Genomic DNA, 56,578 nt, shown 5'->3' on the forward strand with positions numbered 1-56,578 from the left:
GCCGGCCTCCCCCCTCCATCCAGAGGTGCGACAAGAATTCCTCGGTGGCGCGGTTTCCTGGGTCCACAGAGCGGACTACGGTCGAGGCATCATGGTCGAGGGCCGCACGGAAGAGCTGGAGCGGCCGCAACGGGGAGGCAGCGGGTGAGCGACGGACGGACGCGGGCGGAGGGCGAACCGGACCAGCAGTCCGGCGGGGTGCGCAGTGTGCGGCGGGCCTTCGACATCCTCACCCTGCTCACCGAGGACCGGCCCGTGGTCACCCTGCGGGAGATCACCGAGGCGACCGGGCTCGCCAAGACGACCGCGCTGCGCCTAGTGCAGACCCTGGAGGAGTCCGGGCTGCTCGGCGCGCACCCCTCCGGTTACACCGCGGGGCCGGCGCTGTGGCGCTGGGCCTATCTGGCGCGTGGCCAGTGGGAGGTGCCGCAGGAGACCCGCAAGGTCATGCGGGACCTCGCGGACCGGCTCGGCGAGACCGTCAACCTGTTCGTGGCCCGGGGCGTGCACCGGATCTGCGTGGCCCACGAGGAGAGCCCGCACCCGCTGCGCCATGTCGTCGACGTGGGTGACGAGCAGCCCCTGTGGGCCGGAGCCTCCTCGAAGATCCTGCTGCGGGACGCCTCGGAGGCGTTCCTGCGCCGGGTCGCGGCCGCCTCGCCGCAGGGCGAGGAGCAGGCCGCGCGCCTGAGGACCTGGGCCGCGGAGGCCGCCGAGCGCGGGTACGCCGTCAGCAGCAGCGAGTTCGACGAGGGGCTCACGGCCGTGGCGGTCCCGGTGACCGGCCGTACCGGCAAGGTCGTCGCCTCGCTCTCCCTGAGCGGGCCCACCCACCGCTTCCCGTACGAGGCCGTGGAGCGCTTCGCCACCGAGCTCGCCGAGGGGGCCCGCCTCATCTCCGACCAGGGCTTCAGCCATCCCCTGAGCAGCGAGGTCTGACACGCGGGGGCCGCTCCGCCATGGTCGCCGAGGGGCCCTCTCCACCACGGCCAACCCGGCGTCCCTCCGCCATGGTCAACGCGGGGCCCGCTCCGCCACGGCCAACCCGGCGCCTCTCCGCCATGGTCAACGCAGGGCCCTCTCCACCACGGCCAACCCGGCGTACCTCCGCCATGGTCAACGCAGGGCCCCCTCCCCCGCCGTCAGGCCTTCTCGTCGAAGCTTGCGAAGTACGCGGCGGCCATGTCCTCGTCGGCGTGCCCCTGGGCGGCGGCGCGCTCGAAGCGTTCGGCGCTCGCGGCGGCCACGTCCAGGCGCACCCCGCCGCGCTCACCGGCCTCGACGATCAGTCGGGCGTCCTTGGCCGCGGTGGAGACCGCGAACTGGGCCGGTGACAGCCGGCCGTCGAGGATCAGCGCCGACTTCGCGCGCAGGTAGCCCATGTCGAGCGGTCCGCCGTCGATGGCGTCGAAGAAGTCCTGCGGGTCGACGCCGAGGGCCTTCGCCAGGGCGAGCACCTCCCCCGCCGCGTTGGTCACCGAGAGCACCCAGCTGTTGGCGACCAGCTTGAGCCGGGTCGCGCTGCCCTCGGCGCCGTCCTCGCCGGTCCACACCGTGCGCGCGCCGACCGCGTCGAACACCGGCGTCACCGTGTCCCGGCCGTCGACCGGTCCGGCCGCGAGGACCAGCAGCTGACCGGCCTCGGCGGGCTGGCGGGTGCCCAGCACGGGGGCGTCGAAGAAGACCAGTTCCCGCTCGCGGGCGAAGGCGGCGAGATCGGAGATCGCCTCGACGCCGGCGGTGGTGGACTGCACCCACGCGGTGCCCGGGCGCAGGCCCTCGGCGGCCTGGCGCATCACGTCCAGGGCCGCGGGGCCGTCGTACAGGATGGTCAGGACGACATCGGCGCCCCGGACCGCCTCGGCGGGGCTGTCGGCGATCCCGATGCCGTCCTCGGCCAGCGGCCGCGCCTTGTCGGGGCTGCGGTTCCAGGCGCGGACGGTGTGTCCGGCGCGGGCGAGGTTGCGGGCCATGGCGGCGCCCATGATGCCGGTGCCCAGGACGCTCACGGTGAGTGTGTCGGTCATGACGTCAACTCTCTGCGGGGAGACGGTGGTGCTGTCCGGTGTCGAGCTTGCCGGAAGCGGCGCGGGACGGCACAACGCGGGGGCGGACCGGTGCGGCGTCACTGCGCCGGAGGGAGGGGCTCGACCGTGACGAATCCCTGGGTGTCCGCGGCCGGGAGCGGCGCGTCCGGGCCGTAGAGGAAGCCCGAGAGGGCCGGGGTGGCGCGGTAGGCGAAGACGGATCCCGGGACGCCGAGGATGGCCGGGGTGTCGAGGAGGAAGGGGAGTTCGCTGTCCAAGTACTCGGCGCCGGCGGTCAGTTGGTCCGAGGTCGGCGACCAGTCGGCCGGCATCGTGGTGCGCAGGATGCCGGTGACCATGCGGGTGCAGGTGGCGTGGAAGGCGGGCTGTTCCCGGTGGGCGCGGGCGATGCGCGCGCGGGCGGCGCGGTACGCGGGGGTGTCGTGGAAGTCGCTGAACTGCGCGACACGGAGGCGGTCCGGGTCGAGCCGTGCGGTGGCCACGGCTCGGGAGACGCGGTTGGCCGTCTGGCGTACGTCGCGGTGGGCGCGGGCCCGGGCGTGCCGGGAGTCGTAGCCGCGGCCGAGGTAGGTGCAGGCCACCGTGTCGGTGTCGGGGTGGGCGAGCTCGATCCGGGTGAAGCGGGCGGCGGCCCAGCGCAGCAGCGCGACGAGCCGGTCCTCGGAGAACCAGCCGTTGCCGGGGCTGATCCCGAGGAAGACGTGGTGGCCGGCCTCGACGAGGCCCGCGCAGCGCTCGGAGAACGGGGTGGCCACGAAGCCGTCCCCCGTACGGGGCACGACCGCGGGCGTCCGCGACGTCGGCATGGCCCAGTCGTACATCGTCACGTCCCCCGTGCTCGGTGCTGCCGTGCTGGTCGCCTTCGAGGGTAGGAGAGCCGGCGGACGCACCGGAGCGATCAGCGGGGGAACTCCCGCGGATGGGCGAACCGTGTGTGACGGACGCCTCACCGCCTCCCGGCCCCGCAGGCTCGCATCGCCCCTCCCCCCGGGCGGATCGTGGGCGGCATGAACGATCACCGCACGACATCCGTCCACGAGGAGGCCGGTGAGGTCCGGCGTTTCTGGGGGCGCCTCGGCCTTCCGGGGCTGATCGACGTCCACACCCACTTCATGCCCGAACGGGTCCTGCACAAGGTCTGGGACTACTTCGACTCGGTCGGGCCGCTGACCGGCGGGCTGGAGTGGCCGATCACCTACCGGAAGGAGGAGGCCGAACGGACGGCCGTCCTGCGGGAGTTCGGGGTGCGCGCCTTCACCGCGATGCTCTACCCCCACAAGCCCGGTATGGCCCGCTGGCTGAACGGCTGGGCGGCGGACTTCGCCCGTCGCACCCCCGACTGCCTGCACACCGCCACCCTGTTCCCCGACCCGGACGTCGAGGATTACGTCCGCGAGGCCGTCGAGGCGGGTGCGCGGGTCTTCAAGGCCCATGTCCAGGTGGGTGCCTACGACCCGGCCGACGAACGGCTCGACCGAGCGTGGGGGGTGCTGGCCGAGGCCGGGGTCCCGGTGGTGATCCACTGCGGTTCGGGGCCCGCGCCCGGCAAGCACACCGGGCCCGAGTCGATCGCGCGGGTCCTGGCCCGGCACCCGAGGCTGCGGCTGATCGTCGCGCACATGGGGATGCCGGAGTACGAGGAGTTCCTGGACCTCGCGGAGCGGTACGAGGAGGTGCGGCTGGACACGACGATGGCCTTCACCGACTTCACCGAGTCGTTCATGCCGTTCCCGCGCGAGGCGCTCCCCCGGCTGGCCGCGACCGGCGACCGCGTCCTGCTGGGCTCCGACTTCCCCAACATCCCCTACGCCTATCTGCACCAGCTCGAGGCCCTGGAGCGGCTGGGCCTCGGCGAGCAGTGGCTGCGCGCGGTCTGCCACGACAACGCGGCCGACCTGTTCGGGTTGTGACACCGCCCCTGGACGGCGGTCAGACGAGCGGCTTCTCCAGGACCGCCTTGCGGTGGCTGAAGGTCTCGATGGAGTACCGGCCGTGGTAGTTGCCCATGCCGCTCTCGCCGACCCCGCCGAACGGCAGGTCGGAGACGGTGAGATGGGCCAGCGGCAGACCGTACCCGAGGCCGCCGGAGGAGGTCTCGGCGGCGATGCGGCTGCGGGTGGTGTCGGAGTCGGTGAAGACGTACAGCGCGAGGGGCTTGTCCCGGTCGTTGATGAACTCGATCGCCGCGTCGAGGCCGGGCACGGTGACGATCGGCAGGATCGGGCCGAAGATCTCCTCCCGCATGACCGGCGCCGCGGGGTCGACGTCGGCGAGGACGGTGGGCGCGAGGTACTTGGTGGCCCGGTCGCTGTCGCCGCCCACGACCGTGCGGCCGGAGCCGAGCAGTCCGGTGAGCCGGTCGAAGTGCCGTTCGTTGATGATGCGGCCGTACTCGCCGGAGGCGGCCGGGTCGGCGCCGTAGAGCGTCTCGACGGCCTTGACGAGGAGCGGCTCCAGGGCGGCGGCGGTGTCCGGGTCGGTCAGGACGTAGTCGGGGGCGACGCAGGTCTGCCCGGCGTTGAGGAACTTGCCCCGGACCAGTCGGTCGGCGACCACGGCGAGGTCGGCGTCGCGGTCGACGAACGCCGGTGACTTGCCGCCCAGTTCGAGGGTGACCGGCGTGAGGTGCTCGGCGGCGGCGCGCAGCACGATCCGGCCGACCGTGCCGTTGCCGGTGTAGAAGATGTGGTCGAAGCGCTCGGCGAGCAGGGCCGTGGTCTCGGGGACGCCGCCCTCGACGACGGCCACCGCGTCGGTGTCCAGGTAGGCGGGCAGCAGCCGGGCGAGCGCCGCGGAGGTGGCCGGGGCCAGCTCGCTCGGCTTGGCGACCACCGCGTTGCCCGCGGCGAGGGCGCCGACCACCGGGGCGAGCAGCAGCTGGGCCGGGTAGTTCCAGGGGGCGATGACGAGGACGACGCCGAGCGGGTCGTACTGGGTCCACGCGGTGGCGTCGGCGCCCAGGTGTGCCGGGACCGGCGCGGACTCGGGGCGCAGCCAGTCGGTGAGGTGGTCCAGGGTGTGGTCGATCTCGCGGATCGTGAAGTCGATCTCGGTGCGGAAGGCCTCGGTGGAGCTCTTGCCCAGGTCGGCGTGGAGGGCGGCGGCCAGCTCCGTGCCCTGGTCCGTGAGCAGCTCGCGCAGGCGGCGCAGCTGGGTCGTGCGCCACTCGACGGGCTTGGTGCGGCCGCTGCGGAAGGTGGCGCGCAGTCGGGCGACGACGTCGGCGGGCTGCTCGGGGGCGGGGTGGTTCACGGATGCCTCGCTGGGGTTGCGCGGGCCTTGCGGCCGGGTCTCGACAGTCAGATGTATATTGCAACCTTTTCGCGGTCAGGGGAAATTCCGCGCCCTAGGCACTACTTTCCGTGACGGGGCGTGAGCGATCGACGCCGACCCTCCAGGTAGGCGCGTTCCGCGGGGTTCTCGGTGAGTTCGGCGGCCCGCGCGTAGGCGTCCGCGGCCTCCGCCTCGCGGCCCAGGCGGCGCAGCAGGTCGGCCCGGACGGCGTGCCAAACGTGGTAGCCGTCCAGGTCCAGCGCGTCCACCAGGGCGAGGGCGGGCGCCGGTCCGTCCGTCTCGGCCACGGCGACCGCGCGGTTCAGGGCCACGACCGGGCTGGGAGCCACCGTCATGAGCTGGTCGTACAGCCGGCGGACCTGGTCCCAGTCGGTGGGCGCGTCGCTGTGCACGGCCTGGACGGCGGCCTGGATCTGGTACGGCCCGGGCCGGTTCCGGCGCAGACATCGCCGTACGAGCGACTGACCCTCCGCGATGAGCTCCCGGTCCCAGCGCGCACGGTCCTGCTCGGACAGGGGGACGAGGGCGCCGGTGTCGTCGGTGCGGGCCGCTCGGCGGGACTCGATGAGCAGCATCAGCGCGAGCAGGCCGGTGGCCTCGGGTTCGTCCGGCATCAGCTCGGTCAGCAGCCGGCCCAGGCGTACGGCCTCGTCGCACAGCTCGGGGGTGCCGCCGTAGCCCTCGTTGAAGATCAGGTAGACGACGGCGAGGACTCCGTCCAGACGGTCCGGGAGGTCGGCGTCCCGGGGGACGCGGTAGGGGATGCGGGCGTCGCGGATCTTGGCCTTGGCGCGGACGAGGCGCTGGGCCATGGTCGGCTCGGGAACCAGGAAGGCGCGGGCGATCTGCGCGGTGGTGAGGCCGCCGAGCAGCCGGAGGGTGAGGGCGACCCGGGCCTGGGGGGCGAGCGCGGGGTGGCAGCAGGTGAAGAGGAGGCGGAGCCGTTCGTCGCGCACGGGGCCCTCCTCGGGCGGTGCCTCGGGGGCGTGCAGCAGGGCGGCCTCGGTGTGCCGGGCCTCGCGGGTGGACTCGCGGCGCAGCCGGTCGACGGCACGGTTGCGGGCGGTGGTGATGATCCAGCCGGCCGGGCTGGGCGGCACGCCCGTCTCCGGCCAGCGCCGGACGGCCGTGGTGAAGGCGTCCTGGACCGCTTCCTCGGCGAGGTCGATGTCGCCGAGGAAGCGGACGAGGACGGCTACCGCGCGGCCGTACTCCGCGCGGAAGACTCCCTCGATGTCGAGGGTCATCAGTCCTCGGACTCGTGCTGGAAGGGGCGTACCTCGATGGGCAGGGTGGTGGCCAGGGCCGCCTTGCGCCCCCACTCCAGGGCCGCGTCCAGCTCCGGCGCCTTCACGATGCACAGGCCGCCGAGCTGTTCCTTGCCCTCGGCGTACGGTCCGTCGGTGATCAGGACGTCGCCGTCGCGGGGGCGCACCACGGTCGAGGCGTCGGGGCCGTGCAGACCGCCGGCGAAGACCCAGGCCCCGGCCTCGCGCAGCTCCTGGTGGAAGACGTCGAGCCGTTTGCCGATCTCGGCCATCACCTCGGGCGGGGGCAGCTCGTCCCAGCCGGGCTGCATGACGTTGAGCAGGTAGTACCCCATGGCGTTCTCCTCCTGTGAGCTTGTCTCACCTCCTACACGAACGCCACACCCCTGGATCGACACCCCGCGCGACAGGATCGGGAGAATCTTCTCCATGACCTCCGCACCGCACCCGCTCCTGGCCACCGCCCGCGCCCTCGCCGACGACCTCCTCGCCCCGCGGGCGGCGCGGGTCGACCAGGAGGGTGTGCCCGTGAGCCACATCGAGGCGATCCGGCGGTCGGGGCTGCTCGGGGTGAGCGCGCCGGTCGAGTACGGCGGTGCCGGTGCCCCCGACGCGGTGGCGCGGGAGGTCCAGGAGATCCTCGCCGGGGCGTGCTGCTCGACCTGGTTCGTGCAGACCCAGCACCACACACCGGTGCGGATGCTCGCGAAGGCGGACCTGCCGGTGCGGGAGCGGCTGCTGCGCCCGCTGGCCACCGGCGAGCTGCTGGCCGGGATCGCCTTCGCGCACGTCCGTGCCTTTCCGCGGGTGCCGGTGCGGGCGACGGCCGAGCGGGACGGCTGGCGGTTCGACGGCACGGTGCCCTGGTACACCGGCTGGGGCCTGAACGACGTGATGCTGCTGGCCGGGGTGAGCGAGGCGGACGAGGTGGTGTTCGCGTTCACCGAGGCGCGCGAGCAGCCGGGGCTCAGGGCGTCGGAGCCGATGCGGCTGGCGGCGCTCGGCGCGTCCCGCACGGTGTCCCTGGCCCTTGACGGTCTGTGGCTGCCCGACGAGTCGGTGGTGCTGCGCACCCCGCAGGAGAAGTTCGCGCTGATCGACCTGCCCCGCAACACCAACGCCTCCCCCGCCGTCTTCGGGGTGGCGTACGCGGCGCTGGACGTACTGGAGGACGCGGGCGAGCCGGAGACCGCGGGTGCCCTGCGCGGGCGCCTCGCCGAGGTGCGCCGGCAGGTGTACGAGCTGGCCGGGCATCCCGTCCCGCACGAGCGCATCGCGGAACGGCTGGCGCTCAAGACGCGGTCGTACGACCTGATGCGCGCGGCCACGACCGCGGCGGTCGTGGCCGGGGGCGGCCGGGCCACGGCCCTCGACGGCACGGCCCAACGGCTGTTCCGCGAGGGGATGTTCCTGCTGGTGCAGGGGCAGACGGCCGAGGTGCGGCGAGCACATCTGGAGGCACTGGCGAGGAGTTAGTGCCAGTCCGGCGGCAGTGCGGTCGTCCGAGGCGCGGCGAGCGCATCTGGACGCCCTCGCGCGAAGAGCTAGTGCCTGTGCGGCCGGAGTGAGGGCGTCTCAGCTCGCGAACGGCACCTGTGCCGAGGGTGCCTCCTGCTTGCCGGACGGGTGGTGCCACAGCCCCTGCGCGGCCAGCCGCGGCAGGACTCCCTCGCCGAACCAGTACGCCTCCTCCAGATGCGGGTAGCCGGAGAGCACGAACTCGTCGATGCCGAGGGCGTGGTACTCCTTGATCCGCTCGGCGACCTCGTCGTGGCTGCCGACCAGCGCGGTGCCCGCGCCGCCGCGCACCAGGCCGATGCCGGCCCACAGGTTGGGGTGGATCTCCAGCCCGTTCCGGTCGCCGCCGCCGTGCAGGGCGAGCATCCGCTGCTGCCCCTCGGACTCACTGCGGGCGAGCCCGGCCTGCACCGACCTGACGGTCTCGGGGTCGAAGCCCGCGAGGAGCCGGTTCGCTTCCGCCCAGGCCTGCTCGGAGGTGTCGCGGGTGATGACGTGCAGCCGGATCCCGAAGCGCAGGGTGCGGCCCTCCTTCGCCGCGAGCCCCCGGATCCAGGCGATCTTCTCGGCGACCTGCGCGGGCGGCTCGCCCCAGGTGAGGTAGACGTCGACGTACTTCGCGGCGACCTCCCCCGCGATCGGCGAGGACCCGCCGAAGTACACCTCGGGCACCGGGTCGGGCACCCTGGCCAGCTTGGCGTCCTCGACCCGCAGGTGCTCGCCGTTCAGGTCGACGGTCTTGCCCTCCCACAACCCCCGTACCACTTCCAGGAATTCTCCGGTACGGCGATAGCGGGCGTCCTTGTCGAGGAAGTCCCCGTAGGCCCGCTGCTCGTGGCTCTCGCCGCCGGTGACCACGTTGAGCAGGAGCCGGCCGCCGGACTGGCGCTGGAAGGTGGACGCCATCTGGGCGGCGAGCGTCGGCGAGACGAAGCCGGGCCGGAAGGCGACCAGGAACTTCAGCCGTTCGGTGTTCTGGCTGACCATGGCGGTGGTCAGCCACGCGTCCTCGCACCAGGCGCCCGTGGGGGTGAGTGCGCCCACGAACCCCAGGTCCTCGGCCGCGCGGCCGATCTGGCTCAGGTAGGCGACCGTCGGCGGCCGGTCCCGTCCGGAGACGGTGGCGGGCGTGCCGTGTCCGCCGCCCACGACATGGCGGCTGTCGCCGTTGGTGGGCAGGAACCAGTGGAAGGTGAGGGACACGTGGGGGTCTCCGATCTGGAAGGTGCCGCTAGAGCAGCCCGTGGCGGGGCGGCCGGGTGCCGTTGAGCACGTGACGGCCGATGTGCTGGATCTTCCAGCGGGTCGGGTCGTGCAGGGTGTGGGTCCGGGCGTCACGCCAATGCCGGTCCAGGTTCAGGGACTTGAGGGCCGCGCGCGTGCCGGAGACCTCGAAGAGGGCGCTCGCCACCTCCACCGCCGCCCGGGCCGCCGACACCTTGGCCGCCGCGACCGCGAGGGACGCCTCCGCCGCCGAGTCGTCGGTCAGGTCGGCCTGCGCACGGTCGACCGCGCGGGCGGCCTCCCGCAGCAACGCCTCCGACGCCCTTACCTGGAGGGCCAGTTCACCGAAGCGCTGGATCAGCAGGGGATCCTCGGCGGCCGTCTCGACCCCGCTCTCGAACCACGGGCGGCTCTTCGTCCGGACGAACTCGGCGGCCTCCGTCAGCGCTGCCCCGGCGATCCCGGCGTCGATGGCGGCATGCAGCAACTGGGCCACCGCTCCATGGAGTTGGGGACCCTCGAAGGTGAGGTGGTGCGGCAGGACCCGGTCGGCCGGGACCTCGACGCCGTCGAGGCGGACGGTGCCGCTGGCCGTCGTACGCTGGCCGAGTCCGTCCCAGTCGTCGATCACCGTGAAGCCCTTGGCGTCTCTCGGCACGTAGGCGACATGGAGCTTGTCGTCCTCGGCTCGGGCCAGCACCGGGATCCAGTCGGCGAACAGGGCGCCGGTGGAGTACTGCTTGACGCCTTCGAGGCGGTAGGAGCCTTCGGGTCGGGGGTGCAGGCGGGTGCGGATGTCCTGGACGTGCCTGGTGCCCGCCTCGGACTGGGCGTTGCCGAAGCGGCGGCCGGCGAGCAGCTCGGCGAAGAAGAACTTCCGCTGCTCGTCGGTGCCCTGACGGCGGATCACATTGACGTAGGCGAAGTGGCTCTGCGGGATCTGCGCCAGGCTCGCGTCGGCGGCGGCGAGCAGGCGGATGATCTCGGCGAGGGTCAGCGCGCTCACGTCCGCTCCGCCGTGCTCGGCGGGGACGGTGACGGCGAGCAGCCCCGCGGCGGAGAGGCGGTCCAACTCCGCGCGCGGGAGCCTGCGTTCGGCGTCCCGGACGGAGGCGTCCGCGCGGAACCCGGCGGCGAGCGACGCGGCGACCGCGAGGGCCTCCGCGTCGTCCGCGATCACATGGGCGGACATGCCGTTCAGCTCGCCGCCGCCAGGACCGGCCGCCGGCCCAGCGCGGTCGAGAACTGGTCGACGACCTGGGTCAGGGCCTCGGTCGCCGGTGGCGCCACGCTGAGCGAACCGTCCTCGTGCACCGTGATGTCCTTGTCGAGAGTGAACCAGCCCTGCACGATGTGGGCCGCGCCCATGGAGCTGAGGACGGGCCGCAGGGCGTAGTCGATGGCGAGGACGTGGGCGGTGGAGCCGCCGGTGGCCAGGGGCAGCACGGTCTTGCCGGCGAGGGCGTACTGCGGGAGCAGGTCGAGCAGCGCCTTGAGGACTCCGGAGTACGACGCCTTGTAGACCGGGGTGCCGACCACGACCCCGTCGGCGCGCGCGAACAGCTCGGTCGCCTCGACGATCGCCGGGTGCGTGAAGTCGGCGCCGAGCAGGGCCTCGGCGGGAATGGTGCGGACGTCGAGCGGGATCACCTCGTGGCCCTGGGCGGCGAGGCGCCGGTCGAGGTGGCGCAGCAGCCGGTTGGTGCGGGAGGAGGCGGAGGGGCTGCCGGAGACGGACAGGACGGTGGCCATGCGGTCCTCTTTCGGGGAGGAGGGGCGGGGCGCCCCCGGTTCAGGAGGGGGGCGCCCCGGGAGAGCGGTCAGGAGTACCAGGTGGGTTCGGGCAGTTCGCCCTCCAGGACCCAGCGGCCGACCTCGCGCCGCTTGTAGGCGACCGGGTCGTGGAGGGTGTGGGTGCGGACGTTGCGCCAGAACCGGTCCAGGCCCTCCGCGGTGGCCGTGGAGCGGGCTCCCGTCACCTCGAAGATCCGGCCGGCGACCTCCAGGGCCACGTCGGTGGCGCGGGCCTTGACCGCGGCCACCCGGACCTCGAAGTCACCGCGCGCCTTCTCCGTGACCGCGTCGGGGTCGTCGTGCAGCTTCTGCCCCTCGGCGGCCACGGCGTCGGCGAGGGCCTCGGCCGCCCAGAGCTTGGCGGTGAGGTCGCCGTAGGTGTCGATGACGTACGGCTCGTCGACCGCGCGCTCGAAGCCGCCGTGCAGCCAGGAGCGGGACTTCTCGCGGGTGTAGGTGGCGGCCGTCTCCAGTGCGCCGCCCGCGATGCCCAGGTAGAAGTTGACGAAGACCAGCTGGATGGTGGGTACGTTGAGGGTGTTGTAGACGCGCGGCTGGAAGACCTTGTCGACGTATCCGGCCGCGGACGACCAGGGGGTGCGCACGCCGTCGAGGGAGACGCCGCCGCTCTCGGTGAGGCGCTGGCCGATGTTGTCCCAGTCGTCGTGGAAGGTCAGGCCCTCGGAGTCGGAGGGCACGATGGCGAAGACGTGCTGGTCGGTGCCTTCCAGGACGCCTTCGAGGACGGTGACGTCGGAGACCTTGCTGCCGGTGGAGAAGGACTTGCGGCCGGTGTAGACGAGGTCGTCGCCGTCCTCGGTCACGACGACGTCCTGGTCGCGCGGATTGACCGCCCCTCCGAAGAACCAGCGGTTCACGGTGGCCTCGGCCTCGACGTGCTCCCACTGCTCGCGGGTGCCGACCAGGCGGGCGGCCCAGAACCACAGGTAGTGGTAGCCGAGGAGCTGGCCGATGGAGCCGTCGGCCTTGGCGATCTCGCGGATCACCCGGTAGGCGGTGGGCCAGTCCTGGCCCGCGCCGCCGCGCTCGGTGGGGCCGAGGAGGGTGACCAGGCCGGAGTCCTTGAGGAGCTGGACCTCGGCGTAGGGGGTGGCGCCCGCGTGGTCGCGGGCCGCGGCGTCGGTGGCGAGGACGGCGGCCACCTCGGCGGCGCGGGCGATCCAGCCGGCCGCGGTCTGGGGGGCGGGGCGGGTCTGCCAGTCGGTGTGCGTGGCGGTGCTCATGTCGGTGACCTCCTCAGACCTGGGCGGGAGCGGACTCGGGCTGCTGGGCTTCCAGTTCACGCACGAGGGGCAGCACTCGCTTGCCGAAGTACGCGACCTCCTCGTGGTAGTGCAGGAAGCCGAGCAGGAGCAGGTCGACGCCGAGCTTCCTGTAGGCGACGATCCGCTCGGCGATCTGCTCCGGGGTGCCGATGAGGCCGGTGCGGAAGCCGTCGTTGTACTGGACCAGGTCCTCGAAGGTGGAGTCCTGCCACATGCCCTTCTTGTCGCCGGTGGACTGTCCGGCCTGCTTGACCGCGGCGCCGAATCCCTCGACGGCCTCGCTGTCGGCCTTGGCGACGATCTCCCGGAGCGTGTCGCGGGCCTCGGCCTCGGTGTCGCGGGCGATGAGGAAGCCGTTGAGGCCGAACTTCGGTGCGGTGCGGCCCACTTCGGCGGCGGCCTTGCGGACGTCGGTGATCTGCTCGGTGACCCCGTCGAAGTCCTTGCCGTTGGAGAAGTACCAGTCGGAGACCCGGCCGGCCATCTGCCGGGCGGCGGTGGAGTTGCCGCCCTGGAAGATCTCCGGGTGCGGGCGCTCGACGGTGTTGAGCGGCTTGGGCTTGAGGGAGAAGTCACGCAACCGGTAGAAGTCCCCGGCGAGTTCGGCGTGGTCCTCGGTCCAGATCCTGCGCAGTGCGGTGATGAACTCCTCGGAGCGGCGGTAGCGCTCGTCGTGCTCCAGCCAGGGCTCGCCGAGGGCGGTGAACTCGCCCTTGAACCAGCCCGAGACGACGTTGACGGCGAAGCGGCCCTTGGAGAGGTGGTCGGCGGTGGCGCCGAGCTTGGCGAGGACGCCGGGGTGCCACAGCCCGGGGTGGACGGCGGCGATGACCTTCAGCCGCTCGGTGGCGAGGAGCAGGGCGAGGCTGAAGCTGGTCGACTCGTGCTGGTACTCGGCGCCGTAGCTGGCCATGTAGCGGACCTGGCTGAGGGCGTAGTCGAAGCCGTTGTTCTCGGCGAGGACGGCGAGCTCGCGGTTGTAGTCGTAGCCCCAGTCGGTGCGCTGCTCGATCTTGCTGGTGACGAGTCCTCCGCTGACGTTGGGGACCCAGTAGGCGAATTTCACGGGCGCGGCAGGCATGCGTGACTCCTGTTGCGGAATGTTTTCGGGCACGCCGAATTCAGGGCCTGGCCATGGTTACGGGCACGGGTGAATTCGGGTGGGAAAAGCAGAAAGCGCGGCGGATCGAAGACGGTTGATCAGGCCGCGGCGCAACAGGAGGCGCTGGAGACGCGCGCGAGGTCGACATGGCGTCGCCGCGTGAGGTCCAGTCGCATCTTCATGTCACCGATCGTGACAGCCGCCCGGGAGAGGCGTCAAGGAAAACCCGACCGGTCTCGTATCGCGGACCATTGAATTTCACGAACGTGTGACAGGGAAACCCTTGAACCGGGCCGGAATTGCCGCGCATTCTGCGGGCATGCGGACGGAACAGCTGGAATACATCGCCGCGGTGACCCGGCTCGGCTCACTGCGCCGGGCGGCGGAGGAACTGCGCCTGTCGCAGCCCGCGCTGAGCGAGACCGTGCGGAACCTGGAGCGGGAGCTCGGGGTCGACCTGCTGGAGCGCAAGCGGTCCGGGGCGACGATGAGCGCGGAGGGCCGGGAGCTGCTGCCGCACATCGTGGGGGTGCTGGAGGCGGTGGACCGGCTGCGGGCGGCGGCGGGCGAGCAGCACCGCATCAGCCGTATGGTCCGGGTCGGCACGGTGAACGCGGCGACCGTGCCGCTGCTGATCCCGGCCGTCGAGGACTTCCGGGCCGCGCATCCGCTCACCCAGGTCGAGGTGGTCGGCGCGCAGCAGAGCGACATCCACCGGGCGCTGTCGGAGGGCGGGTTCGACCTGGGGCTGGTCAATCACCTCGACGGTGACGACACACCGGCCGGGTTCGAGTCGACGCAACTGCTGCGCGGGCGGCCGGTGGTGTGTCTGCGCCCCGACAGTCCCCTGGCCGCGCGCACCTGCGTGCCGGTGGACGACCTGCTGACCCAGCCGCTGATCGCCATGCGCACCGGCTATGTCATGCACCGCTTCGTCCACCGGCTGCTGGAGGGGCGTGGCTCGTCCTTCGCTTACTCCACCGACGGTGCCGAGATGGGCAAGCTGATGGTGGCGGAGGGGCTGGGGGTGACCGTGCTGCCGGACTTCAGCGTGGTCGGGGATCCTCTGGAGCGGCAGGGCACGATCACCCACCGGCCGATCGAGGGGGACTCCACCCGGGTGCTGCTGATGCTCCAGCGCCGCAGGGCCGAGTCGGTGCCGCAGGCGGCCCAGGATCTGCACGAAGTTTTCGTGCGCCGGGCCCGGCAGCTGGGCGGGACGCTCGCCCCGCCCGGCTGAGCCGTCAGTCCTCGTCCCGCGCCGGGACCACCACGAGGAACGCGTCGGATTGGATGTCCATCACCACGGTCGCGGGTTCGCCCTGCGCCCGCCTCTGCGCCGCGTACTCCTCTGCCGGCCACGATCCGCGCGGAGCTCCCGCAGGAAACCGCTCCAACACCTTCGCGCTCATAGCGGCAGACACCTCCCACATCGCTGACCAACCGTTTCGTACCAGTCCGGTTGCCCGGGATCGGGGCGTACATGTCACTCCTTCGGGTTTTCGCCGACGGGGGTCGGCCACCAGACGCGGGGCCCGATGTCGCGGACCAGCGCGGGCACGAGCAGGGACCGGACGACCAGCGTGTCGAGCAGGACACCGAAGGCGACGATGAAGGCGATCTGGGCGAGGAAGGCCAGCGGGATCACCCCGAGGGCGGCGAAGGTGGCGGCCAGCACCACGCCCGCGGAGGTGATGACCCCGCCGGTGGTGACCAGACCGCGCGTCATCCCCTGCCGCACGCCGTGGTCCAGCGTCTCCTCGCGGACCCGGGACATCAGGAAGATGTTGTAGTCGACGCCGAGGGCGACGAGGAACACGAACCCGTACAGGGGCACCGAGGGATCGGTGCCGGTGAAGCCGAGCAGATGGCGGAAGACCAGGGCCGAGACCCCCAGCGTGGTCAGGAAGTTGAGGGCCACGGTGGCCACCAGCAGCACGGGAAGCAGCAGCGAGCGCAGCAGCAGGACCAGGATGACCAGGATGATCGCGAGGACCACCGGGACGATGAGGGTGCGGTCGCGCTCCGCGGTGCGCAGGGTGTCGTACTGCTGGGCGGTGTAGCCGCCGACGAGGGCGCCCGCGTCCGGTACCTCGTGCAGGGCGGTGCGCAGCCGGGCGACGGTCTCCTTGGCGGTGTCGCTGTCGGGGGCGGCGGTGAGGGTGACGTCGACACGGACCCGTCCGTCGACGACGAGCGGGTCCGCGCCGGGGCGTCCGGAGGCGCTCACCGGCGCGGCCGAGGCGACGCCCTCGGTGTCCCGCGCCGCCCGGACGACCTCGGTGAGCCGGTCGGCGTCCGCGACGACCACGGCCGGGTTGCCCGAGCCTGCCGGGAAGTGCCGGCTCAGGGTCTGCTGGGCGGCGACGGAGGGGGCGTCGTCGACGAAGGTCTCGTCCAGGGGGACGCCCTTCGAGGTGAGGGCGAGCGCGAAGAGGGCGCCGGCCAGCAGGACGACGAGGGTGAGCGCCCAGACCTTGCGGGGCGAGCGGTCGACCAGGGCGGCGATCCGGTGCCAGACGCCTTCGCGCGTGCCCTCGGCCCGGTGGGGGCGGGCGGGCCAGTAGGCGGCGCGGCCGAGGAGGGCGAGGGCGGCGGGCAGGAAGGTCAGGGAGGTCAGGACGGCGCAGGCGATGCCGATGGCGCCGACCGGGCCGAGGGCGCGGTTGTTGGTGAGATCGCTCAGCAGCAGGGCGAGCAGTCCGAGCGCCACCGTGGCCGCGCTGGCGACGACCGCCGCCCAGGACCGGCGCAGCGCCGCCCTCGCGGCGGTGAACCGGTCGGCGCCGCGGGCGAGTTCCTCGCGAGCGCGGGCGGTGAGCAGCAGGGCGTAGTCGGTGGCCGCGCCGATCACGAGGATGGAGAGGATGCCCTGCACCTGTCCGTCGACGCGGACGACGTCGTGGTCGGCGAGGGCGTACACCACCGCGCAGGCCACGCCCAGGGCGAGGACCGAACCGAGGATGATCACCAGGGGCAGGAGGACACTGCGGTAGACGAGCAGCAGGATGACCAGGACGACCGCGAGCGCGACGGCGAGAAGCAGTCCGTCGATGCCGGCGAAGGCGTCGGACAGGTCGGCCTGGGTGGCGGCGGGTCCGGCGAGCTGGACGGTCGTGCCGGGGACGCGGTCGGCGGCGGACCGGATCCGGTCGAGGGTGCCGGGCAGGGCATCGCCGAGGTCGGGGCGCAGCGGGACCACGCCTTCGAGTGCCTGCCCGTCCTCGGAGGGGAGGGCGGGTGACACCTCGCCGGCGACGCCCGGGACGTCCTTGAGAGAGCCGAGCACCCGGTCGGCGTCCGCCGTCCGGCCGGCCACCGCCTCGCCGGTCCAGACGACGATCACGGGCAGGGTCTCCTGCTGCCGGAAGCCCTTCTGCTGCGCGATGACCGCGGTGGACTCGGCGCTGCGCGGCAGGAACGCCGCCTGGTCGTTGGTGGCGACCTCGCCGAGACGGCCCGCGTAGGGGCCGAGGACGCCTCCTGCCACGAGCCAGACAGCCAGCAGGAGAAGGGGGACGAGCACACGGGGCCGTCGGACGGCGGGGGACATGGGTCTCCAGGGTTCGATGACAGGTACCTCAACGACAAACAATCTCAATCATTGAGCATTCGATGTCGGTGACCGTCACCGGGTCCCCGTTCAGCCCCCGTGCGACCGCACCGCGGAGAGTTCCTCGTTCAGCGCCTCCAGGAAGCGCACCACCACGGACAGCTCCTGCTCGCCGAACCGGGAGCGCGCGGCCTCGGTCGCCTCGGCGAGCGGACGGAAGTACGACCGCGCGGCCGCCCGGGCGTCCTGTTCGTAGTGCAGATGGACGACCCTGCGGTCCGCGCTCTCCCGCACCCGCCGGATGTGCCCCGCCCGCTCCAGCCGGTCCACGCACGCGGTCACCGCGCCCGAGGTGAGCCCGAGGTGCCGCCGCAGGCCGCTGGGGGTCATCGGCTCGTCCGCGTCCAGGATCGCCGCGAGTGCCTGGATGTCCGTGGCGTGCAGACCGTGCTCGCCCGCGAAACCCTGGACGAGCCGGTTGATCTCACCGTTCATGCGGCGCAGTCGTACCGCGAAGGCGTACAGGTCGGTCGGCGCCCCGCCCGTGCCGGACCCGGGTCGCTCGTCCTGTCCCCGCTGATTCGCTGTCGCCACGTGATCAGCGTATAGAAGCGCCGCCTTCCCGCGGGACGGGGCCGCATCCGAACCGGCCCGCGCGGGGGAAGTGATCACGAGGGGGCGACAGGAAGGGCAGGGACGCGATGGATCACGACGGCACGCGCGCGGGGCCGCGCTGTCTGGTGACCGGTGCGACGGGATACATCGGGGGCCGCCTGGTTCCCGAACTGCTGGACGCGGGCTATCGCGTACGGTGTCTGGCCCGCTCCCCCGGCCGGCTGCGCGACCACCCCTGGGCCGACCGCGCCGAGGTGGTGGGCGGTGACGTGACCGACCCGGCGTCCGTCGCCCGCGCTCTGGCCGGCGTGGACGTGGCGTACTACCTGGTGCACGGCATGGGGTCCGGCAAGGACTTCGAGGAGACCGACCGCAGGGCCGCGCGGATCTTCGCCGAGCAGGCCCGGAGCGCCGGCGTACGGCGGATCGTGCACCTCAGCGGGCTCACCCCGGCCGGGGTGCCCGAGCGCGAGCTCTCCCCGCATCTGCGCTCCCGGGCCGAGGTGGCCCGCATCCTGCTCGACTCCGGCGTCCCGACCACAGTTCTGCGGGCGGCCGTCGTCATCGGCTCCGGCTCGGCCTCCTTCGAGATGCTGCGGTACCTGACCGAGCGCCTGCCCGTGATGATCACCCCGAGCTGGGTGCACACCCGCATCCAGCCGGTGGCGGTCCGCGATGTGCTCCGGGCCCTCGTCGGCAGCGCGAGCATGCCGTCCGACGTCAGCCGCGCCTTCGACCTCGGCGGACCGGACGTGCTGACGTACCGGCAGATGATGCTCCGGTACGCGGCGATCGCCGGTCTGCCCCGCCGGATCATCCTTCCGGTGCCGGTCCTCACCCCCGGGCTCTCCAGCCACTGGGTGGGCCTGGTCACGCCGGTGCCCGCCACCCTCGCCCGGCCGCTCACGGAGTCGCTGCGGCACGAGGTGGTCTGCCACGAGCACGACATCGCCCGCCATCTCGCCGGGCCGCCCGCCGATCCGATCGGCTTCGACGACGCCGTACGACTGGCTCTCCAGCGGGTGCGTCAGGCGCGGGTCACGACCCGGTGGTCGTCGGCGTCGGTGCCCGGGGCCCCGAGTGATCCGCTGCCCACCGACCCCGACTGGGCGGGCGGAAGCCTCTACAACGACCACCGCGAGATGGTGGTCGACGCCTCGCCGGAGGCGCTGTGGCGGGTGGTCGAGGGCATCGGCGGGGAGAACGGCTGGTACTCCTTCCCCCTCGCGTGGGCGGTACGGGGCTGGCTGGACCGGCTGGTGGGCGGGGTCGGGCTGCGCCGGGGGCGCCGGGACGCGGCCCGGCTGCGGGTCGGTGACTCGCTGGACTTCTGGCGGGTCGAGGAGATCGAGCCGGGCCGGCTGCTGCGGCTGCGCGCCGAGATGCGGCTGCCGGGGCTGGCCTGGCTGGAGATGGCGGTGGCCCGCGGCGAGGACGGCCGCACCCGGTACCGGCAGCGCGCCCTGTTCCATCCGCACGGACTGCTCGGCCAGGCCTACTGGTGGAGCATCTCCCCCTTCCACGCCGTCGTGTTCGGCGGCATGGCCCGCAACATCGCCCGGGCGGCGGCGAGTTCACCGACCCCGGCGCCCGAGCACGCCTCCGCCCCCTGACCGCCCGGCCCCCTCTTCTCTCTCTGCACCCGGAGCACGCACCATGAGCATCTCGGTCGTCCTGTTCACCTGTGACCTGCGGCTGCACGACCACCCGCCGCTCAGCGCGGCGCTCGACGGCACCGAGGAGGTCGTCCCGCTGTTCGTGCGGGACCGGACCGTGGACGCCGCCGGTTTCGCCGTACCGAACCGGCTGGCGTTCCTCGCCGACTGTCTGCGCGATCTGGACGCCGGGCTGCGCGAGCGGGGCGGGCGGCTGGTGGTGCGCTCCGGCGACCCGGTCGAGGAGGTGTGCAAGGTCGCCGCCGAGGCGGACGCCGACGAGGTGCACATGGCCGCCGACGCCAGCGCGCACGCCCACCGGCGGGAGCGGCGGCTGCGGCGGGCCCTGGAGGGCGAGGGCGTCCGGCTGCATGTGCACGAGACGGTGTCCACGGCCGTCGCGCCCGGCGCGGTGCTCCCGTCGGCCTCGGACCACTTCGCCGTGTTCACGCCCTACTTCCGGCGCTGGTCGCAGGAGCGGCTGCGGGAACCGCTCGCGGCGCCGCGGACCGTGCGGGTCCCGGACGGCGTCGGATCCGAGCCGCTGCCGTCCCGCGCCGACCTGTCCGGACTCTCGGAGGGGCTCGCGGCGGGCGGGGAGAGCGCGGGCCGCAAGAGCCTCACCGGCTGGCTGCGCTCCGGGGTGGCCGCGTACGAGGACCGGCACGACGACCTGGCCGGTGACGCGACCTCCCGGCTCTCCCCGCACCTGCACTTCGGCACGCTGTCCCCCCTCGAACTCGTGCACCGGGCGCGCCGGGCGGGCGGTCCGGGCGCCGAGGCCTTCGTACGGCAGCTCGCCTGGCGCGACTTCCACCGTCAGGTGCTCGCCGCGCGCCCCGCCGCGGCCGGCGCCGACTACCGCACCCAGCACGACCGTTGGCGCTCCGAGCGGGCGGCCAAGGAGGACGTCGAGGCGTGGAAGGAGGGCCGGACCGGCTACCCGGTCGTCGACGCGGCGATGCGCCAGCTGCGGCACGAGGGGTGGATGCACAACCGCGGCCGTCTCCTGACCGCGAGCTTCCTCGCCAAGACGCTCTACGTGGACTGGCGGGTCGGTGCCCGGCACTTCCTGGACCTGCTGGTGGACGGTGACGTGGCCAACAACCAGCTCAACTGGCAGTGGATGGCGGGCACCGGCACCGACACCCGGCCCAACCGGGTCCTCAACCCGGTCACCCAGGCCAAGCGGTACGACCCGGACGGCGCGTACGTGCGCCGCTGGGTGCCTGAACTGGCCTCGCTGGAGGGGTCCTTGGTGCACGAGCCGTGGAAGGTGCGGGGACTGGACCGGGCCGCGTTCGACTACCCGGACCCGATCGTGGAACTGTCCGAGGGGCTCGCCCGGTTCAAGCGGGCCCGGGGCCGCGACTGAGGCCGCGCTCCCTCCGAGGGGACCCCGAGAGCCCCGACGGCTCGGCGCCGTACAGACCGGCGAGCGTGTCCAGGGCGTCCTGGAAGGCCGTCGGCCGCAGCATGCCCTGACCGGGTCGGCCCTGCCAGCCGGGTCCGCCCAGCATCACCAGGGGCCTTCTGCGCGCGCCCTTCACGCCCCACTGGGTGGCCGCGAGGTGCCGGGCCAGCGGGAGGCTCGCCGTGGAGCGGGCCTGCGCCCACAGGACGACGGCCGCCGGGCCGAGCCGCTCCACGGCGGCGATCAGCGCCTCCGCGGGTACGGCGGACCCGAACATCCTGGTGGGCAGGCGCAGTTCGCTCAGGCCCGCGTTGAGGGCCTCCAGCGCGAGCGTGTGCTGCTCGCCGGGGACGCAGGCCAGCACCACCGGCCCGGGGCCGGGTGCGTCACTGTGCCGGGCCGGCGGAGCGGTGCAGCGGCGCAGCGCGGTGGACATGTGCCAGGACAGCAGGTGCTCGACCTCGACGTAACGGTCCCCGGACGAGGCCCACTTGCGGCCCACCGCGTGCAGCGTCGGCACCATCACCTCCTGCCAGGCGACGGCCAGGCCATGGGTCGCGACGGCCGTCGCCAGCTGCTCCTCCACGGCGGGCGCGTCCAGGCGTACGGCGGCCCGGGCCAGGCCCCGGCACTCCTGCCGCACCTCCCCCAGGGGGAGCGTGCCCGCCGCCCTGGACCGGGGCGCGGGTTCCGGTGCCTGTCCCTGTGCCGGGGCCGGTCCGGCCGCTGCTTCCGGAGTGCGCGGCGGGGTCGGGTCGCCCGCCGGTTCCGGGGAGGCCGCGGCCCTGGCCGCGCGCGCCGCCTCGGCGGGGGGTACGCCGGCGGAGGTGAGCCGGCACATCGTCTCCAGCACGGCGACGTCCGGCGCGGTCCACCGGCGGTGCCGGCCGTCGGTGCGGACGGCGGGGCCGATGCCGTAACGGCGGTCCCAGGAGCGCAGCGTGGTCGGGGAGACCCCCAGCCGACGGGCCAGGGCGCCGGTGCTGAGGCTCGCAGCGGTGTCGCGGGACGCCTGTTCCGGCCTGGTCCCCGGTTCCTCGCTCTCCGGAATGTCACCCATGGCCCGACTATACGACGCAGAACCGATGCAAGTTGATTCCCCTGCGTCGGAGCTCGGACGATGGCGGCGACGTCACACGGTCCGGCCGGGTGGGGACCGGGTGCGCCCGTACCTCGCGGACCGCCCGGCCGTCGGAGCCGTACACCATGAGGAGCCGCCGCCATGGACGCGCAGTCGAGCATTCTCCCGGTCGCGCCGCCCCGCCCGGCGGCCGGGTGGGCGATGCCGGGAGGCCGGCCCGTCATGGAGAGCGCACCCCTGCCCACCGAAGTTGCGCCCGGCGACGCGGAGTTGGCGCGGGGACTGGCGGCGGGCGACGAGGCGAGCCTGACGGCCGCGTACCACCGCTGGTCCCCGCTCGTGCACACGCTGGCCCGGCGCTCCCTGGGTGACACGAAGGAGGCCGAGGACGTCACCCAGCAGGTCTTCATCGGGGTGTGGCGCGGTGGGCGGGGCTACCGGCCCGAACGGGGGACGCTCGCCGGGTGGATCGTCGGCATCACCCGCCGCAAGATCGCCGACGCCCTCCAGGCACGGGGCCGCCGGTTCGAGCTGGCCGTCGCGGCGAGCTCCCGGGTCGTCCTCACCCAGCACAGCGGGGACCGGACGGAGGCGACCCTGGACGGCCTTGTCGTGCGCGCCGAGCTCGCCAAACTCCCCTCGGCCCAGCAGCGGGTGCTGCGGCTGACGTTCTACGAGGACCTGAGCCAGATCCAGATCGCCGAGCGCACGGGGTGGCCGCTGGGCACGGTGAAGAGCCACGCGCGGCGCGGCATGCACCGGCTCCGGCGCGGACTCGAATGCGCCTTCGATGCAGAAACGGTGCGTTGATCGCCGACGTCGACTCAGGCGCGTCCGGGGGCGGCCCCGGGAAGGCCCCACGACCTCTACACATAAAGGAAAAATAAGAGCAGAATGCACCCAGGCGGCGCTTACCGCACACCGCACCAGACGCGGTCAGGCCTGCAAGTCAAAGGAGACGAGTCATGGCCAACGTCTCGCACACCCGAGGTGACATCACCAGTCACCCCGATGCCTCAGAGATGCGGGAACGCTACGCCCGCATGCTCGGCGGTCGCGATGTGGCGCTCGTGGACGGACCGGTGTTCCTGCTCGGTCTGTACTGCGCCGTGTCCCCCTGGATACTCCACTACACGACGAGCCAGCCCGCTCTCGTGACCCACAACCTCATCGTGGGCATAGCGATCGGTCTGCTGGCCCTCGGATTCACCCAGACCCCCGAGCGCATGTACGGCCTCAGCTGGGCCTTCTGCGCGGTCGGCGTCTGGATGATCATCGCCCCCTGGGTCGTCGGCGACAGCCCCGACGCCGGTGTGGCGCTGAACAACATCATCATCGGCGCCCTCGCGGTGATCCTGGGGCTGATGTGCACCGCCACGGCGGCGAAGAGCGCCCCCCGGCCGTAGGAGGACCCGCGACACAGGAGACAGGAGGGCCGGTCCGCCTGACGTGGACCGGCCCTCGCCCGTGCGGGAAGCGACAGCAGGTCCAGCACCCGGCTCAGGTCGGAGTCAGTCCAGGAAGGCCTCCAGCTCGCGCCGGTTGACGGCCACCCACTCCCCCGCGGCCCGCACCTCGGCCACGGCCCCCCGCGCACACAGCCGGACCATGGCGGGCTCACCCCGCAGCGCTCCGGCCTCGATCCCTCTCAGGCACCGGTCCTGCCACCACAGCACGGTGTCCAGCAGCCCGTCCCGCCCGTCCAGACCGTAGGCGTCGCAGATCAGCCGGATCCGGCGGGCGGTGTCCCGTACGTCGGTGACGTCCGGCCCCAGGCCGAGGTAATGCCAGCACACATGGGCGACGTCGTGGATCCGCTCGCCCGGGGCGGCCAGGTCCCAGTCGATGAAGGCCGTGGGATGCCACGCGGTGTACACGGTGTTCTTCGGCGCGAGGTCGTTGTGGCAGACGACGTCCCGGTCGCCGGCGAGCGCCGTCCCGTGGGTCAGGTCGTGGAAGGCACGGACGAGTCGGGCGACCTCCGCCAGCGCCGCGTCCGTACGGGCGGCGGCGCGCTCGCGCGGGGTCACGGCGGCCCGGCCCGCCACGTAGCCGAACATCTCCCGGCCGTGCTCGTCGGTGCCGAGGAAGCGCGGTGCCCCCGGCCAGCCGGACCGCTCGAACAGTCCGAGCAACTGCCGTACGAAGTCGGACCGTTGGGACCGGGTGCGGCGCACGGTGTCGCCGATCCGGACGACCTCGTTGACCGCGCCACCGCCGAGCGCCGACTCCTCCACCCGGTCTCCTCCACCTGATCGCTTCCGCCGGGCAGGATCGCCCCATGGACACGAACCGACCCTTCGCCCTCGTCCCACCCGTACGCCTCGAAGGCTACGGCGTCCGGTTGCGCCCGTGGACGGACGGCGACCTCGTCGATCTGGTCGCGCTCTACGACGATCCCGAGATGGCGCGTTGGACCCCGGTGGCCTCGCCGTTCGACCTGGACGCGGCGCGCGCGTATCTCGCCGGGGCGCGGGAGGGACACGCGGAGGGACGGAAGGTCCAACTGGCCATCACCACGGACGGGATCCTCCCGCGCGGGGAGGTACTGCTGTTCCGCAGCGGCTCGGACGGTCGGGACCTGGAACTCGCCTACGGTGTCGGGCCGGACCACCGCGGCCAGGGCCTGGCCGGCCGCGCGGTGCGGCTGGCGGCCGAGCACGCCGTCCGGGAGATACGGCCCCGGCGGGTGCTGCTGTGCATCGACCCCGCCAACGCGGCCAGCGAGGCGGTCGCCCGCTCCTGCGGCTTCGAACTCACCGACGAGCCACCGGTCAGGAGGACCTCGCGAGGCCGGGAGGTAGTCCTGCGCACCTGGCGGCTGCGCGCCTGAAACCGCGTGGCCCGGCGGCGAGTCGGCGTGCCACGCTCGTCGCATGGATCATGCGGAGGCAGCTGCCATGAGGCCCTAGCTGCGGGCAGTCGTGCCGCTGGGGCGGCACGGGTGGGCGCAGCGGCACCCCGCCGGCGCGGGCGAGCGACAACCACCCCCGGCGGGCCCGTGCCCGTCGGTACCCCGCGGGTGGGTACCGACGGGCGCGCCGTGGCCGACATCGCGGCCGAGGTGACGGCCGCCACCGGGTGGGTCCCGGCGGTGGTCAGCTGACGTTCAGCGCGGTGTCGTCGAGGACGAACGACGTCTGGAGGGTGGAGCCCTCCGTGCCGGTGAACTTGAGGGTGACGGTCTGGCCGGCGTAGCTCGCCAGGCTGAAACTGCGCTGGGTGTAGCCGGAGGCGGCGTTGAGGTTGGAGTAGGTCGCCAGGGTGCCGAGGACGGTGCCGGAGCTGTTGAGGACCTGGACCTTCAGCGTGTCGTAGGCGGTGCTGGTGGTGGTCTCCGCCGTGTCGACGTGCAGGTAGAAGCTGAGCGCGGCGGTGGTGCACCCGGACGGGATGGTCACCGTCTGCGCGAGCGTGTCGGTGGTGGCGCTGCCGTAGCCGTCGAGCCAGGCGTAGTACGAGCCCGAACGGGGCGACTGGCTGCTGGAGTTGGTGATGACTGCGCTGCTGGCGCTCCAGGTGGTGCTGCCGGACTCGAAGCCGCTGTTGCCGAGCAGCTGGGCGGCGGTGCAGGTGCCGGAGCCGCCACCGGAGCCGCCGCCACTGCTGCTCGCGCCGGCCAGCCACTCCGTGGCGTTCAGGGCGAGGGCCGCGTTGGTGGCGCCGGAGTCGTTCCAGCCGTCGTAGAGCGTGTTGCCGGACTGGCCGGTGCCGTCGTCGATGGGTGAGCTGTCGCCCCAGAAGGCGACCCGGCCGCTGCCGAAGGTGCTGGTCGCGAAGAAGGCGCCGGTGTTGCCGGAGTAACCGGTGCGGTAGAGCAGGCCCTTGACGGCGGAGTTGTCGGCGGGCTTGAGGGTGGCCGTGGTGCCGCTGGCGATGAGGCTCTTGGTGACGGTGCCGAAGGAGCCGTGCAGCACCGGGTTGCTGCTGTCGCTGATGGCCGAGGGGTAGTCCGAGCTGATGCTGAGCGAGTCGATGGAGAAGCCGAACGGGTCGGTGGAGTCGACGCTGTTGTTGGTCATCAGGTCGTTGAGGATCTCGACCGCGTCCTCACCGTCGTTGTTGCGGTCGGCGCCGGTGTGGTCGGAGATCATGAAGAGGCCGCCGCCGTTCTTCACGAAGGTCATGATCGCCGTCTTCTCGGCGGTGGTGAAGAGCGTGTTGGGTTCGGGCAGCACCAGGGTGTCGAAGTTTGACAGGTCGGTGGCCGAGGAGCCGCCGTAGGTGAGGGCGCTCGTCGCGGTCTTGAGGCTGTAGTCGCCGGTCTTCTGGAGGGCGACGCCCCATGAGGAGAGCGCACCCGTCCAGTCCGTCTCCGACGACGGCGAGGAGTCCTGGGAGAGCGGGTCGGGCTTGCTGGTGGAGATGATCCAGTCCGCGTTGCCCGCCTCCTCGGCGTGACCGTCGTCGAAGAGGATCCGGTGCGGGGTGGCAGCGGCGGCGGGGGTGGCGGTCGCCTGCACGGCGACGCCTGTGGCGACGAGGGTGAATCCGGCGAGGACCGCGCCGAGTCTGTAGCGGGGTCCGGTGAGTCCGAGCATCCTGCATACCTCCGTGGGGAGTTGGGGAGGGTGGTGCCAGGGGTGGGAACTACGCGCATAGATACACGAGTAGTTTGAACCGTACATGTCATTCAGGGGTCCGGAAAGGTTCGTTCCGGTCTCCTCGACGAGGGTTGACCGGGTGTTGACCGGCGGTTGGCACGGAGCTGGACTGCGGCGGCCCTCGGCGGGCATCTGCACTGCATCAGGGCTCGACGGAGCCCGCGGAGCCCATCGGAAAAGGGGCGGGAGATGGAAGTCGACGGCATCATCAGTGCCATCGTGATCGGCATCGTGATCGGTGTGCTCGGCCGGCTCGTGGTTCCGGGCCGTCAGCGCATCGGCATCCTGTGGACCATCCTGGTCGGCATCGTGGCCGCGCTCATCGGTTCGGCGATCGCCGGGGCCTTCGACGTGGCCGACACCAAGGGCATCGACTGGATCGAGTGGCTCATCCAGATCGGTCTCGCCGCGCTCGGCGTGGCGGCGCTGGACCGGTCGAAGGCACGCCGCTGACGGTTCCTGACGTTCCGGATGTTCGGATCTTCCGAACGTCCGGACGAGAAGAGCAGCACAGCGCGGTGCGCCGGAGGCCGGCGCACCGCCCGCAAATCCCGTTGCGGGCCCCAGGTCCCGGCGGCTAGCTTCAACCGCTCGCCGACCGCCTTCCCGTGACGGAGACCCGCTTGTCCTTCCACCTCACCCCGCTCTCCGATCCCGAACCCGGTGCCTCCAGCCGCCGTCTGGCCTGGCTGGCCTCGGACGACGACGGGGTTCCCCTCGGGTCCGCCTTCCTGAGGCTGTTCACGAAGGAGGGACAGGAGCACCTGGCCGAGCTGAACCTCGCGGTGCACGGGGCCGAGCGGCGGCGGGGCATCGGCACCCGCTTGCTGGAGGCCGCCGTGGGCGCGGCCAGGGCGGAACGGCGGCGGTCGCTGATCGCACAGGCGGTGCAGGGTTCCCCCGCCGACCTGTTCCTGGCCGCGCGGGGCTTCCGGCAGGTCCTGGCGCTCACCTATGCACGGCTCCCGCTGGCCGACCTGGACCCCGCGGCTCTCGACGCCCTCGTCGAACTGCCGCACCCCGGCTACCGGTTGACCGCGTGGGAGGGCACCGTGCCCGAGGAGCTGGCGCTGTCGTTCGCCCACTCACGGCGCGCGATGGACGACATGCCGATGGAGGGCACGGATTTCGGGACGGTCGTCTGGGACGTGGACCGGGTCGTCGCGGCGGCCGAGGCCGTCGCGCGGCGCGGCGAACTGCTGCACACCGTGGCCGCCGTGGACGAGGCCGCTGGAAGGGTGGTCGGCTTCTCCGAACTGGTCGTCGGCGGCGACGGGTTGGGCGACGGACAGCACTACGGCACCGCCGTGCTGCCCGAGCACCGGGGCCGGGGCCTCGCCCGCTGGATGAAGGCCGCGTCCATCCGTCACGCCCGTCAACGGCACCCGGGACTCGCCGGGTTGTGCACCGACACCGCGCAGAGCAACGCACCGATGCTCGCCGTCAACGACGCCCTCGGCTACGTACCGACGCACAAGGCCCTGGAGTACCAGCTCGATCTGTGATCACCGGGTGGTCGCGGGCCCGGAGATCGCGCGGGCCGGGATGTGGCATCCGGGCCGGACGGACCGTCAGCTCCCGGGCCGGTACAGGTGCGGCTGCGTCGTCGTCAGCGGTTCGAAGCCGAGGCGTTCCAGGATGGGGCGGCTCGTGGGAAGGGCGTCCACCTGGAGGTAGCGGTAGCCGCGGGCCACGGCGGCGCGGGCGCGGTGCGCGACCAGGGCCCGGTAGATGCCGCGGCCGCGCCAGCCCTCGACGGTGCCGCCGCCCCACAGACCGGCGAAGCGGGTGCCGGGCACCAGCTCCAGGCGGGCCGCGCTGACCGGCACGTCACCGGTGAGGGCTACGACCGAGACCACCGTCTCGGGGTCGTCGCGGAGCTGGGCGAGCAGCTGGTGCCGCATCCGGGAGCTGTCGGTGCCGAAGGCCTTCTCGTGGACGTCCGCCACGAGGTCGACGCCCGCCTGGTCGGTGACCGGGAGGATCCGGATCCCCTCGGGCGGCGCCACGTCCAGGGAGAGGTCGGCGACCTCGGCGATCATCAGCGTCTCCTCGGGCCCGGGGACGAACCCGGCCGATCTGAGCCGCTGTTCGAGGTCGACGGGCAGGTCGTGGCCGTACAGCTTCCACTCGAACTCACGGCCGAGCCCGGTGTAGTACGCGATCTGGTCGGCGATCGCCTTGTCGGCGTTCGACTCGTCCAGGTCCGACCAGACGACGCCGTTCCAGCCGCGGTCGCCGGCGACCTGGCGGACCACCCGGCCGTCCCGCTCCACATGGGCGCCGGGACCGTCCGGCTGTGCGCCTTCGCGCATGTCCCGGTCGAAGAGCGCGAGTACCGCAACATGATCCATGGGCCCACTCCATCATCCGGACGCCCGCGCGGCAATGGCGTTTACGGCCGCCCGGCGGCGGTGCGCACCGCCGTCAGGTAGGCGCTGAGGCGGTCACGGTTGCGGGCCAGGCAGTCGATCCGGGCCTGGATGCGGTCGACGTGGGCCTCCAGGAGGGCCGCCGTCTCCGCGGTGAGGTGCTCCGGCGGCAGCAGGATCTCCTCGGGCCCCGACAGGTACGGCAGGATCGCGCGGATCATCTCCGTGGTCAGGCCCGAGTCCAGCAGCCCGCGGATCTGCTGCACGTCCCGGACCGCCGCCTCGCCGTAGTCGCGGTAGCCGTTGCCGGCGCGCTCGGGGGCGAGCAGGTCCTGCTCCTCGTAGTAGCGCAGCAGCCTGGTGGGGACGCCGGTGCGGCGGGACAGTTCGCCGATCCTCATATGTGCTCCCTTGCCTTCACACTGATGTGAAGGTCCGAGCATGGTCGCATGTCCACCACTTCCCTGGCCAAGGGCACAGCCCTGCCCGCGCCCGCTTCCCTGCCGTGGTCCGGGCTTCTGGCTCTGTCCACGGCGGCCTTCACCGCCGTCCTGACCGAACTGCTGCCCGCCGGCCTGCTGCCCCGCATGGCCCCGGCACTCGGCGTCTCCGAAGCCCGGGTCGGCTTCCTGGTCACCGGGTACGCGGTGGCGTCCTTCGCCGCCGCGATCCCGCTCACGGCGCTGCTGCGCGGGCTGCCGCGCCGGCCGGTGCTCGTCGGCACCCTGCTCGGATTCGCGCTGAGCAACGCGGTGGTCGCGCTGTCCTCGTCCTATGCCCTCACTTTCGGTGCGCGGCTCGTGGCCGGGTGCGTGGGCGGGACGCTCTGGGCGATGCTCGCGGGCTACGCGGCCCGGATGGTGCCGCCCGAGCGGCGCGGCCGGGCGATCGCGGTCGTCCTGGCCGGGATCACCCTCGCGCTGTCCCTGGGCGTTCCGGCCGGCACGGCACTGGCCGAGGCGGTGGGCTGGCGTACGGCCTTCGGCGTGCTGGCCGCGCTCGCCGTACTGCTGGTCGGGTGGACCCACGCGCGCGTGCCCGGGTTTTCGGGCGAGGCACCGCACGCGCGCGTGCCGCTCGCCCGGGTGGCCGCGGTGCCGGGCGTCCCCGCCGTCCTGTCCGTCACGCTGTTCCTGCTGGTGGGGCACCAGGTGATGTACACCTACGTCGCTCCGTTCGCGGCGCGTGCCGGGTTCGGCCGTACGGGTCTGGTGCTGCTGCTGTTCGGGGCGGGCACCGTGCTGGGGATCTGGATCACCGGGGTGCTCGTGGACCGGCGGCCGCGGACCGCGCTGCTCGGCGCGCTGGGGCTGTGCGCGGCCGTGATGCTCGCCCTGGGCCTGGCCGCCGGGGTGCCGGGGGTGCTGCCGGTCTCGGTCGCCCTGTGGGGTCTGGCCTTCGGGGGTGCGCCGACGCTGATCCAGACGGCGCTGGTCGACGTGTCGGGGCCGGAGCGGGCGGACGTGGCCACCTCGATGCAGACCACGGTGTACAACGCGGGGATCGCCGCGGGTTCGCTGGCCGGGGGCGTGGTGCTGGCGGGCCCGGGCGCGGGGGCGCTGCCGTGGACCGCGCTGCCCCTGGTCGCGGTGGCCCTCGGGGTGGTCGCCCTGGGCGGGCGAAACGCGTTTCCGTCCACGCGGCGGGGCTCCTAGGCTCAGGAGCATGGTCGTGAAGGACACCGAACTGCCCTATCTCCGCCGCTGCGTCGAACTGGCCGAGGAGGCGCTGGAAGCCGGGGACGAGCCGTTCGGCTCGGTCCTGGTGGGCGCCGACGGCGGGATCCTCGCCGAGGACCACAACCGCGTGGCCTCCGGCGACCGCACCCGGCACCCGGAGTTCGAGCTGGCCCGCTGGTCGGCGGCCCACCTGACGCCCGGGGAGCGGGCCGCGGCGACCGTGTACACCTCCGGCGAGCACTGCCCGATGTGCGCGGCCGCACACGCCTGGGTGGGCCTCGGCCGCATCGTGTACGTCGCCTCCTCCAAGCAGCTCGCCGGGTGGCTGGAGGAGTGGGGGATCCCCGCACCACCGGTGCGGACCCTGCCGGTCGGCGCGATCGCCCCCGATGTCGTCGTGGACGGCCCGGTGCCCGGGTTCACCGAGCGTGTACGGCAGTTGCACCACCGGTTCCACCTGCGCTGACACCGATCTCCCGGGATGCAGGCCGCCCTCCCCGTGCCTACGATCGAAAGATCCAGGACCAGGTGGAAGACCCGGTCTCCTCCAGCGGCCAGTGGGGGGAGGCGCTCGCCCTTGCAGTCGGCCCGTCGGCCGATGGCCATCCATGTCGTTCTGGTCGCCGTCGCCACTCTCGTCTACATGACGGTCCCCGCCGCCCTCAGCCCCGTGTGGGCCGTGATCGGACTCTCCGGGGTCGGCGCCGTACTGGTGGGCGTCCGGCTCAACCGGCCCGCCCACCGCTGGCCCTGGTGGACGCTGGCGGCGGGCCTGCTCACCTTCATCGCGGGCGACACGTACTACAACGTCATGGAGGAGTACTTCCACGCCTCCAACCCCTTCCCCTCCCCCTCCGACGCCCTCTACCTGACGACCTATCCGCTCTTCGCCATAGGTCTGTCCGGTCTCATCCGCTACCGCTGGGCGGGCCGCGACGTGCCCAGCCTCCTCGACGCGCTGATCGTGACGGCGGGTCTCGCGCTGCCCGTGTGGGTCTACCTGGTGCAGCCGCTCGCCGAGGTCGACGGTCTGACCTGGCAGCAACGGGCCATCAGCATCGCCTACCCGCTCGGAGACGTGCTGGTCCTGGCCCTGCTGGCCCGGCTGCTCACCCCGAGCTCGGTCGAGGGGCCCAACCGGTCGGTACAGCTGCTGGTGGTCGGCACCGTCACCCTGCTCGTCTTCGACATCGCCTACGGCGTCCTCCAGCTCAACGAGATCTGGCAGGCGGGGACCGCGCTGGACGCCGGGTGGATCGTCTTCTACACGGCCTGGGGCCTGGCCGCGCTGCATCCCTCGATGGCCGCGCTCACCGCCGCCGTACCGCAGAAGCAGTCCCCGCTGCCGCCGCGGCACCGGTTCGTGATGCTGGCCGCGGTCACGCTCATCGCCCCGGGCATCCTGCTGTACGAGGCGGCCTCCCGCAGCCCCCACCACACCGCGGTGATCGCCGCCTTCTCCGCGCTGCTGTTCCTGCTGGTCATCCTGCGCCTTGCGGGCATGGTCGTGGTCCACCGGGGCGCGGTCGCCCGCGAGCTGGCGCTGCGCCGGGCGGCCGAGTCGCTGGTGTCGGCGATCCAGCGGCAGGAGGTCGTGCGGACCTGCGAGGAGGCCGTCGGCCTGCTCCTGGGACCGACGGTCCGCCACCGCACCCTGGTGCTCTCGGCCGAGGAGGCCGCACCCCTGCGCCCCCGCGAGGCCCGCCGGGTCGCCCCCGACGAGCTCGGCCCCGACATCGCCGCCCGGCTGGGCGGGCTGCCGGTCGTCCAGGTGTGCCCCATGACCTCGCCCGACCGCCCGGCCGCCCAGGACCCCGGCGTCCTGCTGGTCGCCGCCCCGCCGGAACCGCTCACCGAGACCCACGGCTCCCTGGAGATCCTCGCCTCCCACGCCGGGCTCGCCATGGAACGGGTCCTGCTGCGCCAGGAGGTGATCCGGCGGGAGAGCGAGGCCTACTTCCGGACCCTGGTGCGCAACACCTCCGACGTCATCCTGATCGTCGAGGACGACGACACCATCCGGTACGCCAGTCCGTCCGCGGCCGCCGTGTTCGGCACCTCGGACCTCGTCGGCGCCCGTCTGCCCGACCTGGTGGACCCCCGGGACCGGGCCCGGGCGGTCCGTGAGCTGACCGCCGTCCGCGATCACGGGCCGCAGGGCTCCCACGACCACTGGTGGGTGCGGCACCGGGCCGGGCGGGTGGAGGTGGAGGTGCGGTGCAGCGACTTCCGGGACGAGCGGACCGTGGCCGGGCTCGTGGTCACCCTGCGGGACGTGACCGAGCAGCGCCGGCTGGAGCACGAGCTGACGCAGCGGGCCTTCCACGACTCCCTCACCGGCCTGCCCAACCGGACACTGCTCCTGGAGCGGATCGAGCGCGCGCTGCTGCGCGGCCGCCGCGAGTCGTCCCTGACCTGTCTGCTCTTCATCGACCTCGACGACTTCAAGCAGGTCAACGACACGATGGGGCACTCGGCCGGCGACCGGCTGCTCGTCGACGTGGGCAACCGGCTGACCCGGACCCTGCGCCGCACCGACACGGCGGCCCGGCTCGGCGGCGACGAGTTCGCCGTGCTGATGGAGGACGCGCGTGAGCCGCTCGACGCCGAGCTCCTGGCGGCGCAGGTGGTGCAGGCGCTGACCAGGCCGTTCGTGCTCGGGGACGAGTCGGTCAGCGTGTCGGCCAGCGTGGGCGTGGCCACCGCCCGCGACAGCACCGACGCGGAGGAACTGCTCGGCCACGCCGACCTCGCCCTGTACGCGGCCAAGGCGGCCGGCAAGCGGCAGTGGCGGCGCTTCCTGCCGATGCTGCGCGCCCGCATGGTCGAACGGCACGATCTGCAGAGCCGGCTCGCCCAGGCGGTCGCCGCGCAGGAGTTCGCCCTGCGCTACCAGCCCGTGGTGGACATCGACGCGGGCGAGGTGGTCGGGTTCGAGGCACTGGTGCGCTGGCCGCGGGCCGAGAACCGGCCCGTCTCGCCGGAGCAGTTCATCACGCTGGCCGAGGAGACCGGGCACATCGCGCCGCTCGGCTCCTGGGTGCTGGAGAACGCCGTCGGTGACGTCGCCGGCCTGCAGAAGCTGCCGGGCCCCGCGACACCGCCGTACGTGAGTGTGAACGTCTCGGCCCGCCAGTTCCGCGACGGCGGCTTCCTCGACCAGGTCGGCCGGGCCCTGCGCACCCCGGGGCTCGCCCCCGGTTCCCTCCAGCTGGAGCTCACCGAGACGATGCTGCTGCGCCGGGACGCACAGATCCAGGCGGTGCTGGAGTCCCTGAAGGACCTCGGCGTGCACATCGCCGTCGACGACTTCGGCACGGGGTTCTCCTCGCTGCGCTATCTGCGGGACTTCCCCATCGACGTACTGAAGATCGACAAGACCTTCATCGACGCCATCACGCACGACGCCCAGCAGGTCGCTCTCGTCGAGGGCATCGTCCGCATCGCCGACACCCTGGGCCTCCAGGTGATCGCGGAGGGCATCGAGGAACCGGCGCAGCGGGACATGCTGGCCGGCATGGGATGCCGGTTCGGGCAGGGCTTCCTGTTCGCCCGGCCGATGACGGTGGAGCAGAGCGAGCAGGCGCTGCGGGAGGGCGGCGGCCGCTTCGCGCCGGGTTTCGGCACCACGACCGAGCGTTCGGCCCACCGTGAACCGCCGTCGGCCGCCGCCGAGAAGCGCACGGCGGGCATCGAGCACCTGCGGCGCACCAGTCCGATGAGCGACGCGGTGATCGACGAGGTGTGCGGGCGCCGGATCCGCAGCCGCGGCCACTGGCTGATCGACTTCGCGTCCTGCAACTACCTCGGCTTCGACTGGGACCCGGAGATCCAGTCCCGGATCGACCCCGAGGTCCGGCGGTGGGGCACCCACCCCAGCTGGTCGCGGCTGCTGGGCAGTCCCCGGCTGTACCCGGTGCTGGAGGAGCGGCTCGCGGCGCTGCTGGGCGCCCCGGACACCCTGCTGCTGCCGACCCTGACCCTCATCCACGCCTCGGTGATCCCGGTCCTGGCCGACGGCGGCCATGTCTTCGTCGAGGCGAACGCGCACCGGACGGTGTACGACGGCTGCGTGGTCGCCCGCGGCCAGGGCGCCACCCTGCACCGCTTCCACGCCGAGCGGCCCGAGGAACTGGACGCGCTGCTCTGCTCGGTGCCCGCCCGCACGACCCGGCTGGTCTGCCTGGACGGCGTGAACAGCATGACCGGCAACCTCCCCGACCTGCCGGTGCTGGCCGCGCTGTGCCGGGACCGGGGCGCCACGCTGTACGTCGACGACGCGCACGGCTTCGGGGTGATCGGGGAGCGCGCGCCGGACGAGCCGTGTCCCTACGGCCGCCGCGGCAACGGCGTGGTGCGGCACACCGGGGAGTCCTACGACGGGATCGTGATGGCCGGCGGTTTCTCCAAGGCGTACTCCTCCCTGCTGGCGTTCCTCGCCGTGCCCACCGAGGTGAAGAACCGCCTCAAGACGAGCGCGGCCCCCTATCTGTACTCGGGTCCCTCCCCGACGGCGTCGCTGGCCACCGCGCTGGCCGGGCTCGACGTCAACGACCGCCGCGGGGACGCGCTGCGGGCCGACGTGTACCGCAGGACCGCGCGGGTGCTCGACCATCTCGCCGACCTCGACGTGCACACCCTCAACCGGGACCGGCTGCCCATCGTGGAGATCCCGCTGGGTGATCCGGCCGAGCTCGACGCGGTCGGCGCGTTCCTGTGGGAGCAAGGCATCTACGTGACGCTCGCCGCCCATCCGCTCGTCCCGCGCGACCGGGTCGGCTTCCGGGTGCAGATCACCGCGCTCAACTCCGACGACGACATCGACCGGCTGAACGGCACGCTGACCGCGCTGGCGAAGCGGTTCCGGCTGCGGCCGAGGCAGTGAGGGGGTGACGCGCACGATGCTGACCCACAACGACGACGTCGACTGGGACCGCTGGCCGGTCGCCGACTACCTCGCCGAGAACTACCGGGATGTGCATCCCTCGGACGCGGAGGTCATCGCCCACCACTCGGCGTTCTACCGGCGCATCCCGCCGGGCGGTGTGGCGCGCTCGGTGGAGTTCGGTGCCGGGCCGAACCTCTATCCGCTGATCCTCGCGTCCGCGGCGAGCCGCCAGGTGGACGCCGTCGAGGCGGGCACGGGCAACGTGGCGTATCTGCAACGGCAGATCGTCTGCGGGCCCGACGCGAGCTGGCTGCCCTTCCACGCGCTGTGCCGGCGGCTCAATCCCGCGCTGCCGAGGACCCTGGCCGGGTCGCTCGCGCAGGTGCGGGTCGTCCACGCGGACGTCCGCGATCTGGAGCCCGGCGGGTACGAGCTGGCGTCGATGCACTTCGTGGCCGAGGGTGCCACGGAGGACTTCGCCGAGTTCACCGACTTCTGCCGGGCCTTCGTCCGCTGTGTGGTGCCGGGCGGGCTCCTGGTCGCCGCGTTCATGGAGAACATGCCGACCTACCGCATCGGCCCGACCTCGACCTGGCCGGGCTGCCCGGTGAACCCGGAGACCGTCGAGGAGGTCTTCGCCCCCCTCACCCGACACCTCACCCTCAGCCACGTCGCCCCCGACCCGACCCTCCCGGACTACGGGGACTCCGGGATGGTGCTGCTGACGGCGGTGGCGGGGGCGGACGGTCGGGGGTGAGACCCGGTCACCTGCGTCGCCGGCGCCCGTCCGCGCTGTCTCAGCGGATGACTCGCGGGCGCGACCTGCGGTAGACCGCGGCTCCGGTGAGGATCAGCGCGGCGCTGCCCAGGGCGGCGGGCAGGATCTGGTCCGCGCCGGTGTGGGCCAGGGCGGGTCCGGTGTCCGAGGGGGCGTGGGGTGCCGGGTGGTGTTTCGGCGGGGTGTCCGGCGTGGGCTCGGTCGGCCCGGCGGGGGCCGGGGCGTCGGGGTGGTCGCCGGGCCCGTTCACGGACTCGTTGCCGGCCGACGTGTTGCCGATGCCGACCACGTTCACGGAGTTGCCGCTCAGGTTGACCGGGAGGTGGACCGGGAGCCGTACGCCGTTGCCGGACAGCACGCCCGGCGAGTCCGCGGCGTCACCCTCGGCCCGCGCACCGCCGCCGGCCACGCCTCCGCTCGCTGCACCACCGGACTCCTCACCGGCGTCCGCGTTGCCGCAGCTGTTCCCCGCGGCGGGGTTGAGGAGCCCCACCACGTCGACGGTGTTCCCGCACACATTCACCGGGACGTGCACCGGAAGCTGCACGGTGTTGCCGGAGATCAGCCCGGGCGAGCCCGCGGCCGCCCCGTCCGCCGCACCGCCGGCGTACGCCGGCATCGTCACGGCCATCGCCCCGGACGCGGCGGCGACGGCGATCATGCCGTTTCGGGTAACCCGTCTCATCGGTTCCTGCCTTCCAGACATGGACGCGGGCACTCACCCGCACCGCGTAAAACGCAGGCGAACCATCAGAGTTATGGCTAATCGGCCTTTCACCCCATCGAGCGACATGGTTGTCGAACTTGCGGCAAACCCGACTCATGGGCATCGAGCGGGCACAGGGCAGGCCCCGTTCCATGATCCACTCCTCCGGAGGCGGCCCGGCCGAGGGCCGCATATCGTGATCGAGGGCGCCGTGGGGCGCCCTTGGAGGCATGGATGCTCGCCAAGGTGACGAGGCGACGGTGCGCTCTCTCCGGCGCCGTGGGCCTGGCCCTGCTCGGCGCCGGGCTGCCGGCGACGGCCGCGGACGACTCGGGGCCCGACCTCTCACGCTTCTACCACCAGAAGATCAACTGGTCGAAGTGCGTGGGCATGGAGGCCCCCAAGGACCTCCAGTGCGGCAAGGTCACCGTCCCCGTCGACTACGCCCACCCCCGCGCCGGCACCCTCGACCTGGCGCTCGCCCGCTACCGGTCCACGGCGCAGCACAAGCGCGGCTCGGTGGTGCTGAACTTCGGCGGCCCCGGTGGCGCGGGCGTGCCCGAACTCGCGGCCGGCGGCGACGACTTCATGGAGCTCACGGACGAGTACGACGTGGTGTCCTTCGATCCGCGCGGGGTGGGCCGGTCCTCCCCGGTCAGCTGTGGCGAAGGCACCGACGAGGCCCTCCGCGCCACGGACGACGACAAGGCCCTCAGCAAGGACCCCCGGGACGTGCTCGGGAGACTGCGCGAGGCGGCCGCCCAGTGCGCCGAACACTCCGGGCCCGTGCTCCCGCACATCGGCACGGTGAACGTCTCCCGCGACCTGGACGTCATCCGCGCGGCCCTCGGCGACAAGAAGCTCAACTACCTCGGCTTCTCGTACGGCAGCCGGCTCGGCGCGGTGTACGCGGCCCAGTTCCCGAAGAAGGTGGGCCGGCTGGTGCTCGACGGTGTCGACACCCTCACCGAGCCGGTGTCCGAGCAGGGCGTGGCGGGCGCCGCCGGACAGCAGACGGCGCTGGAGGACTTCGTCGACTGGTGTGTGAAGGACATCGCCTGTCCGTTCGGCACGGACGCGCGGGGCGCGCGGGAACAGGTCGTACGGCTGGTGGCGTCCCTGGACGCGGATCCGGTGCCGACCGACTTCGGTCCCGCCTTCACCGGCCAGGACCTGGTCGGCGCGATCAGCCAGGCCCTCTACAGCGAGGAGCTGTGGCCGTCGCTGGAGCGGGCGCTCGCCGAGCTGGTGGAGGAGGGCGACACCACGGGCGTCCTCGCCTTCGCCGGCGGCGGATCCGGTTTCCTGACCCGCCGCCCGCCCTCCGACGACCCGACGAACAGCCCGCTCGCCGACGTGGAGGACATCCCGTTCGACAATCTTCCGGCGGCGCTGATGGCGGTCAACTGCGCGGACGATCCCGACCGCCCCGGCGCCGACCGGATCACCAGGGACCTGGCCCGGCTGCGGGCCGCCTACGAGCAGGCGTCCCCCGTCTTCGGCCGCTACCGGCTCACCGAGTACCTGATGTGCTACGGCCGCCCCAAGGGCACCGACTACATCCGGGAGAAGGTGCGCGACGTCCGTACGCCGAAGATGCTGCTCGTCGGCACCCGCGGCGACCCGGCGACGCCGTACCGCTGGACCGTGGAGACCGCGGAGCGCCTCGGCGACTCGGCCGTGGTCCTCGACAACAAGGGCGAGGGGCACACCGGTTACGGCTTCTCCCGTTGCGTGCACCGCAAGGTCGACGACTTCCTGCTGTACGGCACCCTGCCGCCGAGCGGCAGCTCGTGCGGGCCCGAGGACGACGAGTGAGAGCGCCGGCTCCCACGGCGAAATCCCCCGGACGACCGATCAAGTTGCCCCAAATGCCCGATCGGTCAATCAGTCCTATGGTGCTGTTATGGAGCACGCACTCAGCCCTGCGACCCTCTCCGAACTGCGCCGTCCGCGCGCCTATCCGGCCGTGTCGGTCCTGACGCCGACGCATCGCCGCGAACCCGAGAAGACCCAGGATCCGGTCCGGCTGCGCAATGTCGTGGCCGAGGCCAGGAAGCAGCTGGAGGCCGACCCCGCGATCCCCAGGGAGCGGCGCATCGACGTCGTCCGGCAACTGGAGCTGGCGCTCACCGAGATCGACCTGGCGCACGCCGAGGACGGTCTGGTGATCTTCGCCGCGCCGGGTGAGCACCAGGTGTGGTCGTTGGCGCGTGCCGTACCGGAGCGGGTGGTGCTCTCGGACACCTTCCTGACCCGCAACCTCGTCTCCGCGCAGGCCTCCGAGCGCCCGTTCTGGGTGCTGTCGGTCTCCGCCGACCGCGCCACCCTGTGGAACGGCGGCGTCGACCGGGTCACCGAGCACCGCAGGGGCGGCTTCCCGCTGACCAGGACGCGGGAGAACTTCGACGCCGAGCGCCTGGAACGGATCGGGGACATGCCGAGCACCTTCCGGGACGAGGGCACGCGCCACTTCCTGCGGGACGCCGACACCGCGATGGCAGCACTCCTGCGTGCGGACCCGCGCCCGCTCTACGTGACCGGCGAGACCGCGGCGCTGTCCGCGCTGGACGACGTCGGCAGTGTCACCAGGGACGCGGTGCACGTCCCGCACGGCGGGCTCGCGCACGGCACCCCCGAGGCGGTGTGGCAGGCGGTCCGGCCGCTGGTCGCCGCGGAGGCCCGCAAGAGCACCGACGCGGTCACCCGCGAGCTCGAATCGGCGCGCGGGCGGCGGGCGTTCGCGGCCGGCGTCGACGAGATCTGGCAGAGCGCCCGGGAGGGCCGGCTGCGGTTGCTCGCCGTCGAGGAGAACTACCAAGTCACGGTCCGCGACGGGGGCGGGGACCATCTGGTCCCGGCCGAGAGCGGCGACCTGGACGCCCGCGAGGACATCGTGGACGAGATCGTCGAGCAGTGTCTGGAGACCGGCGCCGACGTCCGCTTCGTGCCGGACGGGACGCTCGGCGGGGCCGACGGCATCGCGGGAGTGCTGCGGTACTGATTCCGCTACGGCGTCCGGCGCACGGCCAACCGGGCGGTCGGCGGTGCCGCCGTACGCCTCACACACTCCCGAACAGCGCGCTGAGTCCCCGCTCGACGGCCTCGCCGAGGTCCTCCTGCCCCGCGCCGACCACGGTGTAGGTGTGCAGCAGGAAGCGGCGCAGGACGGGTGTGTCGAACTGGAGGAGGGCCAGGCCGTACGGCGAGTGGAACTCCACGACCGTGGTGTCCCGGCCGCACGGCCAGATGTGCACGTCCCCGCCGCCGGCCGGGCCGCGCAACCCCTCCTCCAGCAGGGTGCGGGCGAAGGTCCAGGTCGCCCCCTGTCCGTCCAGGGTGACCTCGGGCGGGAAGTCGACGCACACGGCCAGCGGGTCGGTGGAGCGGTAGCGCAGGGTCGCGGGGACGGGCAGTTCCTGGTTCTCCGCGGTGATCAGACGGGCGCGGGCGGGCTGCTCGAAGGTCGTGTCCATGTTCTTAGGAGCTCGCAGCCGGCCTTTGCATTACGCCGGAGCGGACATGAGTTTATGTGACCTGCATCACAGGTATGCCGCCACGCCCCGCCTGCCTGTGCCAAACTCCTTAGAACACAGGGTCGTCGAACACACGGACTCCGACCGGCATCGACAAGAGGCCCTGTACGGCCGCCCCGTGAAGACTGTGGCATATGCCAGAAGCACCACCGTATCGTGTGTTGCCAAATCCCTTACAGCGCGTCGCAGCCTGTGCAACAGTCGTAACGGTCCCTCCGTCCCGCCTTGGTCGAACCGTCCCCGCATCGGAGTGCGTCATGCCGTCCCACCTCTCCGCGGACCGCCCCGCCGCCCAACCGCCAGGACGCGGCTCGGTCGACGCGCTCATCTCGCAGGCGCGGCGGCTCAAGGGCGACGTGGACGCCGTACGACGGGACGCCCCGAGTGACGGTTCGGACCCCCAGGACCGCTGGCAGCGCGCGCTCTGCGACCTCGCACTGCACCAACTCAGCGATCTGGACGCCCACTTGGCGCAGCTTCGGGACGGCCCGCCGCCCGCGCCGACGGCACCGGGTGCGGAGGACCCCGCGCGGACCGCGCCGCCCGCTCCCCGGCGCGGCTCGCTGCTCAGCCGGGTCGGCAGCGCGGAGTGGAACTTCCTGACGGACGAGGTGAGTTGGTCCGGGGAGCTCTACCGGATCCTGGGCCGCGACCCCGCCGCTCCCCCGCTCACCCTCGACGAACTCCCCTCCCTGGTGCTCGACGAGGACCGGCCCAGGCTGACGGCCATGGTCACCGGCTGTCTGGTCGACGCCCAGCGCATCGACGGCGAGTTCCGTGCCGTGCGCCCGGACGGCGAGGTGCGCACGGTCCACATGATGGGCGAGCCCGTGCTCGCCCCCGACGGCAGCACCGCCTCGATGTGGGCCGTCCTGCGCGACGTCAGCGAACTGCGGCGCAGCGAGCGGGCGGTGCGCGAGTCGCACGACTCGTTACAGCACCACAGGCAGCGCGCGCAGAGCGAGCACCGGCTCGCGGTCGAGCTCCAGGAGGCGGTGCTGCCACCCTGGCGCGGCTCCCTGCGGCTCCCGCACCAGGGCGCCGAGACCCTGGACCTCGCCGCCCACTACCTGCCGTCGTCCACCAGTGCCCTGATCGGCGGCGACTGGTACGACGCGCTCGAACTGGCCGACGGACAGACGCTGTTGAGCGTCGGCGACCTCACCGGCCACGGGGTCGCCGTGGCCTCCGGCATGGCCACCCTCCTCGGTGCCGTCCGCGGCATGGCGATGGCCGGCACCGAGCCCGGCCGACTGATGTCCCTGCTCAACCAGTTGCTCGACGCCACCGTCCAGCCCGCCCTCGGCAGCGCGGTCTGCTGCCGCTACCGACCCGAGACCCGCACCCTGGTCTGGGCACAGGCCGGGCACCCCGCCCCGCTGTTGTTCCGGGGCGGGACGGGGCGCAGGCTGCACTCCCCCGACGGCGTCCTCCTGGGCGCGACCTCCGGAGCCGTCTACGCGCAGGCCGAGGAGACCCTCGAACCGGGCGACCTGCTCCTGCTGCACACGGACGGACTGGTGCCCGGGCGCGGCAGCACGGCTGCCGTGAACCGCCTCCTCGACCTGGCCCCCCGGTTCGGCGAGGCGCGCACGGCACAGGACGGTGTGCGGATGGTCATGGAGGAGTTCGGTGAGACCGAGCGCGAGGACGACGCCTGCGTCCTCATCGCCAAGGTGACTTCATAACAACCTCACGCCCGTGCGCTGTTGCCACCCCTTCCCTTGGGCTTCGGCAGCGCCAGCCTGATCTCCTCGCGCAGCTCGTCGATCTTCGGATAGCTGGAGTACTCGGCGGTGAGCCGGTACATCTGGCGCAGCCGGTCCCAGGTGCGCCCCGAGGAGTTGGAGCCCATCGCCATCAGGGCCAACCGCGCGTACCGGTCCGCCTGTTCGGGGTCGTCCGCGATGAAGCAGGCGGACGCCATCGAGAGATGGTCGAAGATCTTCGACCGCTCCCGGCCGTCGTTGCGCAGCGACAGGGCCTTCTCGGCGTAGTGCTGGGCATGGGCGGCCGCGCCGGGCTCGAACTCCGCCAGGGTGCGGTAGGCCAGCGCCTGCATGCCGTACAGGTCCTCGTCCTTGAAGGTCTGCATCCAGCTCGGCGGCGGCACGTCGCTGCGGTCGGAGACGAAGAGGTCCTCCGCCTGGCCGAGGGTGCGGCGCATGGCCTGGCCCTTGCCCATGGACGCCTGCGCCCAGGCCTCGATGGTGTGGAACATGGCCCGGGTCCGCGGCAGCACCTGCTCGCCCGAGCCGGACTGGGCGAGTTTCATCAGGTCGAGCGCGTCGTCGGGCCGGCCCAGGTGCACCATCTGGCGGGCGGCGCGGGAGAGCGCCTCGCCGGCGCGGGGCCGGTCTCCGCCCTCTCGTGCCGCGTGCGCGGCGATGACGAAGTACTTCTGGGCCGTGGGTTCGAGGCCGACGTCGTGGGACATCCAGCCCGCGAGGACGGCCAGGTTGGCGGCGACGCCCCACAGGCGCCGCTGGAGATGGTCGGGGTGCCGGTAGGCGAGCATGCCGCCCACCTCGTTGAGCTGGCCCACGACCGCCTTGCGTTGCAGCCCGCCGCCGCGGGCCGCGTCCCAGGCCCGGAACACCTCGACCGAGCGCTCCAGTTCCTCGATCTCCTGCGACCCGATGGGGGCGGCCTCGTAACGGTCGAACCCAGCGGGGTCGGCGTGCAGGGGGTCGTCGAACTGGGGGGCATCGGCGCTGAGGGCCGGATCGGTGTGCAGCCAGTCGTGCATGGCAGTGCTGAGTACGGATCCCGCGGTGAGCGCGGCACCCGCGCCCACCAAGCCGCGTCGGTTGAGCATGAGGTCCATTCCCGTGAATTCGGTGAGGACCGCAGCGGTTCGGTCGGGCGCCCACGGCATGCCGTCGGGAGGCTCGGTGCTCCCGTCGCCCTGCCGTTTCCCCGTACGCCCGTGCCGGACCAGACCGAGGTCCTCGATGGTCACGACACGGCCGAGACGCTCGGTGAACAGGGCCGCCAGCACCCGCGGCACCGGATCGCGCGGGATCTCTCCCGTGTCGATCCAACGCCGGACCCGGGAGGTGTCGGTCGAGAGCTGGGGGTGGCCCATGGCCGCCGCCTGCCGGTTGACCAGCCTCGCGAGTTCACCCTTGGACCAGCCGGCCAGGCCGAACAGGTCCGAGAGTCGGGTGTTGGGTTGTCCGCTCACGTCAAGCCCCCAGGTTCTCGGCTGAGTTGACAGTAGCCCCGCGTCAGTTGCTCCGGGACTATTCGCCAGGGTTCGCCAGGGTGCGCCAGATGGTGTGCCACCGGGCATATGCGCTGAGGTAGGAACGCGCCACCCCGACCCGGACCGCACAGGGACATTCCCCAGGGTGCACCCGGTGGTCCGGGCCGGGCAGCGCACCGCCTCCCCAGGCACCACGCACCACCGCATCCAGCACCACGGCTCCTCCAGCACCACCGCTTCTCCAGGCACAGCAGGCACACGAAGGGATCTGTCTCTCCCATGTACGCAGCATCGTCCTCCGTGTCCGCCCCGCCCCGGTCGCCGCATCTCCGCCCGGCGGGCGGTGGCCCCTACCTCGACCCCGCGCGGCCGACGGCCCCCGTCCCGGGTACGGGCAGGGCACGGCGCGTTCCGGGGCTCGGCACCCAACCGCTCAGCGGGAGACTCGACTTGTCCGGCCCCCAGGGCGCCCAGCTGCGCACGGCGATCGCGTCGGTGCACCGGATCTGCCCGGAGTTCGCCCCGGTGCAGGTGCTCCGCCGCAGCGGACGCTCCGTGCTCCTGGTCGGCACGACGGGACGCAGCACGGCCGTCGCCAAGTGCTTACTCGACCACTCCCCGGTCTGGGCCGAGCGGATCAGGCACGAGATAGCCGCTTACCGGTCGTTCGTCCGGCACCGCCCTCCGGTGCGCGTCCCCCGACTGATCGCGGCGGACCCGGACAACTGCACCCTGGTCATCGAGCGGATGCCCGGACGGGCCGCGGCGCTGCACCGGCATCCGGCGGAGGCCCCGCCGCGCGCGGACATCAGAGCGGCACTCGGCGCGCTCTGCCGGCTCAACGCCTGGCGGCCGCCGGCGGGCACCTTCGACGCCCCGCTGGACTACGCGGCCCGTATCTCCCGCTACCACGAACTGGGACTGCTGACGGACCGGGACATGGGCGACCTGCAGAAACTGCTGCACGGCATCGCGCACTCGGCGGGCCGGCAGGGCATGGGCCAGTTCTGTCACGGCGACGCCCTGCTCTCGAACATCCTGCTCTCACCGGCCGGTCCAGTGCTGGTGGACTGGGAGCACGCGGGCTGGTATCTGCCGGGGTACGACCTCGCGACCCTGTGGTCGGTGCTCGGGGACGCTCCGGTGGCGCGCCGTCAGATCAGCCAGATCGCCCAGTCGGCGGGCCCGGCCTCACGGGACGCCTTCCTGGTGAACCTGATGCTGGTGCTGACCCGTGAGATCCGGACCTACGAAACAGCCGTGCAGCGTTCGATGCACGACTCGACCCCGGCGGCACCGGGCGTGGCCCACCCCGGTGCTGCGCCGTCCGGCGAGGAACAGCGGCTGCTGCTGAGGCGGCTGCACGACGACTGCCAGCTGGCCCGTCGGGCCGTACGCGCGGCGGTCGGCACTCGCTGACGGGGGCGATGGTCCGCGGTGCGCCTGTGGAGCGGCGTACCGCGGACTTTCGTGTGTCCGGCCCCGGTCAGTGGTGCACGCCACTGACGCCTCGCAGGCCCGCCCGCCTCCGCCACGAAACTCCCGTGAACCCGGATTGACAGGGGAAATCCCCTGCCCCTGGGCATGATTGACGGATCGTCGACAAGCCGGTAGCACTGACGCACGTCCGGCCCCGTTCGGCTCATCGCGCTCGATCGTCCCTGGAGGCTGCATTGCGAGGATCCGCGACCGACCCCAACAGAGCCACCCGGAGAGTGCTCGGCACCCTGGCCGGCACCGCCCTGCTGCTGCCTCTGCTCGGCGCGGCCCCGGCGCAGTCCGGGGACTCCGCGGCCGGCCTCCAGCGGGCCTTCGCCGCGGCCGCCGCCGAGTACCACGTGCCGCAGAGCGTCCTGCTCGGCGTCTCCTATCTCCAGTCCCGCTGGGACTCGCACGCCGGTGCCCCCAGTGTGACCGGCGGCTATGGACCGATGCACCTGACCGACGCCCGTACCGCGCTCGCCTCGGCACCGCACCACAGCGAGGGCACCGAGGACGCCCGCGGCGACAGCGCCCGCGCGGCCCTGCTCCCCGACCGGCAGGTGCCCCGGCTCAGTGAGGTCCCGGCCCGGCTGGAGACCCTGCCGAAGGCGGCCGAGCTGACCGGTCTGAGCGCCGGGGACCTGCGAACCGATCCGGCGGCGAACGTCGCGGGCGGTGCCGCCTTGCTGGCCGCGGCCCAGAAGGAACTGGGCGAGCCGCTCAGCGCGGACCCCGCGGACTGGTACGGCGCGGTGGCCCGCTTCTCCGGCGCGGACGACAGCGCGACGGCGGCGGCCTACGCCGACGACGTCTACGGCGTGCTGCGGACCGGCGAGGCGCGCACCACCGACGCCGGTCGGCAGATCGCCCTGGCCGCCCAGCCGGGTCTGGCCCCGGACACCGCGCAGCTCGCCCGTGCGGGCCTCAGGAAGCCGAAGGCGGGCGACACCGAGTGCCCGAAGACGGTGTCCTGCGAGTGGATCCCTGCGCCCTACGAGGAGTTCGGGGACCACGACTACGGCAACCACGACCTGGGAGAGCGTCCGGCCTCGCAGAGCATCAAGTACATCGTCATCCATGACACGGAAGGCGCCTGGGAGGGCGTCCTCAACCTGGTGCAGGACCCGACCTATGTGTCGTGGAACTACAGCCTGCGCTCGACCGACGGTCACATCGCCCAGCATGTGAAGGCGAAGGACGTCGCCTGGCACGCGGGCAACTGGTACATCAACGCCAAGTCGATCGGCCTGGAGCACGAGGGCTTCCTCGCCTATCCGGACTCCTGGTACACGGAGGCGATGTACCGGTCCTCGGCGCGGCTGGTGAAGTACCTCTCCGCGAAGTACGGCATCCCGCTGGACCGGCAGCACATCCTCGGCCACGACACCGTGCCGGGGCCGACGACCTCGACGGTTCCCGGCATGCACACCGACCCCGGCCCCTACTGGGACTGGCGGCACTACTTCGCGCTGCTGGGCCGGCCGTTCAAGGCGACCGCCACCAAGCAGGGCGGCCTGGTCACGATCCGGCCCGACTACGCCACCAACCAGCCGCAGTACACGGGCTGTGTCACCAGTGGGCAGCCCTGCGCCTCCCACGGTTCGAGCGAGGTGCGGCTCTACTCGGCCCCCGACGAGAGCTCTGCCCTGATCACGGACATCGGTGTGGGCAGGGCGCCCACGATCGGCGTCAACGACCTGTCGTCGCGGGTCTCCACCGGCCAGCAGTACGCGGTCGCCGGCCAGGACGGCGACTGGACGGCGATCTGGTACCTGGGCCAGAAGGCCTGGTTCAAGAACCCGCGCAAGACTCCGACCGCGGTGAACGCCGCCGGTCTCGTCGTGACGCCGAAGGCGGGCCTCGACAGCGTCCCGGTGTACGGCCGCGCCTACCCCGAGGCCTCCGCCTATCCGGCGGGGGTGCCCGCGCAGGCGGTGTCGCCGCTGCCGTACAAGGTGCTCAAGGACCAGAAGTACGTCGTCGGCGACAAGGTGCCCGGCGAGTACTACTACGCGGTCACCTTCGCGACGGACTCGCACAAGGTCGTGGTCGGCCAGGACCTGTACTACGAGATCCAGTACGGCCACCGGGTGGCGTTCGTGCGGGCGGCGGACGTCGACCTGGAGCCCTCGCTGCGGCGCTGGGCGGGGCAGCCGGGCGCATAGGTGACGTCGGGCAGGTGGCGGCTCCACTCCTCGCGGGTGAGGCCGCCACCGGCACGTCGGCACACGGTCGCGGCAGCTTGGTCCGGTCGGGTCGAGTAGGTCCGCGGCGGGGTGTGGTCGCCCGCCGCGTGGAGGCTGTCGCCGTCCGCGCCGAAGGCCAGCGCCGAGACCGTGTCGCCCGGGGTCGGCAGGGGTGATCCGATCCGGCGCCGGGAGGCCACGTCCCACAGCTGGAGGGTGCCTTCGTCGCCGGCGACCGCGAGGGTACGGCTGTCGGGGGCGAAGGCCAGCGCCGAGACGTACTGGTAGGTGGTGGTCTGGGGGTCGGCGAGCACCCCGAGCCGCCGGCCCAGGCGGCCGTCCCACAGCACGACCCGGCCGGACCCGTCGCCGACCGCGAGATACGCGCCGTCGGGGCTGAAGGCCAGCGAGGTGCCGCCACTGGGCAGGCGGCCGGCGGGCAGACGGGTGCCCGAGGGGAGGCGGTAGGCCTCGCCGCCCGTGGTGACGAGGAGGTCGCCGTCGGGGTGCAGGGCGACCGCTCCTGAAGTGGTGGTCAGGGTCCGGGTGGTCGCGCGCCGCTTCAGGTCCCAGAGCCTCACGCTGCCCGCCGACGGGCTCGGCAGGTCGGTGATCAGCAGGGAACGGTCACCGGGGCCGAAGGCGATCTGGGCCGGCGGGGTCCGGCCGAGGTCGGCGGAGGTCAGGACCGTGGTGACACGGCGGTGCGGGACGTCGTAGAGCCAGAGGCGTGGCGGTGCGGGCCGCGCGTTCGACGCCTCGATGCCGTAGGCGAGGGTGCGCCCGGTGGAGTCGAAGGCGAGGTGGGCGGCACACCCGTACAGCTCCACCGCCGGGTCGGGGACGCGGCACGGGGCCGTGCCGAGGTCGGCCAGGTGGCGTCCCGTGCCGGAGAGGAGCCGGAAGCGGATGTGCTCGCCGTCGGGGTCCGGGCGGGCCGTGGCCAGGAGTGCGCCGTCCGGGCTGTACGCCATGCCGATGGTCTGGGTCGTCGTCCAGTCGGGGGTGACCGCGTCGCCCAGGGTGAGGGTGTGCACGCTGGGGCCCCAGGTGCCCTCGGGGCCGCCGAGGTAGCGCAGCGTCCGGTGCGCGGTGTCGAGGCGGATGTCCTTGACGGTCTCGCCGGAGAGCCGGTGCCGGAAGACCGGGAAGACGGGGGTGGCGAGCCGCCAGACCAGGATCTCCTCCCCGTCCGAGGCGGCCATGAAGGCTCCGTCGGCGCTGAACTGGGCGATCTTCAGGCCGGCGTGGTCGATGTCGGCGATCTCGCGGCCGGTGTCGATGCGCCAGGCCCGGAAGCCGGTGGGGTCGATGACGCCCAGGGCGCGCCCGTCCGGGCTGAAGGTGATCTGTTCCTGGAGGCACTGCTGGGCGGATGCCGTCGGCAGCCACGGGGCGTCGATCTCCCGCCGGGTTCCGACGTCCCACAGTCGAAGCCGGGCGCCGGGGACGCACAGCGCGAGACGGCTGTCATCGGCGCTGACCACCGCGTCGGGAGCGGACAGATAGGTCAGGGTCGAGGTGCGCCGCTCCTGTCTGAGCTCCGCCAGGACGGCCATGAGCCGCGGCCAGCCGATGCGGCTGAGGTCGACGCTCGCGGGACTGCGGGGGTTCTCGACGTCCAGCAGTTTGCGGCGGGTGAGCGGGTCCCAGAGCTGTGTGTGTCCCCGGCTGCCCGCACGGTCGTAGACGACGAGGGTGCGGCCGCTGGGGCTCATCTCCGCGCCGCCGTCGGCGTCCGTGAGGGGGGTGCGGTCCTGGCGGCCCGTGGCGAGGTCGCGGACGGTGACGCGGGTGCCGTCGAAGACCGGGAGCCAGGTGGTGTCCCCGCGCGGGAAACCCGCGGTCCCCATCGCCCTGCCGAGGCCCGGCCGGCGGCCCAGGCTGCGGTGGGCGCTCACGTCCCAGCGGGTCACCCGGTCGGTGCCCACGCTGATCAGGGTGCGTCCGTCGGCGCTGAGCCGCCGCATGGTCCGCTTGCCGCCCTCCGGGTCGGTGAAGACGTCCTGTTCGCTCTGTGCGGCGGCCGCGAGCACCGCGGACCGGGTCTCGGGCAGGTCGGCCATCCGCCATGCGGCGAGGCCGAGCCGCATCGAGGTGACCGGGTCGGTGAGCCGCAGGCTCTCCGCCACGCCGACGAGCCGCCGTGCCTCCGCCTCCAGCCGGCGCTGCTCGCCCTCCCGGTTCTGCTGCCAGGCGACGAGTCCCGCGACCAGGCAGAGCACCACCAGCAGGGCCAGGGCGCCGACCCGGCCACCGCGCCAGAGCCGTTCACGGTGGCGTGCGTGTTCGGCGGCCCGGAGGAACTCCCTTTCCAGCGGGGTGAGTTCCGTGGAGTCGGTGGTGAAGTGCTCCTTGGCGGCGGCCAGTCGCACTCCCCGGTACAGGACTTCCGGGTCGCGGTCGACGGCCACCCAGGTGCCGGCCGCCTCGGTGATCCCGCGCTGGGCGCGCAGCCGTTCGCGGTCCTCGTCGATCCAGGTGCGCAGCCGGGGCCAGGCGGTGAGCACGGCCTCGTGGGCGAGGTCCACGGTCTCGTCGTCGACGGTGATCAGCCGGGCCCGGGCGAGCTGTTCGAGGACGAACGCGGTGTCGGGCCAGTCGGCGTCGGTGAGTTCGGCGCGGTCGGCGGGGCGCCGGGTGTCCGGGGTGCCCTGGCCGGGGGTGACCAGGCGCAGCAGGACCCGGCGGGCGGTGTCGGCCTGCGCCGGGGTGAGGCGCTCGTGGAGTTCCTCGGCGGTGCGGGCGATGGCTCCGTGGATGCCGCCGGCCTCCTCGTACGCCGCTTCGGTGAGCGTGCGGCCGTGGCGTCGGCGCCAGGTCTCCAGCAGGGCGTGGGACAGCAGCGGCAGCCCGCCCGGCTCGTCCGCGATCTCCTCCAACAGCCGTGCCGTCAGCGCCCGTTCGACGACCAGTCCGCCGAGGGCGGCGGGCCTGACGATGGTCTCGCGCAGTTCGTCCGGGCCCATGGGCGCCACCAGCAGCGTGGCGTCCTGGGCGGCCTCGGCGAGATCGCGGTGGCGGGTGAGATGGCCGTAGAAGTCCGCGCGTACGGCGATCACGACGCGGGTGCGGTGGCTGGTGGCGGCGAGGAGCCGGTCCAGGAAGCGGGACCGCTCCTCGGGGTCGGTGCAGAGGGTGAAGACTTCCTCGAACTGGTCGACCACGATCAGGGACGCCTCGGACGCCAGGGTCTCGGCGTGGGTCCGGAAGGGGTGCGGTCCCGGGGAGAGCACATGGGCCCGCCCGCCGGTCCTCGGGATCAGACCGGCGCGCAGCAGGGAGGACTTGCCGCTGCCGGAGGGGCCGACGAGGACGACGACGGGGTTGTCGCCGACCATCCCGGCGAGCCGCTCGACCAGCCGGTCGCGGCCGAAGAACCGCTCGCGATCAGCGGTGTCGAATCTCGCCAGGCCCAGGTAGGGGGCCTGGCCCGGGTCGTCGGCGGCCCGCCGTTCCTCGGTCGCCTCCTCGGACGCCTGCTGCCAGCGCCGCTCCCAGTCGGCGGTGTCGCCGTCGCAGGCGGCGACATAGGCGAGGGCGACCTGGAGGGAGGGGAGCCGGTCGCCGGTCGCAGCCTGGGCGAGGGTCGCGGTGGAGTAGTGGGCGCGTGCCGCCATGGCCCGGTAGGTGGGGCCGCCGGCCTCCTGCCGTAACTTCCGCAGCTCGTAGGCGAATCGGGCGACGGGCCCCTCGGTCGGGTCCAGCGGTCGCTCGCGTCGCCCCATGGCTCTCCCCTGTGTTCCCGTCGGCGCGGCCGGTCGCCGATCTCGCACGCTATGGACCGACGCGGCCCCGGGGCACGGCAGTTCCGCCCGTGGGACAGGAGCCCGGGAAATTGTCTGAAGTGGTGAAAGGGGGCTGCCGGACAACTCCCCGGTCGCGAAAGCTGGGATCACGGCACCCCGGGGCTTCGCCGCGGCGGGCGGAGAGGGGGAATCCCGGGTGTGACCGTGCGGGGCCGGACGACCGACCGTGCCCGCGGGCGGCTCCGGAAGGCCATTGACGGGGGAACTGGCCTTCCGGAGCCCACGGCGACAGCGCGCGGCCTACGGCGGCATCGCGCGAGACGTGTTCAGCCCTGCTGGAACAGCTCCGCCGGCAGGGGCTTGAGGAGGGCGTAGAGGTCGTCCGTGATGGGGCGGTCCCAGGCGGCGATGGTCACCAGGACATTGTCGCTGCGGTCGAACTGGACGCAGGCGATCCGGCTCTCGGAGAGCTTGAGGCGGCGCACGATCAGGAGGTTGTCGCCCTGCATCACCGGCACGTCCTCGGTGTCGGTGACGGTCACCTCCTCGTCGTTCTCCAGCGCGAGAAGCAGCTGCGCCACCTCGAAGGGGACCTGACCCTCGGGGACCTCACGGGCCGGCGAGCCCTCGGGGAGGTTGCCGATGATCATCGCGGGGCCGCGGCCGCCGAAGAGGTCGTAGCGCAGGAAGACGCCCTGGCAGGTGCCGTCGGGGGCGGGCAGGAGCCCGGCGCCGAGGTTGCCGGGCCAGTCGCCCGGATCCATGGCCAGTACGTCGAAGTCTGGACCGGCGGGGGTGGCGCTGCGGCGGCGGAGGAACGACATGCGCCCATGGTAATGGGCGGTGCGGTGGTCGTGCGGGTGCAGGCGAGTGGGGGTTGATCGCGCAGTTCCCCGCGCCCCCTAGGTGGAACGACTCACCGTTCGCAGACCAGTACTGTCCGTTCCCAGTTTCCGAAAGACGGACGACAACAGGCGTATCGCCACTGACTCGTCCACGCTCATCTCCCTCGCGATCTCCGTCTCCGTCCGGCCCTCCGCCGCCAGGTCCGCCGCCCGGCGTTCTCGGGCCGTGAGAGCGTCCGTCTCCGTGCTGTGCAGGCGGCGCGGGCGCAGGCCCGCCGCGGTCAGTTCGTCGCGGGCGGTCACGATGAGGCCGTCGGCGCCGCACTGCACGGCGGTGTCCAGACCCCGGTAGAGGCTCTCCGCCGCCTCCCGGGCACGGCCCGTGCGGCGGAGTTCCGTGCCCAGGGCCACCAGCGCGCAGGCGAGCTCATAAGCGGCCGGGGAGCGTTCCAGGTGGGACACGGACTCCTCCAGCAGCTTCACCCGGGTCGAGCCCGAGGCGACCTCGGCGGCCAGCCGCAGCGCCTGGCCCACGGCCGAGGGGGCGCCGAACTGGCGGGCCCGCGCGACGGCTTCGCGGGCGGTGGCCATCGCGCGGTCGGGGGCCTCCCGGGCCTCGGCGCGGGCCAGGTGGAGCTGCCAGGGGCACCACGCGGGGTTGCGCACGCCGCGCGGTTCCAGGCGGCGGCCCGCGGAGGCCAGCTCGGCGGCCGCCTCCTTGGTGAGGCCGCGGGCCAGGAGGAGTTCGCCGTACACGGTCTGGGCGTCGGGGAAGACGACGGCGGCCGGGAAGGGCGCCCCGAAGCAGTAGTCGTCGGCGATGCGGGCGGCCTCGGCGAGGCGGCCGCGGGCCAGCAGCACCTCGATGAGGATGCCCACCGCGTACCAGTGGGCCGGGGTGCCGGGGCCGACGCGCTCGGCGAGGCGCAGGCCGGCGCGGACGAAGTCCTCGGCCTCGGCGAGGCGGCCGCGGCGGTAGCGGACGTAGGCGAGCAGGGTGTAGGCGAAGGAGAGATGGGCGCCGCGCCAGCCCTGGCGTTCGAAGTCGGCGATCCCGGCGGCGAAGAGCTCCTCGGTGCGGCCGGGGCGGTCGGCGTACATGAAGGCCAGGGCGACCAGGACCGGCACCTCGAAGCCGCGGTCGGGCTCGGCCCACCCGAGGCCTCCGGCGAGGGCGCGCTCGGCGTGGTGGAGGGCGACGTGGGCGGGTTCGCCGCGCAGCACGGCGTCCCAGGTGCGCAGGCCGATGATGTACCGCTCGGTGAGGTCGCGGCCGGTGAGCCGGTCGGCGAGGCGGGCCATGCGGCGCGAGCGGGAGGGGTGGTCGGGCTCGTCGGCGCGGAAGGCGTCCCACATGAACTGCTCGGCGACCATGCGCAGCTTGACGCGGGCGTCGCCGGTGACCTTGATCTCGCGGGCGAGGGTGTCGGAGGCCTCGGCGAGTCGGTCGCTGTGGGCGAGGACCTGGGAGAGCCGGTAGACGATGCGGTGGCGCAGGTCGGGGGCGGCGATGGGCTCTTCGAGGGCGGCGCGCAGGTGGTTGACGGTGGTGGCCGGTTCGGTGAGCAGGGAGGCGCTGCCCAGTTCGTACAGGACGGTGGCCCGGTCCTCGAAGGCCGGGGGTTCGCGCAGGGCGCGGCCGAGGTAGCGGCGGGCCGCGTCGGGGGCGCCGGAGCGGAGGGTCTCGGCCGCGGCGGCGCGCAGCTGCTGGACGACCCAGGGGTCGCCGTCGGGGTGGGTCTCCAGGAGGTGGCGGGCCGCGGCGGCGGCACCCCGGCCGTCGTTCACGACGCACCAGGCGGCCTGGCCGTGCAGGGCGACGCGGACGCCGGGCGGGATGGCCCGGTAGACGGCGGTGGCGATGAGCGGGTGGACGAACTCCAGGGACTCGACGCCGGTGAGGATCCGGGCGCCGCGCAGTGCGTCGGCCGCGTCGGCGGCCTCTTCGTGGCCGAGTCCGGCGACGGCGGCCGCGAGGTGGGGGTGGATCTCGGTGCCGAGGACGGCGCAGGCCCAGGCGAAGCGGACCGTGGAGGTGCCGAGCCGTTCGAGGCGGGCGACCAGTCCGCTGCCCTTGACGGCGGCCGCGAGGTCGCGCAGGAGGTGGGCGGCGTCCTCGGTCGGGGTGACGCCCCGGTCGCGGACCTTGGCGGTCAGCTCGACGGTCTCGAAGGGGTTGCCCGCGGTGACGGCCCAGCACTCGCGGCAGAACGCGTCGTCGGCGTGGGTGCCGAGGGTCTCGCGCACGAGGCTGGCGACGGCGGCGGCGCTCAGGGGCTCCAGGTCGAGCGGACGTCCACCCGCCCGGCCGGGCAGGGCCCTGAACGGCTCGGCGTGGTCGGGGAGTTCGTCCGGGCGGTAGGCGACGACGACGAGGATCGGGAGCTCCTCGGCGCGGGGTGCGAACGCGGCGAGCCAGCGCAGGGACTCGGGGTCGGCCCAGTGGGCGTCGTCGAGGACGAGCACCATCGGGGCGCGCAGGACGGCGAGATGGGTGAGGACCCAGTCGAGTCCGTCGCGCAGGCCCTGCGGGTCGGGCGGTGCTCCGTCGGTCGGGGCGCACAGGCCGAGGGCGGGCCCGACGATGCCGTACCAACTGCCCAGCCGGTCACGGAGATCGGCTTCGGCGGCGTCGGCGAACTGCGGCTGGAGCAGCTGCCGGGCGACATGGAAGGCGACCCGCTGCTCCTGGTCGCCGCCGCGGGCGGCCAGCACGGCGCAGCCGCGGGCGGCGGCGCGGCGGCGGATCTCGGCGAGGAGGGTGGTCTTGCCGATGCCGGGCCGCCCGGCGACCGCGAGCAGGGCGCCGCGCGGGCGCGCGTGGGGTTCGGCACCGTCCGGGCGCAGCCCGGTGAGCTCCGCCAACGCCTCGTCGACGGCGGCGAGTTCACTCTCCCGCTCCAGGAGAGCCCTTCTGCTCAGCGCACTGCGCTGCATCATGGCGCACCCCCCGTCACGGTGGTGGACCCGCGCGGGGAGCGAGTGCGCACCGTGACCTACAGGCACCTCAGCGTACGCCTCCGGGGTGCCGCGCGAGCCCGAGTCGGCGCACTCGGTGGGGTGCTGGAAGAGGTGTTCGTACGGCCGCCGCGCGGGACCCGGCCAGGGCGAGCCGGGCGTCCCTGGTGATCGGGTCCTGCGTACGGCTGACGACAGGTTCAGGTGAGGTCGAACTCGCCTTCCCGCGCCCCTGACACGAACGCGCCCCACTCCGCGGGGGTGAAGATCAGGGAGGGGCTCTCCGGCCGGTCGCTGTTGCGCATCGCGATGAACCCCTCGACGAAGGCGATCTGGACATCCCCCAGACCACGGCTGCTCGAGTGCCAATCGGCGTTGCTCAGGTCCAGCTCCGGCTTGTCCCAGCCCATGAGCGGCTGCTGCTGGATGGTGGTCTCGGCCACGTCCGTGCTCCTCCCGATCGCTTCGTCCGCGGCCAGCCTAGCGATCCACTTCGGCCGCCGACAGGCCACGTGAGGGGGACCTTTCCGGGGGCATTTCACGCATCCGGCGGCTGGGACCCCACGAGCCACATGGAGAAGAACTGCGATCCGCCGCCGTAGGCGTGTCCCAGCACCCTGCGGGCGCCGTCGACCTGGTGTTCCCCGGCCTGTCCGCGTGCCTGGAGCGCGGCCTCCGCGAAGCGGATCATGCCGGAGGCGCCGATCGGATTGGTGGAGAGCACTCCGCCCGACATGTTGACGGGCAGGTCCCCGTCCAGTTCGGTCACCCCGGCCTCGGTGAGCTTCCAGCCCTCGCCCTCGTCGGCGAAGCCGAGGTTCTCCAGCCACATGGGTTCGTACCAGGAGAACGGCACGTACATCTCGACGGCGTCGATGTCCCGGCGCGGGTCGGCGATTCCGGCCTGCCGGTACACGTCGGCCGCGCAGTCCTTGCCGGCCTGCGGCGACACGGCGTCCTTGCCGGCGAACAGGGTGGGCTCGCTGCGCATGGCGCCGCCCAGCATCCAGGCCGGGGGCCGGGGCGCTCGGGCGGCTCCGGCGCGGTCGGTGAGCACCATCGCGCAGGCGCCGTCGGAGGAGGGGCAGGTCTCCGAGTAGCGGATCGGGTCCCAGAGCATCGGCGAGGCCTGGACCTTCTCCAGGGTGATGTCGTGCTCGTGGAGATGCGCGTACGGGTTCTTGAGCGCGTTGCGGCGGTCCTTGTACGCCACCAGCGAGCCGACCGTGTCGGGGGCGCCGGTGCGCCGCATGTACGCGCGCACGTGCGGCGCGAAGAAGCCGCCCGCCCCGGCCAGCAGGGGCTGCTGGAAGGGGATCGGCAGGGACAGGCCCCACATGGCGTTGGACTCGGACTGCTTCTCGAAGGCGAGGGTGAGCACGGTGCCGTGCACCCGGGCCGCGACCAGATTGGCGGCGACCAGCGCGGTGGAACCGCCGACGCTGCCCGCGGTGTGCACCCGCAGCATGGGCTTGCCCACCGCGCCGAGCGCGTCGGCCAGGTACAGCTCCGGCATCATGACGCCCTCGAAGAAGTCGGGCGCCTTGCCGATCACCACGGCGTCGATGTCGGCCCAGGTCAGCTCGGCGTCGTCGAGGGCCCTTCGGGCCGCCTCCCGGACGAGCCCGGCGATCGACACGTCCCGGCGCGCCGCCACGTGCTTGGTCTGGCCGATGCCTACGACGGCCACGGGCTCCTTGCTCATCGCGGATCCCCTTCGAGTACGGCGACCAGG

48 protein-coding genes (1 of these 48 cut by a window edge) are annotated in these 56,578 nt (G+C 72.9%); 20 read left to right on the forward strand and 28 right to left on the reverse strand.

Translation table 11 applies throughout. From position 1 onward, the window contains the following. Positions 1-144: 144 nt before the first annotated feature. Positions 145-939, forward strand: a complete 795-nt coding sequence (locus ACFULQ_RS20900; protein WP_383546083.1) for an IclR family transcriptional regulator — start codon at positions 145-147, stop codon at positions 937-939. Positions 940-1,142: 203 nt separating this feature from the next. Here the strand turns inward: ACFULQ_RS20900 and ACFULQ_RS20905 are convergent, their stop codons facing one another. Together ACFULQ_RS20905 and ACFULQ_RS20910 are read right to left on the reverse strand one after the other, a co-directional pair. Then, positions 1,143-2,027, reverse strand: coding sequence for an NAD(P)-dependent oxidoreductase (locus tag ACFULQ_RS20905; protein ID WP_383546085.1), 885 nt, complete (start codon positions 2,025-2,027; stop codon positions 1,143-1,145). A gap of 98 nt (positions 2,028-2,125) precedes the next feature. Then, the gene (locus ACFULQ_RS20910) at positions 2,126-2,869 is read right to left on the reverse strand and encodes a tRNA-dependent cyclodipeptide synthase (protein WP_383546188.1); all 744 of its coding nucleotides are present in this window, start codon (positions 2,867-2,869) and stop codon (positions 2,126-2,128) included. Positions 2,870-3,055: 186 nt separating this feature from the next. On the opposite strand from ACFULQ_RS20910, the gene ACFULQ_RS20915 reads away from it, so the two are divergent. Continuing rightward, positions 3,056-3,958, forward strand: a complete 903-nt coding sequence (locus ACFULQ_RS20915; RefSeq protein WP_383546086.1) for an amidohydrolase family protein — start codon at positions 3,056-3,058, stop codon at positions 3,956-3,958. A 19-nt stretch (positions 3,959-3,977) separates the two neighbouring features. On the opposite strand, the gene ACFULQ_RS20920 is transcribed toward ACFULQ_RS20915, so the two are convergent. From ACFULQ_RS20920 to ACFULQ_RS20930, 3 genes are all read right to left on the reverse strand, one after another. After that, on the reverse strand, positions 3,978-5,300 hold the full coding sequence (locus ACFULQ_RS20920) for an aldehyde dehydrogenase family protein (RefSeq protein ID WP_383546088.1): 1,323 nt from the start codon (positions 5,298-5,300) through the stop codon (positions 3,978-3,980). Between the two features lie 101 nt (positions 5,301-5,401). Then, the gene (locus ACFULQ_RS20925) at positions 5,402-6,589 is read right to left on the reverse strand and encodes an RNA polymerase sigma factor (protein WP_383546090.1); all 1,188 of its coding nucleotides are present in this window, start codon (positions 6,587-6,589) and stop codon (positions 5,402-5,404) included. Then, entirely contained in the window at positions 6,589-6,945 is a 357-nt protein-coding gene (locus tag ACFULQ_RS20930; protein ID WP_383546091.1) for a YciI family protein, read from the reverse strand. The genes ACFULQ_RS20925 and ACFULQ_RS20930 overlap by 1 nt, the downstream gene beginning before the upstream one ends. Before the next feature lie 94 nt (positions 6,946-7,039). Between ACFULQ_RS20930 and ACFULQ_RS20935 the strand changes: the two genes are divergently transcribed. Next, positions 7,040-8,086 (forward strand): acyl-CoA dehydrogenase family protein, encoded by a 1,047-nt coding sequence (locus ACFULQ_RS20935; protein WP_383546093.1) that lies wholly within the window; start codon positions 7,040-7,042, stop codon positions 8,084-8,086. 99 nt (positions 8,087-8,185) lie between these two features. Here ACFULQ_RS20935 and ACFULQ_RS20940 read toward each other — a convergent pair whose 3' ends face one another. The 6 genes from ACFULQ_RS20940 to ACFULQ_RS20965 form a co-directional block, all read right to left on the reverse strand. Continuing rightward, positions 8,186-9,331, reverse strand: coding sequence for an LLM class flavin-dependent oxidoreductase (locus ACFULQ_RS20940; protein ID WP_383546095.1), 1,146 nt, complete (start codon positions 9,329-9,331; stop codon positions 8,186-8,188). 28 nt (positions 9,332-9,359) lie between these two features. Continuing rightward, on the reverse strand, positions 9,360-10,544 hold the full coding sequence (locus ACFULQ_RS20945) for an SfnB family sulfur acquisition oxidoreductase (protein ID WP_383546097.1): 1,185 nt from the start codon (positions 10,542-10,544) through the stop codon (positions 9,360-9,362). Positions 10,545-10,549: 5 nt separating this feature from the next. Next, the gene (ssuE, locus tag ACFULQ_RS20950) at positions 10,550-11,104 is read right to left on the reverse strand and encodes an NADPH-dependent FMN reductase (RefSeq protein ID WP_383546099.1); all 555 of its coding nucleotides are present in this window, start codon (positions 11,102-11,104) and stop codon (positions 10,550-10,552) included. Between the two features lie 68 nt (positions 11,105-11,172). After that, positions 11,173-12,390, reverse strand: coding sequence for an acyl-CoA dehydrogenase family protein (locus ACFULQ_RS20955; RefSeq protein WP_383546101.1), 1,218 nt, complete (start codon positions 12,388-12,390; stop codon positions 11,173-11,175). Positions 12,391-12,403: 13 nt separating this feature from the next. Next, entirely contained in the window at positions 12,404-13,513 is a 1,110-nt protein-coding gene (sfnG, locus tag ACFULQ_RS20960) for a dimethylsulfone monooxygenase SfnG (RefSeq protein WP_383546102.1), read from the reverse strand. Positions 13,514-13,632: 119 nt separating this feature from the next. After that, positions 13,633-13,716 carry a putative leader peptide gene (locus ACFULQ_RS20965; protein ID WP_350760414.1) on the reverse strand — a complete coding sequence of 28 codons (84 nt, stop codon included), beginning with the start codon at positions 13,714-13,716 and terminating at the stop codon, positions 13,633-13,635. A 137-nt stretch (positions 13,717-13,853) separates the two neighbouring features. On the opposite strand from ACFULQ_RS20965, the gene ACFULQ_RS20970 reads away from it, so the two are divergent. Next, the gene (locus tag ACFULQ_RS20970; RefSeq protein ID WP_383546103.1) at positions 13,854-14,774 is read left to right on the forward strand and encodes a LysR family transcriptional regulator; all 921 of its coding nucleotides are present in this window, start codon (positions 13,854-13,856) and stop codon (positions 14,772-14,774) included. Between the two features lie 4 nt (positions 14,775-14,778). On the opposite strand, the gene ACFULQ_RS20975 is transcribed toward ACFULQ_RS20970, so the two are convergent. From ACFULQ_RS20975 to ACFULQ_RS20985, 3 genes are all read right to left on the reverse strand, one after another. Then, complete coding sequence (locus ACFULQ_RS20975; RefSeq protein ID WP_383546104.1) at positions 14,779-14,967, reverse strand: hypothetical protein; 189 nt, start codon at positions 14,965-14,967, stop codon at positions 14,779-14,781. A 53-nt stretch (positions 14,968-15,020) separates the two neighbouring features. Further along, positions 15,021-17,087 (reverse strand): MMPL family transporter, encoded by a 2,067-nt coding sequence (locus ACFULQ_RS20980; RefSeq protein WP_383546105.1) that lies wholly within the window; start codon positions 17,085-17,087, stop codon positions 15,021-15,023. A 90-nt stretch (positions 17,088-17,177) separates the two neighbouring features. Next, positions 17,178-17,681, reverse strand: coding sequence for a MarR family winged helix-turn-helix transcriptional regulator (locus ACFULQ_RS20985; protein ID WP_383546106.1), 504 nt, complete (start codon positions 17,679-17,681; stop codon positions 17,178-17,180). 107 nt (positions 17,682-17,788) lie between these two features. On the opposite strand from ACFULQ_RS20985, the gene ACFULQ_RS20990 reads away from it, so the two are divergent. Continuing rightward, positions 17,789-19,315, forward strand: coding sequence for an SDR family oxidoreductase (locus ACFULQ_RS20990; protein WP_383546108.1), 1,527 nt, complete (start codon positions 17,789-17,791; stop codon positions 19,313-19,315). 43 nt (positions 19,316-19,358) lie between these two features. Further along, entirely contained in the window at positions 19,359-20,732 is a 1,374-nt protein-coding gene (locus ACFULQ_RS20995; RefSeq protein ID WP_383546110.1) for a cryptochrome/photolyase family protein, read from the forward strand. Here the strand turns inward: ACFULQ_RS20995 and ACFULQ_RS21000 are convergent. Further along, the gene (locus tag ACFULQ_RS21000) at positions 20,707-21,831 is read right to left on the reverse strand and encodes a MerR family transcriptional regulator (RefSeq protein WP_383546112.1); all 1,125 of its coding nucleotides are present in this window, start codon (positions 21,829-21,831) and stop codon (positions 20,707-20,709) included. The two genes, ACFULQ_RS20995 and ACFULQ_RS21000, sit on opposite strands and share 26 nt — an antisense overlap. Before the next feature lie 162 nt (positions 21,832-21,993). Between ACFULQ_RS21000 and ACFULQ_RS21005 the strand changes: the two genes are divergently transcribed. Beyond that, the gene (locus ACFULQ_RS21005) at positions 21,994-22,662 is read left to right on the forward strand and encodes a sigma-70 family RNA polymerase sigma factor (protein WP_383546114.1); all 669 of its coding nucleotides are present in this window, start codon (positions 21,994-21,996) and stop codon (positions 22,660-22,662) included. A gap of 155 nt (positions 22,663-22,817) precedes the next feature. Further along, entirely contained in the window at positions 22,818-23,258 is a 441-nt protein-coding gene (locus ACFULQ_RS21010) for an SPW repeat protein (RefSeq protein ID WP_383546115.1), read from the forward strand. A gap of 105 nt (positions 23,259-23,363) precedes the next feature. Here ACFULQ_RS21010 and ACFULQ_RS21015 read toward each other — a convergent pair whose 3' ends face one another. After that, positions 23,364-24,089 carry a phosphotransferase family protein gene (locus ACFULQ_RS21015; RefSeq protein WP_383546117.1) on the reverse strand — a complete coding sequence of 242 codons (726 nt, stop codon included), beginning with the start codon at positions 24,087-24,089 and terminating at the stop codon, positions 23,364-23,366. Between the two features lie 44 nt (positions 24,090-24,133). On the opposite strand from ACFULQ_RS21015, the gene ACFULQ_RS21020 reads away from it, so the two are divergent. Continuing rightward, entirely contained in the window at positions 24,134-24,685 is a 552-nt protein-coding gene (locus ACFULQ_RS21020) for a GNAT family N-acetyltransferase (protein ID WP_383546119.1), read from the forward strand. A gap of 265 nt (positions 24,686-24,950) precedes the next feature. Here ACFULQ_RS21020 and ACFULQ_RS21025 read toward each other — a convergent pair whose 3' ends face one another. Further along, positions 24,951-26,393, reverse strand: coding sequence for a hydrolase (locus ACFULQ_RS21025; RefSeq protein ID WP_383546121.1), 1,443 nt, complete (start codon positions 26,391-26,393; stop codon positions 24,951-24,953). Positions 26,394-26,645: 252 nt separating this feature from the next. Between ACFULQ_RS21025 and ACFULQ_RS21030 the strand changes: the two genes are divergently transcribed. Then, complete coding sequence (locus ACFULQ_RS21030) at positions 26,646-26,909, forward strand: GlsB/YeaQ/YmgE family stress response membrane protein (RefSeq protein WP_383546123.1); 264 nt, start codon at positions 26,646-26,648, stop codon at positions 26,907-26,909. 170 nt (positions 26,910-27,079) lie between these two features. Continuing rightward, entirely contained in the window at positions 27,080-27,961 is an 882-nt protein-coding gene (locus tag ACFULQ_RS21035) for a GNAT family N-acetyltransferase (protein WP_383546190.1), read from the forward strand. A 66-nt stretch (positions 27,962-28,027) separates the two neighbouring features. On the opposite strand, the gene ACFULQ_RS21040 is transcribed toward ACFULQ_RS21035, so the two are convergent. Beyond that, positions 28,028-28,810 (reverse strand): GNAT family N-acetyltransferase, encoded by a 783-nt coding sequence (locus ACFULQ_RS21040; RefSeq protein ID WP_383546125.1) that lies wholly within the window; start codon positions 28,808-28,810, stop codon positions 28,028-28,030. A 41-nt stretch (positions 28,811-28,851) separates the two neighbouring features. Then, a complete protein-coding gene (locus ACFULQ_RS21045; protein WP_383546127.1) occupies positions 28,852-29,229 on the reverse strand; it encodes a MerR family transcriptional regulator in 378 nt (125 codons plus the stop codon). A gap of 48 nt (positions 29,230-29,277) precedes the next feature. Between ACFULQ_RS21045 and ACFULQ_RS21050 the strand changes: the two genes are divergently transcribed. From ACFULQ_RS21050 to ACFULQ_RS21065, 4 genes are all read left to right on the forward strand, one after another. Beyond that, positions 29,278-30,483, forward strand: a complete 1,206-nt coding sequence (locus tag ACFULQ_RS21050; protein ID WP_383546129.1) for an MFS transporter — start codon at positions 29,278-29,280, stop codon at positions 30,481-30,483. A 10-nt stretch (positions 30,484-30,493) separates the two neighbouring features. Then, the gene (locus tag ACFULQ_RS21055) at positions 30,494-30,973 is read left to right on the forward strand and encodes a nucleoside deaminase (RefSeq protein WP_383546130.1); all 480 of its coding nucleotides are present in this window, start codon (positions 30,494-30,496) and stop codon (positions 30,971-30,973) included. A gap of 132 nt (positions 30,974-31,105) precedes the next feature. Continuing rightward, positions 31,106-35,392: an aminotransferase class I/II-fold pyridoxal phosphate-dependent enzyme gene (locus ACFULQ_RS21060; protein WP_383546132.1), complete on the forward strand. Its 4,287-nt coding sequence runs from the start codon at positions 31,106-31,108 to the stop codon at positions 35,390-35,392. 16 nt (positions 35,393-35,408) lie between these two features. After that, complete coding sequence (locus ACFULQ_RS21065; protein WP_383546134.1) at positions 35,409-36,152, forward strand: class I SAM-dependent methyltransferase; 744 nt, start codon at positions 35,409-35,411, stop codon at positions 36,150-36,152. Positions 36,153-36,192: 40 nt separating this feature from the next. On the opposite strand, the gene ACFULQ_RS21070 is transcribed toward ACFULQ_RS21065, so the two are convergent. Beyond that, positions 36,193-36,834 carry a chaplin gene (locus tag ACFULQ_RS21070; RefSeq protein WP_383546136.1) on the reverse strand — a complete coding sequence of 214 codons (642 nt, stop codon included), beginning with the start codon at positions 36,832-36,834 and terminating at the stop codon, positions 36,193-36,195. 279 nt (positions 36,835-37,113) lie between these two features. Between ACFULQ_RS21070 and ACFULQ_RS21075 the strand changes: the two genes are divergently transcribed. After that, positions 37,114-38,697, forward strand: coding sequence for an alpha/beta hydrolase (locus ACFULQ_RS21075; protein WP_383546137.1), 1,584 nt, complete (start codon positions 37,114-37,116; stop codon positions 38,695-38,697). An 88-nt stretch (positions 38,698-38,785) separates the two neighbouring features. Next, positions 38,786-39,883 carry a chemotaxis protein gene (locus ACFULQ_RS21080; RefSeq protein ID WP_383546139.1) on the forward strand — a complete coding sequence of 366 codons (1,098 nt, stop codon included), beginning with the start codon at positions 38,786-38,788 and terminating at the stop codon, positions 39,881-39,883. Positions 39,884-39,941: 58 nt separating this feature from the next. On the opposite strand, the gene ACFULQ_RS21085 is transcribed toward ACFULQ_RS21080, so the two are convergent. Beyond that, positions 39,942-40,355, reverse strand: a complete 414-nt coding sequence (locus tag ACFULQ_RS21085; protein WP_383546141.1) for an SsgA family sporulation/cell division regulator — start codon at positions 40,353-40,355, stop codon at positions 39,942-39,944. Positions 40,356-40,672: 317 nt separating this feature from the next. On the opposite strand from ACFULQ_RS21085, the gene ACFULQ_RS21090 reads away from it, so the two are divergent. Next, positions 40,673-42,103, forward strand: a complete 1,431-nt coding sequence (locus ACFULQ_RS21090; protein WP_383546142.1) for a PP2C family protein-serine/threonine phosphatase — start codon at positions 40,673-40,675, stop codon at positions 42,101-42,103. Positions 42,104-42,108: 5 nt separating this feature from the next. Here ACFULQ_RS21090 and ACFULQ_RS21095 read toward each other — a convergent pair whose 3' ends face one another. Further along, positions 42,109-43,602, reverse strand: a complete 1,494-nt coding sequence (locus tag ACFULQ_RS21095) for a hypothetical protein (RefSeq protein WP_383546143.1) — start codon at positions 43,600-43,602, stop codon at positions 42,109-42,111. A gap of 300 nt (positions 43,603-43,902) precedes the next feature. Here ACFULQ_RS21095 and ACFULQ_RS21100 point away from each other — a divergent pair, with 300 nt between their 5' ends. Together ACFULQ_RS21100 and ACFULQ_RS21105 are read left to right on the forward strand one after the other, a co-directional pair. Next, the gene (locus ACFULQ_RS21100) at positions 43,903-45,042 is read left to right on the forward strand and encodes an aminoglycoside phosphotransferase family protein (RefSeq protein WP_383546145.1); all 1,140 of its coding nucleotides are present in this window, start codon (positions 43,903-43,905) and stop codon (positions 45,040-45,042) included. 254 nt (positions 45,043-45,296) lie between these two features. Continuing rightward, positions 45,297-47,270, forward strand: coding sequence for an N-acetylmuramoyl-L-alanine amidase (locus tag ACFULQ_RS21105; RefSeq protein ID WP_383546147.1), 1,974 nt, complete (start codon positions 45,297-45,299; stop codon positions 47,268-47,270). Here ACFULQ_RS21105 and ACFULQ_RS21110 read toward each other — a convergent pair. The 6 genes from ACFULQ_RS21110 to ACFULQ_RS21135 form a co-directional block, all read right to left on the reverse strand. After that, on the reverse strand, positions 47,171-51,019 hold the full coding sequence (locus tag ACFULQ_RS21110; protein ID WP_383546149.1) for a hypothetical protein: 3,849 nt from the start codon (positions 51,017-51,019) through the stop codon (positions 47,171-47,173). The two genes, ACFULQ_RS21105 and ACFULQ_RS21110, sit on opposite strands and share 100 nt — an antisense overlap. Positions 51,020-51,366: 347 nt before the next feature. Further along, on the reverse strand, positions 51,367-51,864 hold the full coding sequence (locus ACFULQ_RS21115) for a hypothetical protein (protein ID WP_383546150.1): 498 nt from the start codon (positions 51,862-51,864) through the stop codon (positions 51,367-51,369). A gap of 78 nt (positions 51,865-51,942) precedes the next feature. Then, positions 51,943-54,825, reverse strand: coding sequence for an ATP-binding protein (locus ACFULQ_RS21120; RefSeq protein WP_383546152.1), 2,883 nt, complete (start codon positions 54,823-54,825; stop codon positions 51,943-51,945). A 218-nt stretch (positions 54,826-55,043) separates the two neighbouring features. After that, the gene (locus ACFULQ_RS21125) at positions 55,044-55,286 is read right to left on the reverse strand and encodes a DUF397 domain-containing protein (RefSeq protein ID WP_020138535.1); all 243 of its coding nucleotides are present in this window, start codon (positions 55,284-55,286) and stop codon (positions 55,044-55,046) included. 95 nt (positions 55,287-55,381) lie between these two features. Next, entirely contained in the window at positions 55,382-56,548 is a 1,167-nt protein-coding gene (locus ACFULQ_RS21130) for a thiolase domain-containing protein (protein ID WP_383546154.1), read from the reverse strand. Beyond that, positions 56,545-56,578 carry the end of a thiolase domain-containing protein gene (locus ACFULQ_RS21135; RefSeq protein WP_383546156.1) on the reverse strand. 1,010 nt of this gene lie beyond the right edge of the window, so the window shows 34 of its 1,044 coding nt (coding positions 1,011-1,044); its start codon lies off the right edge, out of view — the gene reads right to left on this strand; it ends in the stop codon at positions 56,545-56,547. The genes ACFULQ_RS21130 and ACFULQ_RS21135 overlap by 4 nt, the downstream gene beginning before the upstream one ends.

This window comes from Streptomyces sp. NPDC057253, from assembly GCF_042669125.1.
In the GTDB taxonomy this organism is placed as follows: Bacteria; Actinomycetota; Actinomycetes; order Streptomycetales; family Streptomycetaceae; genus Streptomyces.

Coding starts and splice junctions, on each gene's coding strand:
- ACFULQ_RS20930 (WP_383546091.1), bottom strand. CDS start 6,945: ATGGGGTACTACCTGCTCAACGTCATGCAGCCCGGCTGGGACGAGCTG.
- ACFULQ_RS21070 (WP_383546136.1), bottom strand. CDS start 36,834: ATGATCGCCGTCGCCGCCGCGTCCGGGGCGATGGCCGTGACGATGCCG.
- ACFULQ_RS21115 (WP_383546150.1), bottom strand. CDS start 51,864: ATGTCGTTCCTCCGCCGCCGCAGCGCCACCCCCGCCGGTCCAGACTTC.
- ACFULQ_RS21080 (WP_383546139.1), top strand. CDS start 38,786: ATGGAGCACGCACTCAGCCCTGCGACCCTCTCCGAACTGCGCCGTCCG.
- ACFULQ_RS21000 (WP_383546112.1), bottom strand. CDS start 21,831: ATGGGTGACATTCCGGAGAGCGAGGAACCGGGGACCAGGCCGGAACAG.
- ACFULQ_RS21010 (WP_383546115.1), top strand. CDS start 22,818: ATGGCCAACGTCTCGCACACCCGAGGTGACATCACCAGTCACCCCGAT.
- ACFULQ_RS21060 (WP_383546132.1), top strand. CDS start 31,106: ATGGCCATCCATGTCGTTCTGGTCGCCGTCGCCACTCTCGTCTACATG.
- ACFULQ_RS20945 (WP_383546097.1), bottom strand. CDS start 10,544: ATGTCCGCCCATGTGATCGCGGACGACGCGGAGGCCCTCGCGGTCGCC.
- ACFULQ_RS20965 (WP_350760414.1), bottom strand. CDS start 13,716: ATGAAGATGCGACTGGACCTCACGCGGCGACGCCATGTCGACCTCGCG.
- ssuE (WP_383546099.1), bottom strand. CDS start 11,104: ATGGCCACCGTCCTGTCCGTCTCCGGCAGCCCCTCCGCCTCCTCCCGC.
- ACFULQ_RS20925 (WP_383546090.1), bottom strand. CDS start 6,589: ATGACCCTCGACATCGAGGGAGTCTTCCGCGCGGAGTACGGCCGCGCG.
- ACFULQ_RS21075 (WP_383546137.1), top strand. CDS start 37,114: ATGCTCGCCAAGGTGACGAGGCGACGGTGCGCTCTCTCCGGCGCCGTG.
- ACFULQ_RS21005 (WP_383546114.1), top strand. CDS start 21,994: ATGGACGCGCAGTCGAGCATTCTCCCGGTCGCGCCGCCCCGCCCGGCG.
- ACFULQ_RS21040 (WP_383546125.1), bottom strand. CDS start 28,810: ATGGATCATGTTGCGGTACTCGCGCTCTTCGACCGGGACATGCGCGAA.
- ACFULQ_RS21020 (WP_383546119.1), top strand. CDS start 24,134: ATGGACACGAACCGACCCTTCGCCCTCGTCCCACCCGTACGCCTCGAA.
- ACFULQ_RS21130 (WP_383546154.1), bottom strand. CDS start 56,548: ATGAGCAAGGAGCCCGTGGCCGTCGTAGGCATCGGCCAGACCAAGCAC.
- ACFULQ_RS20995 (WP_383546110.1), top strand. CDS start 19,359: ATGAGCATCTCGGTCGTCCTGTTCACCTGTGACCTGCGGCTGCACGAC.
- ACFULQ_RS21030 (WP_383546123.1), top strand. CDS start 26,646: ATGGAAGTCGACGGCATCATCAGTGCCATCGTGATCGGCATCGTGATC.
- ACFULQ_RS20980 (WP_383546105.1), bottom strand. CDS start 17,087: ATGTCCCCCGCCGTCCGACGGCCCCGTGTGCTCGTCCCCCTTCTCCTG.
- ACFULQ_RS21050 (WP_383546129.1), top strand. CDS start 29,278: ATGTCCACCACTTCCCTGGCCAAGGGCACAGCCCTGCCCGCGCCCGCT.
- ACFULQ_RS20910 (WP_383546188.1), bottom strand. CDS start 2,869: ATGTACGACTGGGCCATGCCGACGTCGCGGACGCCCGCGGTCGTGCCC.
- ACFULQ_RS20975 (WP_383546104.1), bottom strand. CDS start 14,967: ATGTGGGAGGTGTCTGCCGCTATGAGCGCGAAGGTGTTGGAGCGGTTT.
- ACFULQ_RS20990 (WP_383546108.1), top strand. CDS start 17,789: ATGGATCACGACGGCACGCGCGCGGGGCCGCGCTGTCTGGTGACCGGT.
- ACFULQ_RS21110 (WP_383546149.1), bottom strand. CDS start 51,019: ATGGGGCGACGCGAGCGACCGCTGGACCCGACCGAGGGGCCCGTCGCC.
- ACFULQ_RS20915 (WP_383546086.1), top strand. CDS start 3,056: ATGAACGATCACCGCACGACATCCGTCCACGAGGAGGCCGGTGAGGTC.
- ACFULQ_RS21085 (WP_383546141.1), bottom strand. CDS start 40,355: ATGGACACGACCTTCGAGCAGCCCGCCCGCGCCCGTCTGATCACCGCG.
- ACFULQ_RS21045 (WP_383546127.1), bottom strand. CDS start 29,229: ATGAGGATCGGCGAACTGTCCCGCCGCACCGGCGTCCCCACCAGGCTG.
- ACFULQ_RS21055 (WP_383546130.1), top strand. CDS start 30,494: ATGGTCGTGAAGGACACCGAACTGCCCTATCTCCGCCGCTGCGTCGAA.
- ACFULQ_RS20970 (WP_383546103.1), top strand. CDS start 13,854: ATGCGGACGGAACAGCTGGAATACATCGCCGCGGTGACCCGGCTCGGC.
- ACFULQ_RS21065 (WP_383546134.1), top strand. CDS start 35,409: ATGCTGACCCACAACGACGACGTCGACTGGGACCGCTGGCCGGTCGCC.
- ACFULQ_RS21090 (WP_383546142.1), top strand. CDS start 40,673: ATGCCGTCCCACCTCTCCGCGGACCGCCCCGCCGCCCAACCGCCAGGA.
- ACFULQ_RS21100 (WP_383546145.1), top strand. CDS start 43,903: ATGTACGCAGCATCGTCCTCCGTGTCCGCCCCGCCCCGGTCGCCGCAT.
- ACFULQ_RS21025 (WP_383546121.1), bottom strand. CDS start 26,393: ATGCTCGGACTCACCGGACCCCGCTACAGACTCGGCGCGGTCCTCGCC.
- ACFULQ_RS20905 (WP_383546085.1), bottom strand. CDS start 2,027: ATGACCGACACACTCACCGTGAGCGTCCTGGGCACCGGCATCATGGGC.
- sfnG (WP_383546102.1), bottom strand. CDS start 13,513: ATGCCTGCCGCGCCCGTGAAATTCGCCTACTGGGTCCCCAACGTCAGC.
- ACFULQ_RS20955 (WP_383546101.1), bottom strand. CDS start 12,390: ATGAGCACCGCCACGCACACCGACTGGCAGACCCGCCCCGCCCCCCAG.
- ACFULQ_RS20935 (WP_383546093.1), top strand. CDS start 7,040: ATGACCTCCGCACCGCACCCGCTCCTGGCCACCGCCCGCGCCCTCGCC.
- ACFULQ_RS21120 (WP_383546152.1), bottom strand. CDS start 54,825: ATGATGCAGCGCAGTGCGCTGAGCAGAAGGGCTCTCCTGGAGCGGGAG.